Origin of the sequence: Curtobacterium sp. 9128 (assembly GCF_007673775.1) — a bacterium.
Lineage (GTDB): Bacteria > Actinomycetota > Actinomycetes > Actinomycetales > Microbacteriaceae > Curtobacterium.
The window spans coordinates 1-57,310 of record NZ_VEAF01000002.1; the positions used below are offsets into that span (position 1 = coordinate 1).

The following is a 57,310-nucleotide window of genomic DNA, read 5'->3' on the forward strand; positions in this document are numbered from 1 at the left end:
TTGCATGTGTTAAGCACGCCGCCAGCGTTCGTCCTGAGCCAGGATCAAACTCTCCGTAAAAAATTACAGATCCGACACCCGAAAGCATCAGACCGAGTTGAAACTGACTGTTGACTGTCTACTGACAATCTTCAATCCAAAAGGAATTGTCTCCGACTCGACCAGCAAGCTGACCGAGCACGGGGTCAATAAATTGGCATTGACAATGTGCACGCTGTTGAGTTCTCAAGGACCAGACGCACTCCCCGCTCGACCCCGAAAGAGGCTCCGCCAGAGAGGCATTCGTACTTGGTGCTGTCCCACCGGTGTTCGTCGACCGGCCTGAGGCCGAGTCTGTGGCTCATCCCGAGGGAGAGAACCGGTGGAGTAGTCATCCTAGGCGTCGGAGCCGTCCAGCGCAAGGCCGGATCTGATCTCCAGTGGAGGATGGTCCCGCTTGAGGGCCGACGTGCTCTGGGCTTTCGCTCCAGCCGCTCCGCCGCACCTTTGGGGTGACGAGTAAGAACTATACGCAGCGCCGGAGGGGTGCGCCAAGACGGGCCGCATCCCGGGCGTGTCGCATCGTGCAACAGGACCGCTGATCCGCATCGGGCGGGGGCGCGGAACGGGCGAGAGCCCGGCCCCACAGCGGGGACCGGGCTCTCGAGTGTGGGTCGGATCAGTCGGCGAGCGTCACGCCGGCGAGGGTCTTCTTCCCACGGCGGAGCACGACCACTCCCCCGGGCAGGGCGAGGTCGGACAGCACCGCGGTCGAGTCGTCAGCACGGGCGTTGTTCACGTAGACGCCGCCCTGGTCGATCGCGCGACGCGCCTCCCCCAGGGACTTCACGAGCCCGGTCTCGACGAGCGCGGTGGCGAGGTCGGCATCCGGCGCGAGGCCGACCGACCCTGGGAGCTCCGCGATCGCGGACCGCAGGGTCGCGCCGTCGAGTGTCCCCAGGTCACCGTTGCCGAACAACGCCGCAGACGCGTCGATCGCCGCCTGGGTCGCGTCGACCCCGTGCACGATCGCCGTCACCTCGAACGCGAGGACCCGCTGTGCCTCACGACGGAACGGCTCGTCGGCGACCGCCTGCGCCAGCCGCTCGATCTCCGCCCTCGACAGGAACGTGAACTTCTGCAGTCGGTCGACCACGTCGGCATCGGTCGTGTTGAGCCAGAACTGGTACAGCGCGTACGGCGACGTCATGTCCGCGTCGAGCCAGATCGCGTTGCCCTCGCTCTTGCCGAACTTCGTGCCGTCGGAGTTCGTGATGAGGGGCGTCCCCAACGCGTGCACGGTCGCACCTTCGGCGCGTCGGATCAGTTCCGTCCCCGAGGTCAGGTTGCCCCACTGGTCGGACCCACCCGTCTGCAGGGTGCAGCCGTACTGCCGGAAGAGCTCCCGGTAGTCCAGGCCCTGCAGGATCTGGTAGCTGAACTCGGTGTAGCTGATGCCCGCGTCCGACTCCAGCCGCGCCGCGACCGCGTCCTTCTTGAGCATGGAGTTCACCCGGAAGTACTTGCCGATGTCGCGGAGGAAGTCGATCGCGGACAGCGGCGAGGTCCAGTCGAGGTTGTTCACCAGCCGCACGCCGTTGTCACCGTCGGGACTGAGGAACCGTGACACCTGGTGCTGCAACCGGGTCACCCACTCGGACACCGTCTCGCGGGTGTTCAGCGTCCGCTCGGCGGTGGGGCGTGGGTCTCCGATGAGCCCGGTCGATCCACCCACGAGGGCGAGCGGCTTGTGCCCGGCGAGCTGCAACCGACGCATCGTCAGCAGCTGCAGCAGGTTGCCGCAGTGGAGCGAGGGCGCCGTGGGGTCGAAGCCGCAGTAGTACGTGATCGGGTCGCCGTCGAGCGCCTCTTTGAGTGCGGTCTCGTCGGTCGAGACGTGCACCAGACCGCGCCAGCGCAGTTCGTCCCACACCGAGGCGAAGGTGGGGTCGTTCTGCTGGCGCGTCAGGACATCGGGAGCGGTGGCACTGGACACCCAGCCATCGTAGCGTCGGGCACCGACTGGACAGGCCCGGCCTGGAGGCACGGCTCGACTCCCGATCCGAGCGGCCGCCGCGCAGGTGGCTCAGTCGACCGCGGCCTTGTGCCGCCGGTACGCCGAGACCGTCGGCTCGCCCGGCAACCAGAACCGCCAGGGGAACGCGGTCCCGCCGGCGATGCCGGCGACACCGGTGCGTGGGCCACGGGCGATGCCGGGGTCGGTGGCCAGCCCCGCGAGGACCGGAGCCGGTCCGTCGGCAGCGATCCGAGCCTCCAGGCCGGGGGCCAGGGTGAGCACGTACGGTCCGCGACCGTCGACGACGGAGGAGCCGTCGTCCTCACCGAGGACGGCCCCGATCGCGCCTCCGAGGTTGCCGGGTCCCCGCGCCAGCTGGACGTCGGTCACCGAGGCACCGCGTCGGGCGCGCGCCACGGCGACGCCGTCGACGACCTCGGCGCCGCGGAGGAGTGATCCCGACGACGTCCCCTCCGGTCCGCTGACCACGTTGACGCAGGTGTGGATGCCGTAGGACCGGTAGGCGTAGAGCGTCCCCGGTGGCCCGAAGAGCTGCCGGTTGCGCGGCGTCATTCCGCGGTGCCCGTGGGACCCGGGGTCGGTGGGGCCGAAGTAGGCCTCGACCTCGGTGATCCGGATCGTGACGCCCTTGCCGGTGAGCGTCGCGCCGAGCAGGGCGGGCGCGCTCACCGGGGCCGGCTCCGCCAGCAGTGCGAGCAGCCCGCCGGTCATCGGGTGAACGGCGCCCCGCTCGCCAGGTCGTGGACGCGCTGGGTGAGGCCGGTCAGCTGCTCCGCCACACGGTCGGGCGCGGTGCCGCCGACACCGGACCGCGACGACGTGCTGCCCTCGATCGTCAGGACCGCGCGGACGCCGGGGGTCAGGTGCTCGGAGACGGCGAGGTACTCGTCGTCGGTGGGGTCGTCGAGTTCGATGCCGCGCTCCTCGCAGTACCGGACCAGCGCGCCGGAGATCTCGTGCGCGTCGCGGAACGCGACCCCCTGTCGGACGAGCCACTCGGCCACGTCGGTCGCCAGCGAGAAGCCCTGCGGTGCGAGCTCGGCCATCCGGTCGGTGTCGAAGGTGAGCGTCGCGATCATGCCGGTGAACGCCGGCAGGAGGACCTCGAGCGTGGCGACGGAGTCGAAGACGGGCTCCTTGTCCTCCTGGAGGTCCCGGTTGTAGGCCAGCGGCAGGCCCTTCAGCGTCGTGAGGAGCCCGGTGAGGTTGCCGACGAGGCGACCCGACTTGCCGCGGGCGAGCTCGGCGATGTCCGGGTTCTTCTTCTGCGGCATGATGCTCGACCCCGTGGAGAACGCGTCGTGGAGCCGGACGAAGCCGAACTCCTTCGTGTTCCAGAGGATGACCTCCTCCGCCAGACGCGAGACGTCGATGCCGATCTGCGCGAGGACGAACGCGAACTCGGCCACGGTGTCGCGAGCGGCGGTGGCGTCGATCGAGTTCTCGGCCGGGCGGTCGAAACCGAGCTCACGGGCGATCGCCGCGGGGTCGAGCCCGAGGGAGCTGCCGGCGAGGGCACCGGCGCCGTAAGGGCTGACGCTCGCCCGGGCCGACCAGTCGCGGAGCCGTTCGAGGTCGCGGACGAGGGGCCAGGCGTGGGCCAGCAGGTGGTGCGCGAGGAGCACGGGCTGCGCGTGCTGCAGGTGCGTGCGGCCCGGCATGATCGCCGCCGGGTGTTCGCTCGCCTGCTGGCTGATCGCGTCGACGAGGTCGATCACGAGGCGGCCGATCCGACGCCCGTGGTCGAGCATGTGCATGCGGCCGAGCGTGGCGATCTGGTCGTTCCGGCTCCGACCCGCGCGCAGCTTGCCGCCGAGCTCCGGGCCCAGGTCGGCGATGAGCAGCCGCTCGAGCGCGCCGTGCACGTCCTCGTCGGAGTCCGCCGGCTGGAGGTCGCCCGTCGCGTGCTGCTCGTCGAGGCGATCGAGGCCGGCGAGCATCTGCGCCAGTTCGTCGGCGCTGAGGTACCCGGCGGTGTGCAGCGCGCGGGCGTGGGCACGCGACCCGGCGATGTCGTACGGCGCCAGCTGCCAGTCGAAGTGCGTCGACTTCGACAGGGCGGCCAGTTCTGCGCTCGGGCCGTCGGCGAAGCGGGCACCCCAGAGGGCGCCGGTGTTGGTGGCGTCGGTCTTGGCGTTCTGCTGGTCCGTCATGGTGTCCTGTGTCGTGGTCGGGTCGGAGTCGGTCTGGGCGATCGGTGGCGGTGCGGGGTCGGGGTTGCGGGGCGGCGCGCGGTCGGGCGGGGCGCGGCTGGTCCGCTCTCGGTCAGTTGGCGCGGTCGCGGCGTGCGGCGATCCGGCTCGGCAGTGCCCAGATGTCGACGAAGCCCCGCGCCGCCGACTGGTCGAAGTCGTTCGTGACGAGCTCGTAGTCGTAGAGGCTCTGCTCGGACCGTCGGCCCGTCACGGTCGCCCGTCCGCCGTGGAGCTGCAGCCGGACGTCCCCCGAGACGTACTGCTGGGTGTCGTCGATGAACGCGTCGAGGCTGCGCTTGAGCCCGCTGAACCAGAGCCCGTCGTGGACCAGGTCGGCCCAGTCCGCCTCGACGCCGCGCTTGTAGCGGCCGACGTCCCGCTCGAGGGTCAGGTTCTCGAGTTCCTCGTGGGCGGTGATCAGTGCCGTCGCCGCAGGGGCCTCGTAGACCTCGCGGGACTTGATGCCGACCAGGCGGTCCTCGACGACGTCGATGCGCCCGACGCCGTGCCGCCCGGCGAGGGCGTTGAGTTCCTGCACGGTGCGCAGCACGCTGAAGCGCTGGCCGTCGATCGCGACCGGGACGCCCTGCTCGAAGGTGATGGTGACCTCGTCCGGGTCGCGGGCGACGGTCGGGTCCTGCGTGTAGGCGTACAGCGCTTCGTCCGGGGCGTTCCACGGGTCGTCGAGGTACCCCGTCTCCACCGCGCGGCCCCAGACGTTCTGGTCGACCGAGTACTCGCTCTGCCGGACCGGCAGGCCGTGCTCCTGGGCGTACGCCACCGCCTGGTCCCGACTGAGCGCCAGGTCCCGCACCGGCGCCACGACCGACAGGTCCGGCGCGATCGCCGCCACCGCGGTCGCGAACCGCACCTGGTCGTTGCCGGTGCCGGTGCAGCCGTGCGCGACGGTGTCGGCGCCGAGCTGCCGGGCCGTGACCGCGAGGTGCTCGGCGATGAGCGGCCGGCTGAGCGCAGACACCAGCGGGTAGCGCTTCTGGTGGCGTGCGTTCGCCCGGAGCGCCGGGACCAGGTAGTCGTCGGCGAACTCGTCCTTCGCGTCGACGACGACCGACTCCACGGCGCCGCAGTCGAGCGCGCGCTGACGGATCACCTCGAGGTCCTCGCCGCCCTGGCCGACGTCGACGGCCAGGGCCACGACCTCCTTGCCGGTGAGGTCGCGCAGCCAGCCGATGCCGACGGACGTCTCGAGGCCGCCGGAGTAGGCCAGGACGACGCGGTCTGCCATGGTGCCCTCGTCAGCTCGCCGAGGAGTTGCTCGCCGACGAGTTGCTCGCCGAGGAGTAGCTCGCCGAGGAGTTGCTCGCCAGCAACCACGCGAGCAGCGCCTTCTGGGCGTGCAGACGGTTCTCCGCCTCGTCCCAGATGATGCTGCGCGGCCCGTCGATCACGTCGGCGGTGACCTCGTAGCCACGGTCGGCCGGCAGGCAGTGCATGAAGACGGCGTCGTCCGCCGCGTGGGCCATCATCACGTCGTCCACGCGGTAGTCCTTGAAGGTGGCGAGGCGCTGCTGCTTCTCGTCCTCCTTGCCCATCGACACCCACGTGTCGGTCACGACGACGTCGGCGCCGGCGACCGCGGCGACCGGGTCGGTGACCACGAGGACGGACCCGCCGGTCTCCGCGGCACGGTGCTCGGCGTCGGTCACGACCTGCGCTGCCGGGGCGAACTCGGCCGGTGCGGCGACCCGCACGTGCATCCCGGCCGTGGCACCGGCGAGCAGGTACGACTGCGCCATGTTGCTGGCGCCGTCCCCGACGAACGCGACCGTCTGCCCCGCGAGCTCCCCGCGGTGCTCACGGATGGTGAGCAGGTCGGCGAGCAGCTGGCACGGGTGGAAGTCGTCGGAGAGCGCATTGACGACCGGGACCGTCGTGCCGGCGGCCATCTCCTCGAGACCGGCCTGGCCGTAGGTGCGCCAGACGATCGCGGAGACCATGCGCTCGAGCACCCGGGCGGTGTCCGACGGCGTCTCCTTGCCGCCGAGCTGGCTGTTCGCGGTGGAGATGATGAGCGGGCTGCCACCGAGGTCGCTGATGCCGACGTGGAACGACACCCGGGTCCGGGTCGACGACTTGTCGAAGATCACGGCGACGCTCTGCGGGCCCGCGAGCGGCTTGGCTCCCCAGCGGTCGCGCTTCATCGAGACCGCGAGGTCGAGGACGGCGGACTGCTCGGCCTGCGAGAGGTCGTCGTCGCGGAGGAAGTGGCGGGTCATGCGGAGGTCTCCTGGTCGGCGCCCTCGACGGCCGCCATGCTCTGGGCGAGGATCGACAGGAACTCGTCGATCTCGGCGTCGGACACGATGAGCGGCGGCGCGATGCGCAGGCTCGACTCGTTCGGGGCGTTCACGATCAGGCCGCGCTCGAGTGCGGCCGCCGAGATCGCTGCGGCAACCGGACGGTGCAGCCCCACGCCGATGAGGAGTCCCTGCCCGCGGATCTCGTCCACGAGCGGGGAGGCGATCGCGGCGATCCCGGCGCGGATGCGCTCGCCCTTCACCAGGGCGGCGTCCACCAGGCCGGCGTCCTCGATCTCGCCGAGCACCGCGTTCGCGACCCGCGTGCCGAGCGGGTTGCCGCCGAACGTCGACCCGTGCTGGCCCGCCGAGAAGAGGTCGGAGGCGTGGCCGAAGGTCACGAGCGCCCCGATCGGGAACCCGCCGGCGATGCCCTTCGCGATGGTGATGGCGTCGGGCACGACCCCGAGGTGCTGGAACGCGAACCAGGTGCCGGTACGACCGACACCGGTCTGGATCTCGTCGAGGATCAGCAGCGCACCGTGCTCCTCGGTCAGGCGCCGTGCGGCGGCGAGGAAGCCCTCGGGGAGGTCGACGACGCCGGCCTCGCCCTTGATCGGCTCGAGGATCAGCGCCGCGACCGTGTCGTCGATCGCGCGCTCGAGCGCCTCGATCGAGGTGTCGATGTGGTCGACGCCGGGGATCATCGGCAGGAAGTCCTCCTGCAGCGCGGGCTTGCCGGTGAGCGCGAGCGCGCCCATCGTCCGGCCGTGGAAGCCCTGCTTGAGTGCGAGGATCCGGGTCTTCCGGCCGTCGGCACCCCTGTTCAGGCGCGCCAGCTTGAACGCGGCCTCGTTCGCCTCTGCACCGGAGTTGCCGAAGTACACGCGGCCGGCGTCGCCCGCGCCGGTGATGCGCTTCAGCCGTTCCGCGAGCTCGAGCTGCGGGGGCGTCGCGAAGTAGTTCGACACGTGCACGAGCTTGGCGGCCTGGTCGGCGATCGCCTCGACCAGGACGGGATGGGCGTGCCCGAGCGAGTTGACGGCGATTCCGGCGAGGAAGTCGAGGTACTCGTTGCCGTCGACGTCCCAGACCCGGCAGCCGGATCCGCGCTCGAGCATGACCTTCGGCGGGGTCAGGGATCGCATGAGCGACGCCCCGAACCGGTCGTTCCAGGTCTCGGTCTGCGTCTCGGTGCTCACCGTGCGGGTCCCTTCGTGTGCGTGCTGTGCGTGGTGTCGTGCGTGACCGCCGGTCCGCGACGGCCGATCTCGGCGTGGGTGTTCTGGTTCTCCGTGCGACGGCTCGGGTCCGGGATCACCTCGGTGCCGGCACCGCGCAGGGTGAAGACCTCGAGGAGGATCGAGTGCGGGATCCGACCGTCGATGATCGTCGCACCGCCGACCCCGCCGACGACGGCGTCCAGGCACGCGGTCATCTTCGGGATCATGCCCGACTCGAGCGTCGGCAGGAGTTCCCGGAGTTCCTCGACTGCGATGAGGTCGATGATCGAGTCGCGGTCCGGCCAGTTCCGGTACAGCCCGGGGACGTCGGTCAGCATCATGAGCTTCGAGGCGCCGAGCGCGATCGCGAGGGCGGCAGCAGCCGCGTCCGCGTTCACGTTGAGCGCCTGGTCGGGGTGGGCGTCGTCGATGGCGATGCTCGACACGACGGGGATCTGGTTCGCGCGGATCGCGGCGAGCACCCCGGACGGGTCGACGTGCGTGATGTCGCCGACGTGCCCGAGGTCGAAGTGTTCGCCGTCCACGACGACGCCCTTCTTCTCGCCGGTGAACAGGGAGCCGCCGTCGCCGAACACCCCGACGCCGAGGCCGTCGCCGTGCTCGTTCATCAGGTCGACGATCTCGCGGTTCACCTCGCCGGCGAGGACGTCCCGGACAACCGTGATCGCCTCGGTCGTCGTCACGCGGTAACCGCCGCGGAACTCCGACTGGATGCCCTGTTCCTTCAGCGCCGCGGAGATCTGCGGGCCGCCGCCGTGCACCACGACCGGGTGCAGGCCGGCGTACCGGAGGTAGACCATGTCCTCGGCGAACGCCCGCTTGAGGTCGTCGTTCACCATGGCGTTGCCGCCGAACTTGACGACGACGATCTTGCCCGAGAACCGCTTCAGCCACGGCAGGGACTCGATGAGGGTCGCGGCCTTGACGGTCGCGAGCTCGTGCTCTTCTTCCTTCGAGAGGATGCTGTCGTCGGCCATCAGCTGGAGTACGCGCTGTTCTCGTGGACGTAGTCGTGCGTCAGGTCGTTCGTCAGGATCGTGGCGGCGAACGGTCCCACGCCGAGGTCGATGAGGACCTCGGTGTCCCGTGGCGTGAGGTCGACCTCGTCGACGGGCCGGTCCGGAGCGCCGGCGTGGCACACCCGTACGCCGTTCATCGAGACGTCGACCGCGTACGGGTCGAACGCGGCGTCGGTGGTGCCGATCGCCGCGAGCACCCGGCCCCAGTTCGGGTCGTTGCCGAAGACGGCGGCCTTGAACAGGTTGTTGCGCGCGACGCTCCTGCCGACCGTGACGGCGTCGTCCTCGCTCGCGGCGTTCACCACGTGGATCGCGATGTCGTGACTCGCGCCCTCGGCGTCCTGCTGGAGCTGCCGCGCGAGGTCAGCGCACACCGCGGTGAGGGCCTCCTGGAAGTCCCCGACCTCCGGCGTCACGCCGGACGCGCCCGACGACATCAGGACGACGGTGTCGTTGGTCGACATGCAGCCGTCCGAGTCGACACGGTCGAAGGTCACCCGTGTCGCCGCGCGGAGCGCCTGGTCGAGCTGGTCGGCGTCGAGGAGCGCATCCGTGGTGATGACGACGAGCATCGTCGCCAGCCCCGGCGCGAGCATCCCGGCACCCTTGGCCATCCCGCCGACGGTCCAGCCGTCCTCGGCCGCGACGGCCTGCTTCGGCCTGGTGTCGGTCGTCATGATGGCGCGGGCCGCGTCCGGACCGCCGGTCGCGGTCAGTGCGTCCGTCGTCAGTGCGACACCGTGCAGGACGTGGTCGCGGAACGTCTGGTCGCCCCGGCCGATCAACCCGGTCGAGCAGACGACGACGTCGCCGGCACCGATGTCGAGCGACGCCGCGACGGCCTCGGCGGTCATGTGCGTGGTCTGGAACCCGAAGGGCCCGGTGAAGCAGTTCGCACCGCCGGAGTTGAGGAACACGGCCTTGGCGATGCCGTCGCCGACGACCTGGCGGGACCAGATGACGGGGTGGGCCTGGGCTCGGTTGCTCGTGAAGACCGCGGCGACCGCGGACTCCGGCCCGTCGTTGACGACGAGGGCGACGTCCGGTGTGCCGCTCGCCTTGAGCCCGGCGGTCGCGCCGGCAGCGCGGAAGCCGGCTGCGGCGGTCACGCCCTGCAGGTCTTCGCCGGCCTGGAGGCTCGGTGCGGTCGGGTCCTGGTTGCTTGCGTCCGTCACGGTGCGACTCCGTCCACGCTGAGGCCGAGTGTCTCCGGCAGGCCGAGGGCGATGTTCGCGGACTGCACGGCTGCGCCGGCGGTCCCCTTGGCCAGGTTGTCGAGGGCGCTGATCGCGACGACGCGGCCGGCGGCCTCGTCGACGGCGATGCCGACCAGGGCGGTGTTCGCCCCGATGGTGTCGGCGACCCGGGGGAACTCCCCCGCTGGGAGCAGGTGCACGAAGGGCTCGTCCGCGTAGGCCTGTTCCCAGGCGAACCGGACGTCCCGCGCGCTCACGCCGGGCGCGAGCTTCGCGGTCGTCGTCGCGAGGATCCCGCGGGACATCGGCACCAGGACGGGCGTGAACGAGATCGAGACGTCGCTCGCACCGGCGGCCCGGAGGTTCTGCTGGATCTCCGGGACGTGGCGGTGCGTGCCACCGACTGCGTAGGCGCTGGCGGACCCCATGATCTCGGCGGCGAGGTAGGTGGTGGCGAGCTTCTTCCCCGCTCCCGACGGCCCGACGCTGAGGACGGCGACGATGTCGTCCGCCTCGACCAGTCCGGCCTGGATCCCCGGCTGGATGCCGAGCGTCACCGCGGTGACGTTGCACCCGGGAACGGCGATCCGCTTCGTCGTCGCCAGGGCGGCACGCTGTCGGCCCTGCGGCGCGATGTCGTCGACGTCCCGCCACTCCTCGGCGGAACCGGGCTCCGGGGCCGCGTGCAGGAGCTCCGGCAGGCCGTACGTCCAGGCCCCGAAGTAGTCGCCGCCGTAGAACGCTTCCCACGCCGCCGGGTCGGTGAGCCGGTGGTCCGCGCCGCAGTCGACGACGAGCACGTCCTCGTCGAGTTCGGCGGTGATCGCGCCCGACTGCCCGTGGGGCAGTGCGAGGAACACCACGTCGTGTCCGCGGAGGTTCTCCGCCGTCGTCTCGACCAGCGTCAGGTGCGACAGCGAGCGGAGGTGCGGCTGCGTCGCGACGAGCGGCTGTCCGGCGTTCGAGAACGCCGTCACCGTCCTGACGTCGAACTCGGGATGGGCGGCGAGGATGCGCAGCAGCTCACCGCCCGCGTAGCCGCTGGCTCCCGCCACGGCGACGGATACGGACATGGGATTCCACCTTTGGTCGGACTGGTCGTCGAGCAATCGGAGGCGGCGACCCCGGGCGGTGCTGGTCCCGGAGGATCAGTCGCGCAGGGTCGCCCCGAATCGCTCGCCGGCACGTCGGACTGCGCCGTCACGGGCCTGGGAGGCCTCGGCAGCGGTCAGCGTGCGGTCCGTGGCGCGGAAGCGCAGTGCGAACGTCAGGGACTTCTGTCCCTCGTCCACGCCCGTGCCCCGGTAGTCGTCCACGAGCCGAGCATACTCCAGGAGCTCTCCGGCGCCAGTCCGGACGACGTCGAGCACGTCACCTGCCGGGACGTCGACCCCGACCACCAGGGAGAGGTCCTGCGTGGCCGCCGGGTACGTCACGATCGGCGCGACGGCGGGGGTCTCGGGCACGGCGGCGACCAGGGCGTCGAGGTCGAGCTCGACGACCGCGACCACACGGGGCAGGTCCGCCGCGGCGGTCAGCTCGGGCAGGAGCTCGCCGGCGACGCCGACGACGACGTCCCCGACGAGGAGCGACGCGGCCCGACCGGGGTGGAGCGACGGGTGCGTCGTCTGGGCGACGGTCAGCGTCGTCCCCGCCGCCCACGCAGCGGTCCGGGCGACGTCGAGTGCGTCCGCGATGCCGAACGGCTCCGGCTGCACGCCGGGCTGCTTGACGAGGCGGTTCCCGGTGAGGAGCGCCGACACGTGGAACGGCTGTGCGGGCAGTGCGGCGTCGAGCGCGCGGAGCGTCTCGGCACCCGGATGTGCAGCCCCTGCGGGAACGGTCGTGGTGCCGAGTTCGGCTCCGTCGACCGGCAGGAAGACCCGGGACGTCTCGTAGACCGCGACGTCGACGAGGCCACGGGACACGTTCCGCCGCGCGACGTCGACGAGCGCGGGGAGACCGCTCCGTCGGAGGAGGCTCTGCTCGCTGTCGAGGGCGTTCGCGAGCACGACGCTCGGACCACCGGCCGGGTCGATCCCCGGGAACGCCGCGGCCGTGGCGGCCGAGACGAACGGCGCCGTGACGACCTCGACCAGGCCGTCCGCGGCGAGGGCCGCTGCCACCCGGCGGAGTGCCCGCTGGTGGTCCGTCAGGCCGCGTCCGGGAGGGGCGACCGGCAGGACGCTCGGGATCCGGTGGTACCCGACGATGCGCGCCACCTCCTCGACGAGCGTGGTGTCGTCGGTCAGGTCCGGACGCCAGGTCGGCGGGGTGACCGCCAGCTGCGCACCGTCGACGTCGACCGTCGCCCCGACGGCACGGAGGGTGTCGACCACCTCGGCGTCCGTGTAGTCGACACCGATGAGCTCCGCGGGACGGGTCAGCCGCATCGTGACGATCGGGCGCGGGGCGTCGTCCACGAGCGTCGAGCCGAGGACGTCCGCCGTGCCGCCGGCGAGCTCGACGAGGAGTTCGACGGCCCGGTTGGCCGCGGCCTCGGCGACCATCGGGTCGACCCCGCGCTCGAAGCGGCGCGATGCCTCGCTCGGCAGCTTGTGCCGTCGAGCCGTCCGCGCGATCGAGACCTGGTCGAAGCTCGCTGCCTCGATGAGGACGTCGGTCGTCGAGGCGGTGATCTCGGTCCGGGCGCCGCCCATCACGCCGGCGAGGCCGACGGGGCCGTCGCCGTCGGTGATGACGAGGTCTTCCGGGTCGAGCGTGCGCGTGACGTCGTCGAGCGTCGTCAGCGTCTCGCCCGGTGTGGCCCGCCGGACGCCGAGCCCGCCGACCACCGTCGCGAGGTCGTAGCCGTGCAGCGGCTGCCCGAGTTCGAACATCACGTAGTTGGTGATGTCGACGGGGAGCGAGATGGAGCGCACGCCGACGAGCGCGAGACGGGACACCATCCATGCCGGTGTCGGACGGGTGGCGTCGATGCCACGGACCACCCGGGTGACGAAGGTGCTCGCACCGATGCGGCCGCGGATCGGGGCGTCGTCGGTGATCGTCACCGTGAAGCCCTCGCCCGCACGGGGTGCGACACGGTCCACCGGGTCGTGGAACGAGGCACCGGTGGCGTGCGCGTACTCGCGGGCGACACCGCGCATGCTCAGGGCGTAGCCGCGGTCCGGCGTGACGTTGATCTCGACCGCGGCGTCGTCGAGGCCGAGCAGTGCGATCGCGTCCTGACCGACGTCGGGGTCCATGCCGAGGTCGGCGAAGCGCAGGATGCCGTCGTGCTCGTCGCCGAGGCCGAGTTCGCGCGCCGAGGCGATCATGCCGTCGGACACGTGCCCGTAGGTCTTGCGCGCGGCGATCGGGAACGGCCCGGGCAGCACGGCACCGGGGAGCGTCACGACGACCTTGTCGCCGACGTCGAAGTTGTGGGCGCCGCAGACGATGCCGCGGGGTTCGGCCTCGCCGACGTCCACCTGGCACCAGTTGATCGTCTTGCCGTTCTTCTGCGGCTCCGGGACACGCTCGAGCACCCGACCGACCACGACGGGCCCGGTCAGGTCGTGGGTGTGCACGTCCTCTTCTTCGAAGCCGACGGACACGAGTGCCGCGTGGACGTGCTCGAGCGTGGCGTCGTCGGGGAGGTCGACCGACTCACCGAGCCAGCGGAGTGGGACGCGCATCAGACCACCGTTCCGAACTGCTGCGAGAAGCGGAGGTCGCCCTCGAGGAAGTCACGCATGTCGTTCAGGCCGTTGCGGAACTGCAGCGTCCGCTCGATGCCCATGCCGAACGCGAAGCCCTGGTACTCGTCCGGGTCGATCCCGGCGGAGCGCAGGACGTTCGGGTTGACCATGCCGCAGCCACCCCACTCGACCCACCGCGCGCCACCCTTGGCGTTCGGCTGCCAGACGTCCATCTCGGCGCTCGGCTCCGTGAAGGGGAAGTAGTTCGGGCGCAGACGGATCTGTGCCTCGTCGCCGAAGACCTGGCGGGCGAAGTGCTCGAGCGTGCCGCGCAGGTGCGCCATCGTCAGCCCCTTGTCGATCGCGATGCCCTCGACCTGCGTGAAGACCGGCAGGTGCGTGGCGTCGAGCTCGTCCGCGCGGTACACGCGGCCGGGGGCGATGACGTAGAGCGGGAGCTCGCGGGACAGCAGCGACCGCACCTGCACCGGGGAGGTGTGCGTGCGCATGACGAGGTGCCGGTCCACGGGCTCGACGAAGATCGTGTCGGCCATCGCACGCGCCGGGTGGTCCTCGTCGAAGTTGAGCGCGTCGAAGTTGAACCACTCGTGCTCGAGCTCGGGGCCCTCCGCGACCTCCCACCCCATGCCGACGAAGATGTCGGCGACGGCCTCGTTCAGCAGCGAGAGCGGGTGACGGGACCCGGGCGTGCGGGTCGTCGGCAGCGCGGTCACGTCGACGCGCTCGGCCTCGAGACGTGCGCGCTCCTCGGCCTCGGCCAGGACGGACTCCTGCTCGGCGATCGCGCCGTTCACGCGGCCACGGGCCTGCCCGACGAGCTTGCCGGCCTGGGCCTTCTGCTCCGGCGGCACGCTGCGCATCGAGGCGTTCATACGCGCGAGCGTGGACTGTTCGCCCGTGTGCTCGGCCCTGGCCTGCTTCAGTTCGGCGACCGTCGTCGCGGCGCGGACTGCGGCGAGGGCCGCGTCGACCGCGTCGGCGACCGCCGCTTCGCTGATCTCGAGAGGTTCTGACACAGCACCCGATCCTACCGGGACCTGGGATACCGGCGTCCCGCGTCCGGGCCGAGGCGCGCTGGCCCGCCCGCGTGCGCGGACTCCGAGCGACCGAGTCGATGTCGTACGACGACGACGCTGTCGTTCGGAGTCGGGGGCGATCGATGCACGAGCAAGGAGCGACAGGGTCGATGTCGTACGACGACGACGATGTCGTTCCGAGTCAGCGCAGGGACGGGCGCGGGTCAGTCGGCGCAGGGATGGGCGCGGGTCAGTCGGCGGGACGCGGGCCGGTCACGCGCGCGTCCGGAGCGCGAACGCCGACTCGTACAGGCACACCGACGCCGCGGTGGCGAGGTTCATCGACTCCGCGGCACCGTAGATCGGGACCTTCACGGCTCGGTCCACGAGCGCCAGGTCGTCGGGACCGAGGCCGCGCGCTTCGTTGCCGAACACCCAGGCGGTCGGTCCGTCGAGCAGCCCCTCGGCCCGGACCGCGGGGAGGTCCTCCCCGGAGACGTCAGCCGCGAGCACCGTGTAGCCGAGGGCCTTCGCCCGGGCCACGGCGTCCTGCAGCGAGACGCCGACGGAGACCGGCACGTGGAAGAGCGAACCGGTGGTCGATCGGACCACCTTCGGGTTGTACGGGTCGACACTCCGACCGGTGAGCACCACCGCGTCGGCGCCGGCCGAGTCGGCAGCGCGGATGATCGTGCCGGCGTTGCCGGGGTCCCGCACCTCTTCGAGGATCGCGACCAGTCCCGGCAGCGGACGGTTCGTGGCGGGGTCGACCCGGGCCTCCAGGCCGACCGCACCGGGGTCGGGGAAGACCTGCCGGACCGACGTCGGGAACTGCTGGCACACCGCGACGACGCCCTGCGGCGTCACGGTGTCGGCCATCGCGGCGAGCACCTGCTCGGTGACGAACCAGGTGTCCACGGGGGCGTCGTGCAGGTCGTACCGCTCGGCGGCGGTCGGCGTGACGTAGAGCTCGCGGAGGAGTTCGGGCGCGTACGCGATCGCCTCGCGGACGGCCTGCGGGCCCTCGAGCAGGAACAGGCCCGTGTCGGCGCGCACGTCCTTCTTCGTCAGGGCGGCGACGGCCTTGACGCGGCCGGCACGGGGGTTCTCGAGGAGATCAGTCACGCCACCAGTGTCGCAGTCACCGGGGGCGACATGCACGAAGCCCCCGATCCGCGGACGGATCGGGGGCTTCGTGGGGACGCGATGACTACGCGGCGGCCTTCGGGGCCGAGGTGTCGGCCGGGAGCGCCTTCTTGGCGGTCTCGACGAGCGCGGCGAACGTGTCGGCGTTGTTCACGGCGAGGTCCGCGAGGATGCGACGGTCGACCTCGACGCCGGCCAGGTTGAGACCCTGGATGAGGCGGTTGTAGGTCAGGCCGTTCGCGCGGGACGCAGCGTTGATGCGCTGGATCCAGAGGCGACGGAACTCGCCCTTCTTGGCGTGACGGTCGCGGTACGCGTAGACGAGGGAGTGGGTGACCTGCTCCTTGGCCTTGCGGTACAGGCGCGAACGCTGACCGCGGTAGCCCTCGGCGCGCTCGAGGACGACGCGACGCTTCTTGGCGGCGTTGACCGCTCTCTTCACTCTTGCCATTGCAGTGTTCCTTTACGAATCCGGGGGCTCAGTGGCCGAGGAGCTTCTTGACGTTCTTCGCGTCGGCCTTCGAGAGGACCTGGTCCTCGTTGAGGCGGGCCTTGCGCTTGGCGCTCTTGACCTCGAGGTTGTGACGCATACCGGCCTGCTGCTTCATGATCTTGCCGCTGCCGGTGACCTTGAAGCGCTTCTTCGACCCGGAGTGGGTCTTCTGCTTGGGCATGGTGGTGCCTTTCCGTGGGAGGGATGGGGAGCCGCTTCGTTGCGGGATCGGTCTGGTGGGCCGCAGGCGGCCCGGGACCTACTCGGCCGAGGACTCGGCGCTGGCCGATTCCTTCGACGCGGCCGGGGCTGCGTCGTCCGGCTTCGCCTTGGGGGCGTGCTCGGCTGCCCGGCGCTCGGCCTTCTCGGCCGCGCGCTTGGCGTTCTGCTCGCCCTTGACGTCGGACTTGTTCTTGAGCGGAGCGATGATCATCGTCATGTTCCGGCCGTCCTGCGTGGGTCGCGACTCGACGACGCCGAACTCGGCGATCTCCTCGGCGAACTTCTGCAGGAGTCGGACGCCCTGTTCCGGGCGCGACTGCTCGCGACCACGGAAGAGGATCATCGCCTTCACCTTGTCGCCACCGAGGAGGAAGCCCTCGGCGCGCTTGCGCTTGGTCTCGTAGTCGTGCACGTCGATCTTCAGGCGGAACCGGACCTCTTTCAGGTCGGTGTTCACCTGGTTGCGACGCGCTTCCTTGGCCTTCTGAGCGGCCTCGTACTTGAACTTGCCGTAGTCCATGATCTTGGCCACGGGCGGCTTCGAGTTCGGCGCGACCTCGACCAGATCCAGCTCGGCTTCCTGCGCGAGGCGCAGTGCGACGGCGATGGGGACAACGCCGACCTGCTCGCCCTGGGGTCCGACAAGACGGACCTCGGGGACGCGGATTCGGTCGTTGGTACGGGGATCGGGAATGCGAAAGCTCCTTCAATCAGTGGTGGCCGTCCGGGGCGTTCGCCTGGACGACGGCACGAGAGGAGATCTGTCGCACGGATCGGGACCCGTTCGGCAGCCGCCCGACTCCTGTCCGGCTGGAGGCTTCCAGCTGAGCAGGACTGCCGAACGCTGGCGCTCGGCGGAGCGGTGGTGACCCGGTAGCCTGGTGGTTCGTGGCCGCGGGTGGGAGTGACTCCTCTTCGTGATGCCGACGTGGTCCGGACCGGTTCTCGCGAATCGTCCCAGGGCACACCGACGGCATCTGCCACGGCCAGTCTAGCAGAGGAGCACCGTGACCGACACCCCGCCCATCGACCCGAACTCCGACCCCGTGGACGAGGCCGCCCGGGACATCTCCGAGGTCCCGGCCGTCGAGCTGATCAACACCGTTGCGGTGCACCTGTTGAGCGCCGCGGCCGTGAAGGTCGGTCTCGCCGACGACCCGCAGGAGCAGACCGACCTCGACGAGGCACGCAAGCTGATCACCGCACTCGCGGGCCTGGTCACCGCGGCCGCGACCGAGATCGGCGACCACCACGCGCGGCCGCTGCGCGACGGGCTCCGGTCGGTGCAGCTCGCCTTCCGGGAGGCGTCCGCCATCCCCGACGCTCCGGGCGCCGGCCCCGGTGAGAAGTACACCGGACCCGTCAACTGACGAAACGACGGTCCGGTCCGGACCGGACGGGAGGCTCGTGGCGGCGCCGCCACGAGCCTCCCGTCCGGTGGGTCCCGGTTCGGTCCGCCCGGTTCAGCGCGCGACGAGCCGCGTGACCGCGGCGACGGGGATGCCGACCCAGGTGGGGCGGTTGCGCGCCTCGTAGACGACCTCGTACACGGCCTTGTCGAGCTCGAAGGCGTCCAGGACCGCGCGGTGGTCGCGCAGGTCGACGCCGATGCCGCGTTCGTAGCCATCGAGGAAGGCCGACCGGGCCTCCGCGGCCCACGCTGCCGCGTCCACCGGGTCGTCGTCGTGGGCGAGCGCCCCGGCGACGTAGTCGAAGGACCGCAGCATGCCGGCGACGTCCCGCAGTGGGACGTCCGGGAGCGACCGCTCGTGCAGTGGTCGGAGCGGCTCGCCCTCGAAGTCGAGGAAGACCCACCCGCGTGGCTCCGGTGCGGACAGGACCTGCCCGAGGTGCAGGTCTCCGTGGATGCGCTGGAGTGCGGGCCAGTCAGCCTCGGCGGCACGCGCGTACACGGCCCGGACGTCGTCGGCGTGCTCGGCGATCGCGGGAACCTCGGCCGCTGCGGTGTCGAGCCGAGCGGACATCGTGTCGAGGGCGCTGCGGACGCGGTCGCTCGTGGCGGGCTCGGTGGGCATCACGTCGGCGAGGGTGGCGTGCACCTCGGCGAGCGCAGCACCGAGCCGTTCGGCCCCTGCGGCGAAGGAGTCGCCGTTCCTGGCGTCGGTGAGGGCGACGCGCCAGGCGTCGTCGAGCCCCGGGAGGAACTCCTGGGCGAAGGCGAGGTGGCCGCTGGCGACACCGTCCGGGCGTCCCGTGTCGGGCCATGTTCCGCGGAGGGCACCGAAGACGCGCGGGACGCGGGACGATCCGGCGGCGGAGAGGGCCTGCTGCGTGGTCACGTCCGGGTTGTCGCCGTGGTGCAGCACACGGAAGACCTTCACGATCACGGTGCCGCTGTGCTCGGTCTCGCAGATGATGGACGTGTTCGACTGTTCCCCGCGCAGCACCCGGGCGCTCCGCACCGGTCCGATCGGGGTGAGCGACTCGGCTCCCGCGTCGATACGACCGAGGAGCCAGCAGGCGTACGCGAGGTCGTGGGGCCCGTCGTACGTGGCGGAGCCCGGTGCCGGGGCGTCGGGGGCGGTCGCGTCGTCGGTCGCGTCGGGGCCGGTCGCGTCATCGGTCGCGTCGGGACCGGTCGCGTCGGGGCCGGTCGCGCCGTCGTCGGGGGTGTCGATCCTGGCGTGTTCCAGCTCGGGCACCGGGTGCCGGTGTTCGGTGGTCGGCACCTGGTAGAGCACCGCCCCCGTCGCGGCGTCGTCGATCACGAAGGCCGTGACCACACGGACCTCGTCGGTGACGTCGTCCGACCGGGCGATCGTGCGGAGACTCGGGGTCCCGCCCTTCGCGGCGTACCAACGTTGTCGGGCCATCCACGGTGCGACGTCGCTCATGCGTCTGGAGGCTACGCGCGCGGCGCCGTGGCGGTCCCAGGTCCTCCACAGTGGGTGCGGGGACGCCCGGTGTCCACAGCATCGCGCAGACCGGGCGAACGGAGGGCTGCTCCGGACGAGACTGACCGCCATGGAGACCACCGACACCACCACCATCGCCGGTCCGCACCGGACCTGGCGCGTCCCCGACGACCGCCGGCTCCCCGCGCTCGAGCCCTACGCCGACCGGGTCGACCGGGCGTCCCCGGTCACCGTCCGTGAGACCGTGTGGGACACCGACGACCGAGCGCTCGCGTTCGCGGGCATCGAGCTCCTCCGCGTCGAGGGCACGGGCAGCCCGCCCTCGTGGTACGTCGACCGGGGCGCGGGGCCTGTGTCGCTCTCGGACGACCTCGACCGTCCGCCGACGGCCGACGTGACGGCCACCGACGCGGTACCGACGGTCGGGGCGCCCGTGCCGCGGGACGCGGTCGAGGTCGTCCTGCGGGGACGGGCCGTGCGTCCGGTCCGGGTGCGGGACACGACGACGACGCTCGTGCTGTTGCGCGGCAGGGACGGACGGGTCCGCGCCGAGGTCGCCGACGTGCAGATCGACGAGGGCGACACCGACTCCGCGATGCTGACGAGCGGGCGGTGGTGGGCGCTGAGCGCGGGCGTGCACGCGGGGGCGGTGGTCCGTTCCGCCGAGCGTGCGCTGTCCGTCGCCGCGGAGGACGCTGGCCAGACCGCCGGAGACCCGGTGCCACGGCTCGCGCCCGTCCGACGGCCCGCCGCACCACGATCCCGTCCGCCGCGGTCGGGAACGGCGGCGGCGTTCGTGCACGGCGCACTCGTCGACCTCCGGCAGGACCTCATGACGATCGACCCACTCGTCCGCGCGGACGAGCACGGCTCCGTCCACGCCTTCCGCACGGTGATCCGCCGGATGCGGAGCGTGCTGGTCGTGTTCCGCGGTGCCCTCGACCGCGATGCGACGGAGGCGCTCCGTGCCCGGCTCGCCGAGGTCGGCCGTGTCGCGGGGACGGCCCGCGACGCCGAGGTCCTCGGCGAACGGCTGCTCCGCTCGGCGGCCCGCTCCCCCGAGGGGTACGTCGGTCCGCAGACGCTCGAGCGGCTCGTCACCGAGCTCGAGGGCGCTCGCGGGGTCGCGGCTGCTGCGCTCCGCCGGACGCTCCGCACCGACACGTGGTTCGGGGCACTCGACACCCTCGACCACCTGATCGAGGCCGCTCCCCCGGGACGGCACACCCGCGAGGACGCGGCGGAGTTCGTGACCAGACGGATCGTCCGCGAGCGGGCTCGGCTGTCCGGGACGCTCGGACGAGCCTCCGACGACCTCACGCACCTCCACGAGACCAGGAAGGCCGCACGCCGACTGCGGCACGCCCTGCAGGCGAGCGGCGACCTGGCCGACGTCGGGAAGCGCCGGCTCGGACGACTCCGGCGGATCCAGGACACGCTCGGCGATGCCCTCGACGCCGCCCACGCGGCCGAGGCCCTCCGCCGGTCGGCTGCCGACGCCGGGGCAGGCGGACAGGACACGTTCGGGTACGGCGTGCTCGCGACCACCGAGCGGCACACCGCGGACGAACGGACGGCACAGGGTCTCCGGCTGCTCCGAGGGCTCTGACGTGGGCTCCCGACACGAGCTGCCCGTGGCGGTTCTGCGAGGATGGGCGGGTGCCGCACTACCTCGAGGACCTCGCCGCCGGACAGACCTTCACCACACCGGGTCGGACGATCACCGAGACGGACGTGATGTCGTTCGCCTCGTGGACGAACGACAACAACCAGGTGCACACCGACGTCGAGTTCGCCGCGCAGACCCGCTACGGCCAGCGCGTCGTGCACGGGATGCTCGGGGCCTCGCTCTGCCTCGGGCTGATCGCCAGGACCGGCGTGTTCGAGGGCTCGGCCGTGGCGCTGCTCGGCATCGACCAGTGGCGGTTCACTGCGCCGGTCTTCATCGGCGACACCGTCACCTGCGAGGTCGAGATCCTCTCCACGCGCCGCACGAGCTCCGGCACGACGGGGATCGTCGAGCGCACCGTGACGCTCCGGAACCAGCACGGCGACGTCGTGCAGCAGGGGCGGATGGACGTCATGGTCCTCGCCCGCGCCGCCGCGATCGGCTGACTGCGCCGCAGGACCGGTGCCGTGGTGACAATCGTTGCAGCGCTGTTTACAACGATGTACCGCTGGTCCAGCATGGAGGCATGAGCACGCTCGACGGCACCGTCGCCGCAACCACCAGCACGCCCGCCCTCCCGCTCGCCAGTCGTCAGGACGGCACGTACCCCCGTCCGCAGATGCTCCGCGCGCACTGGGCGGACCTCGACGGCACGTGGTCGTTCCGGAACGCCGGCGACGACGTCGCATGGCGCTCGGGCTTCCCCGACGCGCGGGACATCGTCGTCCCGTTCCCGCCCGAGTCCGTCGCGTCCGGCATCGACGAGCCCGGCTTCCACCCCGTGGTCTGGTACTCCCGGACGATCACCCGCGCGGACCTCGACGCGGCCGGGTTCGACGTCGCGTCCCCGCGCATCGTGCTGCACTTCGGCGCGGTCGACCACCGGGCCTCGGTGTGGATCGACGGCACGTTCGTCGGCTCGCACGAGGGCGGCCACACGCCGTTCCGCTTCGACGTGACCGAGGTGCTCACCGGCGACCCCGACGCACCGCACACCCTGGTCGTCCGCGCCGAGGACGACCCGCACGACCTCACCCAGCCCCGCGGCAAGCAGGACTGGCACGAGGACCCGCACGCCATCTGGTACCGCCGCACCACGGGCATCTGGCAGACCGTCTGGCTCGAGGCCGTGCCGACCGTCTCCCTCGCGTACCTGCGGTGGACCAACGTCGACCACGAGACCGTCCGCCTGACGGTCCGGCTCGCCGGTGTGCGCGTCGGCGGCGAGCGCCTGCGCGTCGAGGCCCGGTGGGAGGACCACGACGAGGACCTCGCCACCATCGAGGCGACCCTCGGCGCCACCGCAGACGAGTTCGACGTCGTCGTCCCGATCGCACGACAGTCGAACGGGCAGGCCGAGGACGAGCTGCACTGGACCCCGGAGACCCCGCGACTGGTCGATGCGACCGTGACGCTGCTCGACGCCGAGGGTGCCCCGCTCGACGCCGTGGCGAGCTACTTCGGCCTCCGCACCGTGGAGGTCGACGGCGGGGTGTTCCGGCTGAACGGGCACCGGTACGACGTCCGGAGCGTCCTGAACCAGGGCTACTGGCCGGAGTCGCACCTCGCCGCTCCGTCGCGCGCCGCCCTCCGCCGCGAGGTCGAGCTCATCAAGGAGCTCGGCTTCACCGCCGCCCGGAACCACCAGAAGATCGAGGACCCGCGGTTCCTGTACTGGGCGGACCGCCTCGGGCTGCTCGTCTGGGGCGAAGCGCCCGGTGCCTACGCGTTCACCCCGCGCGCCGTGCAGCGACTGATGCGGGAGTGGATGGACGCCGTCGAACGCGACGCCTCACACCCGTCGATCGTCACCTGGGTCCCGGCGAACGAGAGCTGGGGCGTGCAGCACATCAGGACGGACCCGGCACAGCAGGCGTACGCCCGCTCGCTCGCCGACGTCACCCGTGCGCTCGACCCGACGAGGCCGGTCGTCTCGAACGACGGTTGGGAACACACGAACTCCGACATCATCACCATCCACGACTACGAGGGCGTCGGCGAGCGCCTGGCCCGCACGTACGCCGACGACGCGGCACGCACGAAGCTGGTGCAGGGCCTCGGCCCCGCGGACCGCTGGGTGCTCGTCGGTGGGGCCGTCGACCACGGGCAGCCGGTGATGCTCACGGAGTTCGGCGGGGTGAACTACCAGCCGGGAGCGCAGCGCGAGGACGGCTGGGGCTACACCTCGGCCGCCGACGGCGACGACTGGATCGCCCGCATCACCGCGCTGTACGACGCGATCCGAGCGAGCTCGTTCCTGGCCGGGTCCTGCTACACGCAGCTGACCGACACGATGCAGGAGACGAACGGTCTGCTGAACGCCGACCGCAGCCCGAAGGTGCCGATCGAGCAGATCCGGCAGGCGGTCACCGGGCACTGACCGGGAGGCTCGGCTCGACCGGGCAGGGGACGTCGCCTCCGGCGACGAGCGACGTGCGACGAGCGACGAGCGACGAGCGACGAGCGACGACGTCCCCGTCCCGCGTCCGGTGGAGCGGCGCACGGTCAGCACCGCCGCCGTGGTCTGGGAGGATCGGTCGGTGACGAGCGTGGCGGGAGCGAGCCGAGCCTCCAGGCAGGGGCTGCGGACGCTGATGACCGGACCGCGGAGCGCGTGGACGGCGCCGCTGGTGATCTGGGCCGGCTCGCGGATCGTGAGCACCGTGCTCCTGGCGACGATGTACGTCGTCGCGACGGCGAGCGGGTGGCACTTCGCCTCGTACCGGCGCGACCCGACGTTCTTCACCTTCTCGGGGTCGTGGGACGCGTCGTTCTACCGGACGATCGCGGAGCACGGGTACCCCGGCACCCTGCCGACCGACGGCGGCGGGCACGTACTGCCGAACCCGTGGGCGTTCCTGCCGGTGTTCCCCGCGCTCGTGCGGGCCCTGTCGACGCTGACCGGTGGGTCGTTCTGGGTCGTGGGCGTCGTCGTCGCGACGCTCGCCGGGGCCGGCGCGTGTGTGGTGCTGTACCGGCTGGTCCTCGCGGTCGGGTGCTCGCACCGTGCGCGGTGGGCGACGGCGCTCTTCGCGTTCGCGCCGACCGGGTTCCTGCTGCAGGTCGCGTACGCGGAGAGCACGTTCCTCCTGCTGCTGTTCGGCGCGCTGCTCGCACTCGTGCGCCGGCGGTACTGGCTCGTGGCGCTGCTCGGGACGGTGGCGGCCTTCACGAAACCCGGCGTGCTCGCGCTCGCGGTGGCGGTGGCCGTGCACCTCGTGGTCCGGTGGGTCCGATCGGCGCGGGACCGTGAACCGTTCCCGTGGCGGGACCGGATCGCCGTCATCGTCGCGGGGCTCGTGGTCGCCGCGGCCGGGCTCGCGTGGCCGGTCGTCGCGTCGACGGTCACCGGGCGACCGGACGCGTACCTCGACACCGAACTGTCGTGGTGGGTCGGCTTCGTCGGCCGGCAGCACTTCGCCCCGCTGACACCGTGGTTCGTGATGGCGGGGCGGTGGCTCGGGCCGGTCGGCATCGTCCTCGTCGTCGCCGTGCTCGCCGGGGCGGTGTGGTTCTTCCGGCGGCGGGACGTCCGGGCGCTCGGGCCGGAGGTGCTCGGGTTCGCGGCGTCGTACGTGCTCTACCTCGTCGCGGTGTTCCTGCCGCAGCAGAGCCTGCCGCGACTGCTCATGCCGACGGCGCCGCTGCTCGGGTCGGACGTCTTCGTGCGGACGCGGCGGCGGGCGACGGCGTGGTTGGTCCTCGGCGTGTGCCTGCAGCCGGTGGCGATCGTGCTGCTCTGGTTCCTCGGGTACCCCTGACGCGGGCGGGCTTCCCGCGCGGCCAGCGCGGCCGCGCCCCGCTACGCGTCGAACGTGTGGAACCAGGCCGTGCCGCCCGGGTGCTGCACGGTGATCATCTCGTCGAGGTCGCGGTACGGGCCGTCCTGGTTGTGGCTGGCCGACTTGATGCGCACGGTGCCGTCGGGCTCGGTGAAGACCTCGGACACGATCGTGGTGTGGTCCGGGGAGCCGTTGGCGTTCCAGTCGTAGAAGACGACGTCGCCGACCTTGACCTTGCTGCGTTCGTCGAGCGACCGCCGCGTCAGGCCGAGCGTCGTCGCGTTCGTCGTCATCCACGGGTCCATGGCCGGGCAGTACGTCCACGTGGCGGAGTGCGCGGCGCCGGCGGACCGGCTGTACCAGTCGTCGCGCTGCTTCCACCCGCGGGCGATGAGCGTCTGGCTGACGTAGTTCGCGCAGTCGCCGCCGATCGGGTTCATCGTGCCGTACTCGGTGAGGTTGTAGTCCTTCCAGTACCGCATGGCGTACTCGAGCTGCCGATCGACGTCGGTGAGCGCGGCGTACGCGAGCGAGGTGGTCGCCAGCGCGGTCGAGGCGTCGGGGACGGGCGAGGCAGTCGGTGTCGGTGTCGCCGCGGCGGAGGAGTCCTGCGTGGCGCCGGTCTGCCCGTCGTTCGCGGCACTGCCGTTGCCGTCCGAGCTCTGGTTCGCGGATGCGACGGGCGTCAGCTCGGTGGCGAACAGCGCGACGTCGGCGGACCCCGCGGTGTACATCGCCTGGTGCGGCGCCGTGAAGGTGACCTGTCCGGCGGTCGCACGGACGTCGCGCGCGACCACCCCGCCGACGGTGACGCCGCGGACCGCCGCGAGCCCGCTCCCCGTCACGGTGACCGTCACGGCGCCCGCGAGCGGCACCTGCGCCGGCTCGAGCTTCGCTGCGACGGGCCTGGTCGTCGCCGATGCCGCCCCGGTCCCCGCCGACGACGGACCGCCGGTGGGCCCCGTGGAGTCGGACGCCTTCGAGCACGCGGCGACGGCGAGGCCGACCCCGGCGACACCGGCGAGGGACAGGAGCGAGCGGCGCGTGAACGAGGCAGTCATGACACCACCAGGGTACGTGACGCCTCCGTCACCACCGGGGACCGACGGTGTCAGTTCCCCGAGATGTCCACGAGCCAGCTGACCCCGAACCGGTCGGTGAGCATGCCGAACTCGTCGCCCCACGGAGCCTTCGTGAGGGGCTCGACGACCGTGCCGCCCTCCGCCAGCCCGGCGAAGAACCGACGGAGGTCCTCGGCGTCGTCACCGGACAGCGACAGTGAGATCGCGGTACCCGGCCGGTAGGGCATCGCGTTCGGGGTGTCCGATGCCATGATCATGTACCCGCTCGGCGTCTCGAGCTGCCCGTGCATGATGCGGTCCGCGTCGGCCGGGTCCTCGGAGCCGTGCATCTCGCCGAACGTGCCCAGGCGCAGGTCGCCGCCGAAGACCGCGTGGTAGAACTCCAGCGCCTCGCGAGCGGTGTCGCGGAAGCCGAGGTAGGGGTTGAGCCTCGACGCCATGGTGGCCTCCTCCGTCCGACCGCGGACGGTGCCGCGGCGCGCAGGCCCGCGGCGGACGCCACGGCGCGCACCGTCATCGTGGCACCGGGTCCGTCCGTGCGCAACGCCGCCGACCGTCCGGCGGAGGTCGGCCGACCCGCCTGGGTCGAGCCGAGCCTCCCGTCGGTCACGACGGCATCTCGAGCCGGTCTCGATTCCGCAACCGAGCGCGGTCAGCCCGCACCGATCCGCCAGGATCGACGCATGGGGAACCTCCGATCCGTCCGCCCGTCCGCCCTGGCCGCCACCCTCCTGGCGGTGGTCGCGTTCACCGTTGCCGGGTGCTCCTCGTCCGGTGCGACCGGACCGACCGCTGCTCCGGCGCCGACGGCGACGTGGACGCCGACGCCGGCTGCCGACCCGGTCCCGGCCTCGATGGACGCGGACACGAGCGCAGCGGCGACCTGCGGGCGGATCAGCACGCTCACGACGATGACGCTCAACGCACGCGAGGGCGGGACGCGCGGGGAGCTCTCGGACGACCAGGTCCGCGCGCTGCTGGCCGCGGCCCGGTTCGGCTACGAGCACCTCTCCACCACGGACGAGGGGCTGCAGAACGCGGTCGGGTACACGCAGCGCTACCTGGAACAGCATCCGGCTCCGGCGTCGGGGCCGGCGCTCGACGACTCGGCGGACTGGGACATCGCGATGCGCGCGCTCGGCGCCGCCTGTCAGGACGCCGGGTCCTCAGTGGTGGCCGACGCGCAGTACGGGGGCTGAGCGGGCCGGAACGCAGCGGGCCCCCACCACAACAGGCCCGCAACACAACAGGCTCGGACCGATCGGTCCGAGCCTGTTGTGTGTACCTGTGGTGGAGCTAAGGGGATTCGAACCCCTGACCTTCTCATTGCGAACGAGACGCGCTACCAACTGCGCCATAGCCCCAAGTGCTCGACCACACTAGCACCCGACCACCGCCCCGGAGAAATCGCGAGCCACGGTCCGGGCGTGCCGCGTGGTCAGACCGCGCGGCGGCGACGCATGATCGCGTCGAGGTCGGCCTGCTCGTAGGCGTCGTCCCCGATCACGCCCATGCCGGCCCACCGACTGGGCGCCGCCGGCTGCTCGGCCACGGGGGTGGCCGGAGCGCTCTCGGCGGTCGACGCCGCCCGCAGGCCGAGCCGTTCCGCGAGCCGACCCTGGTCGTGCGCCGACAGCGAGGCGACGGCCTCCTCGACGTCCGGACGCATCCGGGACACGGTGGCGAGCGACGGGTCCGACTCCCCCGCGCGGATCGCCGCGGCCTCGGCGTCCGCCTCGGCCTTCGCCGCCGCCACGCGCTCGCGGAGTCGGGCGGCGAGCTCGGCGGAGGACTCCGGCGACGCGGCGGGGGCCGCAGGACGCTCGACGTACAGGGGCTTGGGGACCCGACCGGGGGTCCAGGTGCGCTCCGGCTGCGCCTCGGCCGGCTGCTCCTCGCTGAGCGGCGGAGCGGGGTCGGTCCAGGCGGTCTGCGGACGGGAGGCCCGGGTCGGCCTGGTGGTGACGGCTGCGGCACGCGCCTTCCGCGCCTGGGCGACCTGGTGGAGCTGCGCGAGGACGGCGGCGGATCCGCCCGCGACGACGAGGCCGGCGACGGCGACGAGCCACGCGCCGGGAGCGGCGACGAGGACGACCACCGCGACGACGAGTCCGAGGGCGCCGAGCAGGGTCGCACCGAGGCGCGAGCGGCGCATCCGCATGATGGTCAGTGCGGGGACGGACGACGCGCGCTCGAGGGCCGGCGCCTGCTCGGCGAGCCGCCGGGTGATCTCACGCTGACGGGCTGCTTCGTGCGCACGGACGATGGCAGCGCGCTTGGCTTCCTCGGACTTCGCGACCTTCTGGGCCTCGGCGAGGGACTTCGCGTTCATCTCGATGCGGACCTCGTCCGGCAGTTCGGCGGTCTGCGCGAGGATGCGGAGCGTCTGCTGCAGCCGGATCGCGTTCCGCTCGGTGGCGAGGTACTGGCGACGGGCAGCCCACGAGGGCATCAGGTAGACGAGCCACAGCACCGCCGCGACGAGCAGGACGACTCCGCCGCCCCATGACCCGATTCCCATGGGGAGAGGCTAGGGGCGGGTGTTCCTCGCACTCGTGATTGCCCGGCGTGTGTTGCGCGTGTCGCCCGCAGATCGGGTGGCGGGTGCGGGTCGGGGGCTGCGTGCGGGTCGGGCGGGTGCGGCGCGTGGGTCGGGCGGGTGCGGCGCGTGGGTCGCGCGGGTGCGGCGCGTGGGTCGCGCGGGCTGCTCAGGCGCGGGGGCCGCTGATGATCGGCATCGACGCCTCGTCGCGTGCGGCGAGCGGGACGCTCCCCACGCCCGGCGGGACCTGCCCGTGGACCCAGCGGTCGAGGACGCCCTCGCGGACCTCCTCGGCGACGAGCGCGAAGCAGAAGTGGTCGCGCCAGTCCCCGTTGATGTGGATGTACCGCCGACGGAGTCCCTCGTACCGGAAGCCGAGCTTCTCGACGACGCGGAGGGAGGGAGCGTTCTCCGGACGGATGCAGATCTCCATGCGGTGCAGCCCCACGGAACGGAAGCAGTGGTCGGTGGCGAGGGCGACCGCGATCGGCGTGACGTTGTGCCCGGCCGCGTCCTCGACCACCCAGTAGCCGATGGACGCGCTGGCGAGCGAGCCGTACGTCACACCGGAGACGTTGAGCTGGCCGACGAACCGGCCGTCGAGCTCCATCGCGAACGGCAGACCGAGCCCGGCGCGGGCGTTGGCCTGGAGGGCGCGGATCGACCCGCGGACGTCGGTGGACACGTGCCCGGAGGGGTTCGTCGCCTCCCAGGTGCGGAGCCAGGAGCGGTTCGTCGCGAGGGCCGTGTCGAGGTCGCGGCTGTCACGGAGCCGGAGGGGGCGGATGGTGACCCGCCCGTGGGACAGGGTCGGGATCGTCGTCATCGCTCAGGTTCCTCCGGTGCCCCGGGTCTCCCGGAGCGGGTGTCCCGCACGGGTCCGGTGCTGCGGACCCGTGCGGGATGGTCGACTCATTCGCCCGCGTTGAACTCCTTGAGCCACGACTTGAGGTCGGGGCCGAGGTCCTCGCGGTCCGAGGCGAGCTGCACGATCGCCTTGATGTAGTCGAGTTTGTCACCGGTGTCGTACCGGCGTCCACGGAACACGACGCCGTACACGCCGCCGGTCCACTCCTCCGCGCTCGCCATCTTCATGAGCGCGTCGGTGAGCTGGATCTCGCCGCCCTTGCCCGGCTCCTGCTTCTCGAGGACGTCGAAGACCTCGGGGCGGATCACGTAGCGGCCGATGATGGCCAGGTTCGACGGGGCCTCGCCCTGCGCCGGCTTCTCGACCAGCCCGGTGATCTTCACGACGTCGTCGGTGTCGGTCTCCTCGACCGTCGCGATGCCGTAGAGGTGGGTCTGCGACTCGGGGACCTCGAGCAGTGCCACGACGGTAGCGTTCTTCTCGCCCTGGACCTCGATCATGCGCTTCAGCAGCGGGTCGCGGGCGTCGATGATGTCGTCACCGAGGAGCACGGCGAACGGCTCGCGGCCGACGTGCATCTTGGCGCGGAGCACGGCGTGGCCGAGGCCGAGCGGGTCGCCCTGTCGGACGTAGTGCATGTCGGCGAGGTCCGTGGACTGGTTCACCTTCTGCAGCTTCTCGTGGTCGCCCTTCTTGCGGAGGGTCTCCTCGAGCTCCGACACGTGGTCGAAGTGGTTCTCGAGCGCGTTCTTGTTGCGCCCGGTGATCATCAGCACGTCGGTCAGTCCCGCGCCGACCGCCTCTTCCACCACGTACTGGATGGCCGGCTTGTCGACGACGGGGAGCATCTCCTTCGGCATCGCCTTGGTCGCGGGGAGGAAGCGGGTGCCCAGCCCTGCCGCTGGGATCACCGCCTTGGAAATCTGGAAGCCCATGCCCAGACGGTATCCGATGCGCCTGATCCCGGTCATGTCGTCGCAACAGAGGACACCGGCATCCCGCGCGTGTCTGGCGGCTTACCGCAGGGGCTGCCGACCCGCTCGTTAGACTCCTGCGCATGATCCCCGATCTCGGCAACGAGAAGCGCGCGCTGCGGGCCGAACTCCGGCAGCGCCGACGCACCAGGACCACGACCGAACGCGACGACGACACCGCGGCGCTGACCCGCACCCTGCAGCGCTTCGCCGAGGAGCGCCAGATCGAGTCGCTCGCGCTCTACCTGTCGGCGGCGGACGAGCCGAACGTGCGACCGTTCCTGAACTGGGCGCACGAGCGCGGGATGCGCGTGCTGCTGCCGGTCACCCGCGAGGACGGCCTGCTCGACTGGGCGGTCGGCGACGGAGACTCGGAGCAGGAGGGACTGTTCGGCATGCCCGAGGTCGTCGGCGAGGTGCTCTCCCCGCTCGCGATCAACGACGTCGACGCCATCCTCGCCCCGGCCGCCGCGGTGGGCCACGACGGCGTGCGGATGGGCTGGGGCCGCGGCTACTACGACAAGACGCTCGGGTCCATGGCGAACCGCCCGCCCGTCTATGCTGTGATCTTCGATGCGGAGTACCTCGACGAGGTCCCGCGCGAACCCCACGACGAACCCGTCGACGGCATCATCACGCCGTCGCGCATCATCACGTTCCGGAGCTGACGTGCCCACCTACTCGTACCGTTGCACCGAGTGCGACACCGCGTTCGACATCAAGCAGTCCTTCTCCGATGCCACGCTCACCGAGTGCCCGACGTGCGGCGGCGTGCTGCGCAAGGTGTTCTCCCCCGTCGGCGTGACGTTCAACGGCGGCGGGTTCTACCGCACCGACTCCCGGGCCAAGCCCGCATCCGAGGGTTCCTCGTCGAGCGGGTCGTCCTCGAGTGGCTCCTCCTCGAGCGGCTCGTCGTCGAGCGGTTCCTCGTCGGCGAAGTCGGACGCGAAGCCCGCGGCCTCGGCGTCGAAGCCGAGCACGCCCGCCGCCTCCTGACCGGTCCGGCGAGCCGCCGGTAGGTTGAATCGTCGCCGACCGGCGGCGTCCTCGACCAGAAGGAGGCCCGCGTGAAGGGTTTCAAGGAGTTCCTGCTCCGCGGCAACGTGATCGACCTGGCCGTCGCCGTGGTCATCGGTGCGGCGTTCACCGCGATCGTCACCGCCATCGTCAACTCGCTGATCAACCCGCTCATCGGCGCCGTGTTCAACGCGTCGAGCCTCGACAAGGCCCTGATCGTGGAGATCCCGACGGTCTCCGGCGGCAACGCGAAGATCCTGTTCGGCGCGATCATCGGCGCCGTGATCAACTTCCTCATCGTGGCGGCGGTGGTGTACTTCGCCCTCGTGGTCCCGGTGAACCACCTCAAGAAGCTGGCGTTCGAACGCGTCAAGAACGACCAGGAGCAGACGCCGCAGGACGTTCCGCCGACGGACGTCGAGGTGCTCCTCGAGATCCGCGACCTGCTGCGCACGCAGAACGGGGTGCCGACGAGCACCGGTGGCGGCGCGCACGTCGCTCCGTCGGACGCGCCGGAAGGGCCGGGCATCGCCGGGTCGACCAAGCTCTGACGCGGGCGGCGCGCATCGCGCCCACCGCACACGCAACCGGAAGCCATCCGCACCACGCGACGCCGTGGTGCGGATGGCTTCCGGTTGTGCGGGAGCGCAGCATGCTCGGGAGCCGAGCGCGCGCCGATGCGGCACGCGCAGACGCACGGGCGCTACGCCGCGGTCGTCGCCCTGCGCTTCCGGATCAGCGCGGCGAGGTACTGGGCTCCCGCGATGACGTGGCCGACGGTCCCGAGCCACACGAGCACGAGCGCGGTCACCCGGATCCACGGGTGCTCCGATGCCCACCCCGTCTCGGAGAACAGCAGCACGGGCAGCCCGACGAACAGCAGCGCCGAGCGGATCTTCCCGGTCCAGGACACCTTCAGGTCGGGGTCACCGCGGAACCAGACGCTCGACAGCAGCGCGAGCACGGCGTCCACGAGGACGATGACGACGACGACGATCCACGGCAGCAGCCCGACGAGCACCAGGGACAGCACGACCGCGATGATCGCCAGGCGGTCGGCGACGGGATCGAGCGCGGTCCCGAGCTTGGAGCCCTGGTCGAACTTCCGCGCGATGAACCCGTCAGCCCAGTCCGAGACGCCGAGGACCACGAGGGAGAACAGCGCCCAGCCCGGGTGCCCCTGGACGACCAGGACCACGAACACCGGGATCAGCAGGAACCGCACCAGCGTGATCAGGTTCGGCCAGGTCTGCCAGTCGGGGCGCTGCCGCGCTCGGAGGTCCGTCATGTGCTGCTCTCGTCGTGTTCCGGGCCTCCAGCGTACCTACCCCCAGTGGGGAGGCCGCTCGCCGAGCAGGCGGGCGTCGTTCTCCCCGGCACCGTGCCGAGCCGGCTCCGGAGCCGGGGTGGGGTCGGATCCCGGCACCGGCTGGGTGGTGACGCGCCTGCTGCGCCGCGCCGAGCCTCCGTCCCGAGTCGCGGTCTCGGCCGGACCGCCTGGAGGCACGGGTGCGGCCGCGTCGTCGGCTCGCGTCCACGTGCCCACCAGCTGGTCCGTGTCCGGCGTCACCGGTCCGGCCGGCCGGGAGGCCCGCCGGCTGCGTCCGGTCACCGGCGCGCGGGCACCGGCGGGATGGCGATCTCCTGCGTGGCGCCACGGTCGACGCCGAGCACGGCCGCGACGGTGTTCGCGACGCGGTCCGGGTCGGAGAACAGCTGGAAGGCGTGCACGCGCACGTAGTGCCACCCGAGTCGGCGGAGCACCTCCGGCCGCAGCCGGAGCGACTCGCGGAGCGAACCACGCACCAGCGTGGCGTCCGTCTCGATCGTGACGCAGACGCCGCCGTGCGCGGCCACCAGGCCGAGCTTGCCGCGGTGGCCGAGCGCGACCGGGATGCCGCGCATCTCGAGCCGCCGCGCCAGGTCGACCAGCAGCGGGTCGGAGTCGTCGGGGACGTACTCGGCGGTCGTGCGGGCCCGGACCTCGGCGAGGATCTCGGCCAGTGCGACGGTTCCGTGGCCCATGCGCTCGGCCTCGATGTCCGAGGGCTGGAAGCACGTGACGATCACCATCGAACGGCGCGCCCTGGTCATCGCGACGGCGAGGAGGCGCTCACCGCCCGGCTTGCCGAGCGGACCGAAGTCACGCAGCACGCGGCCGTGCGGCGTCCGCCCGTAACCGATGGAGAACACGACACGGTCACGGCTCTGCGCGACCGATTGCTCGAGGGTCGCGACGATGAACGGCTCGGCCCGGTCGCCGATGACGAACTCGGTGAGGTCCTTGTGCCCCTGGGCCGCGGTGAGGACGGCCTGCTCGACGCGGACGGCGTGCTTGGCCGACGCGGTGATCACCATGAGCGACTCGGTCGGGCGGGTCCTGGCGTGCTCGATGACGAGCCGCACGACGCGGTCCACCTCGGCGTCGACGCTCTCGACGGCACCGGACTCGGGGTCGGGGACCGCCTTGCCGTCGCTGACGTAGTCGAGCGCGATGGAACCGTGACCGAGGAACGACCCGGCCCACGGGAGCGACTCGATACGTCCACCGTAGAACCGGCGGTTCACGAGCTCGGCGAGGTCCTCGCCGCCGGCGCGGTACGACCGCGTCAGGGACAGGGTCGGCAGGAGCGTCGACAGCTTCGCGAGCGCGGAGTCCGCGTGCAGGGCGTCGAGCGTCTCCTCGTCCACCTGCAGCGCACGGTGCGTCGGGTCGACGGCGATCCGGAACGGCGAGGGCGTCTGCGTGACCGGGTCACCGAAGACGACGGTCTGGCGGGCGCGACGGACGGCGTCCACGGTCTCGGCGATGGTCACCGCACCGGCGTCGACGAGGATGACCGTGTCGAACGGCATCGTGTCGGCGATCTGCGGCACCTCGTACGGGCTCGCGAGCCACACGGGTGCGATGGACCGGGACAGGTGCGGAGCCGAGTCCTGCAGGAGCCGCGAGGTGATCGCGCCCTCCTTGAGCTGCGACTTCAGCGCCGCGGCCTCGTCCGGCCAGTCGACGAGACCGACCTTCCAGTTCTCGGCGAGCTGCCACGCCAGGCCCTGGGAGACCCCGGCGGCGTGTGCGTCGTCGACGAGCCGGAAGTCCGCCTCGACCCGGTCGAGCATGTCGGTGTTCGCTCCGAGGAGCGCACGGTCCGACTCGAGCATCGTCTCGAGCGCGGACTGCCACCAGGCGAGCTCCAGCTCGGCCGGCACCTGGGTGTCCGGGACGTGCCGGTTCGCGAGGTCGGTGATGAGCGGCTGGAGCTGCAGGTCGCGGAGCGTCTGCATGAGCTCGGTGCGCTCCTGCAGGTTGTGCAGGACGTCGGAGTCGGCGGCGAGCGTCGCGACGTACGGCACGAGTTCCTCGAGCGGCATGTTCGCGAGCTGGGCGTCGCGGCTGGTCCGGCCGAGCGGTTCGTCGAGCCGTGCGAGGTCCTCGACGACGTTCGAGAACAGCACCTGGACGTCCGCGATGCCCGTGGGGACCTCGGGGTTCACACCGGCGGCGACGTACCGCTGCCAGAGGACGCGCTGCTGCTGCACGCGCGTGAGGGCCTCGTGCAGGTCGGACACGTGCACGCCGGGGCGCACGTACTCCCGCGCGAGCTTCTTCAGCCGGCGACGGTTCGTCGAGGACATCGGGGCGCCCTCGCCGCGCGGGGCGGTGGCGGCGACGAGCTCCGACACCGACCGGTCGAAGACGACCGGCAGGAAGCGGTCGAGGGTGTCGCGGATCTCGGTCAGCAGGCGCAGGTAGATGCCGAGCTCGTTGACGGTGGTGAACTGCCGCATCCGGGTGGAGGCGATGAGGTCGTGCGCACGCTGGAGCAGGGTCGGCAGGGCCCCGTCGTCGAGGTCCTTCGCGATCTTGTGGGCGCGCTGCGCTCCGTCGCTCGAGGCGAACTTCGCGCCGTACCAGGGCGAGTCGTCGGGGCCGTAGCGGAACTCCCCGAGGTTCGCCGCGCTGACCATCGTCTCGGCCACGCGCGAGCGGCCGGTGACCATCGCCGTCACGGACTGCTTCGACAGGCGTGCGGTGGTCGACGGCGGGACCGGCAGGAGGGACAGCCGCGAGAGCTCGACCAGGCAGTCGAGCACGCTGACGCGGAAGTCCGGGTCCGTGCGGGTCAGGGCACCGCGGTAGTCGCGGAGGACCTTGCGGAGCCGGACCAGGGCGTCGTCGACCTCGCGGAGGTTCGGCCGGGTGGCCTTCTCGTTGCGGGCGATGGCCCGGACGACGTCCCGCCGGAGCGTCGACGGCGTCACCGCGACGCCGGGCAGCTGGACCTCGCCGAAGCGCGCGGCGATCCCGCGGAGCGTCGCGCGACGGGGGCTCACGACGAGCACGCGCTTGTTCGCGGCGACGAGGCCGCCGAGGGCGTTCACGATCGTCTGCGTCCCGCCGGTGCCGGGCAGGGTCTTCACGACGATGGAGTTGCCGGCCGTGATCTGCGCGATCACGTTCTCCTGCTCGTCGTCGGCGTCGAGGAGGAGCGTGTCCGTGTCCGGGCTGCGGTCGTCCGACGGCGTCTGCTCGACCGGGTGGTAGGACTGCTCGACCTGCCACTTCGCGCTCGGGTTGCCGGCGAGGGCGTCGAGCACCGGGTGCGAGAGGTCCTCGGTGTCCTCGACCAGACCGCTGGCGACTTCGGCGAAGGTGGACACCACGAGGCGGGCGTGCACGGAGAACCCGGGGATGTGCGCCGTCAGGCCGCGCAGCCGGTCGATGACCGGGTTCGGCGTGAAGGAGCCGTCCTGCCGGGCGAGTGCCACGAAGGACTGTGCGTCGAGCGTGACGCCGAACTGCTCGCGGAGGGCGTCGGCGAGCGCCGGGTTCAGCACCGGCTCGCCGAGCAGGCGCACCTCGAAGTCGCGGCCGTGGCGACGGATCGCGAGCGGGCGGAGGAGCACCGGGCCGCGGAACTGCTCGTCGCCGTGCTTCCAGTCGGCCATGCCGATGCCGAGGTTCACCGCGTCGATGCCGCGCACCGTGGCGAGCTCGGTGCCCTTCGCCTCGACGTGTCCGGCGGCGACGCGCGCGGCGCGGAGCGCGACCTCGTCGCGGATCAGGCTGGAGAGCAGGGTCGTCTTGCCCGTGATGAACTGCGCGAGGCCGCCGGGGTGCGTCGTGGAGAGCTCGATCCGGGCACGCGGGTGGTCGGCGAAGTGCACGAGGGGGCTGGTCCCGCCGACACCGGCGAGCTGGGCACGCCAGGCCTCCCAGACGGGTTCGGCCGCGTTGGTCGCCGTCAGCCGGGGGTCTCCGAGGCTGATCGCGTGCGGGCTCGTTACCTGGAGCTCCGGCCGGAGCGAACGGTCCAGGTCGTCGTCGTTCGGGCCTGTCATGGCGTCCGGGGTGCTCGTCGTCTCGTCCTGCCCGTGCTGCTGCGGATCGGTACCGCTGTGGTCGTCGTCGGAGGGGGTGCCCTCGGTGTGGTCACGCTCGGTCGGGCGGTCCGCCCCGTCCTCGGGCCCACGCCCCCGGGCGTGCGGGTGCTCGGCGGAGACGACGTCGTTCTCGTCGCCCGCGCCGCCGGTCACTCTGTCCGCGCGCCACACAACGCCCACTGTAGGCGGAAGCGTCCCACCTCTCTGGCAATGAACCGAGGTTTCGGACACATCGGGGGTACCACGGACGGTGGGTCGGGGTGGTCTGTGGTACCAACGTGGCATGGCCATCGACGACCGCACCGCCCCGTCCACTCCCGCGCCGTCGCGGCGTCGCACGGTCCCGGCTGAGATCTCGCGCTCCTGGCTCCTCGTGTCCGGGACCGCCTCCGAGCGCTTCGAGCCCTCCTCGCGCTCCCGCGCCGACCAGGTGATCCTCGACATCGAGGACGCGGTCGACCCCGCTGCGAAGCCCGCCGCCCGCTCCACCGTGGCGGAGTGGTTGACCGGCGGCGGGGACGCCTGGGTCCGCATCAACGACGTGACGACCGACTTCTGGGCCGACGACGTGGAGGAGCTCCGGGGTCTGCCCGGCCTGCAGGGTGTGATGCTCGCGAAGACCGAGAGCCCCGCGCAGGTCACCGACACGTGGCACCGTCTCGGCGGCCACACGCCGGTCATCGCCCTCGTCGAGTCCGCCCTCGGCATCGAGGAGGCGACCGCGATCGCCCGCGCGCAGGGGGCGTTCCGCTTGGCCTTCGGCAGCGGCGACTACCGCCGTGACACGGGCACGTCCGCGGACACCCTCGCGATGGCCTACCCGCGCTCCCGGCTCGTCGTCGCCTCGCGGGTGGGCGACCTGCCCGGTCCGATCGACGGTCCGACCGTCGGGTCCTCGCACCCGATCCTCCGCGAACAGTCGCAGGTCGCGGTGTCGCTCGGCCTGACCGGGAAGCTCTGCCTGGACACCGAGCAGCTGCCGGTCATCAACGAGGTCATCTCGCCGACACCGACCGACGTGGCGTGGGCGCAGGACTTCCTCGACGACTTCGAGGCTCGCGGTCGCGTGATCCGCGACGGGTCGGACCTGCCGCGACTCGGCCGGGCGCAGAAGATCCAGCGACTCGCCGAGGCCTTCGGCGTCGAGGCCAGGTAGGACCCGCGATGACCTGGTCGGCACCCGATCCCACGCCCGGACGTCCCACCGCTGCCGAGTGGCAGCGGGAAGCGACGACGCTCTTCCCGCCGGGACGCATCGCGGACCGCATCTCGACCGTCCTGCTCCTCGTGGCCGGCGCGCTCCTCACCGTCGTGACCGCGGTCGTCGCGGTCGTCGCGGTGGTCTCCGCGACGGCGAACTGCGACGCCGCCGCCGCCTGTGTGCCCGGCGGGTACATCGGCGGCGCGGCGCTGGCGGTCGGGGGCGCGTTCGTGGTCGGTGTCGCGACGGTGGTGCTGGCGGTCGGCGCCTGGGTGCGCCGCCGCACCTCGTGGTGGATCGCCGCGGTCGGCTTCGTGCTCGCGGTGGCCGTCGTGACGTGGGGCGGCGTCGTCTTCGCCGGTGCCGCCGACGGTGCGCCGACGTCCGGCGCCAGCAGCAGCACGGCCTGACGAGCATCGCCGGGATGGGGGACGACCACAGGACACGGCACCCGTGGGGTGCCCGGGCGCGCCGACGGACGGGGGCGCTGACGCTGGCGGGCGGCGTCGTCGCGGTCACCGGTGCCGCCGTCGTCCTGCTGCTCGTGCTCGGTCCGGCCGCCGCGGTCGACCGGAGCGGCGCGGTGACCGACCGGACGACGGCACGGGCCGCGGTCGCCGTCGCCGGTGCCCTGGACGGCGTCGCGGTCGCCGTCCTCGGCGTGCTCACCCTCGTCACGCTCGCCGTCCTCGCCGCCCGCCTCCACCGGCTCCGGTCGGACGAGGACGCCCTCTTCACCGCGCGCGGCGCGACGCGCTGGCAGCTGCTGCGCTGGGACGCTGTCGAGGGGGCGCTGGTGGCCGGCGGAGGAGCGGCGCTCGGCGTCGGCGTGGTCTGGCTGGTCCTCGCGGCCGCGACGCGGACGTCGGCTCACGGGCTCGCGACGGTGGCGGTCGCGGTCCTCGTCGCGGCGGTCGTGTCCGGTGCCGTCGTGTCCGCGGTCGGGTCGTCCGCGTCCGGCCCGCGCACGGCCGGCTCGGCATCGGGCGTCACGGTCGGACCGGTCGTCGCCCCCGCGGTCCTCGTCGCCGCGGCGGCGTTCTCGACGTGGCGGCTGTTCACCGCAGGGGTCCCGGTCCGTGCCGACCGCACCAGTGCGACGGTGGACGTCGTCGCCGCGGCGGCGCCCGTCGTGTGGGTGCTCGCCGGGTCGGCGGTGGTCGTCCTGCTCGGCGGGGTCGCCGCACGGGTGGTCGCACGACGCGCCGAGCGCTGGGCGGGGCTCCTGCCCGCCGTCACCGCCCGGCGCACCGCCCGTCGGTGGGCGTCGGCGGCGCCCACCGTGCTCGTCGTGGGGGTCGTCGTCGCCCTCGGCGTCTTCGTCGCGGGGTTCGCCGCCACCGTCGGCAGGGTCGACGACCGGACCGCGGAGGCCGTGGTCGGCACCGACGTGCGGGTGCGCTTCGACGGGGACCCGGCGGTCGGGGTCGGTACCGGACTCCCCCGGGTGCGCGTCGAGTCGCCGGGCGCCGGGAGGTCCGCGGCCGTCTGGACCGACACCGCTGGGATCGGCGCCGTGCAGGCACCCGTCATCGGTGTCGACGGTCGCGATGCGCCCGCCGTGTTCCCGGGGGCGGCGGGCAACGCGCTCCGGGCGACCGCCGGCGCGACCAGGGCGGGCGTCCCGCTCCGTGCGTCGGACCGGCGCGTCACGGTCGACGTGCGGGCCGCGACGGCCACGGTCGACGAGGTCCCCCGGCCGGACGCGTCGGGGACGGTGCGCTTCGCGGCGTGGGTCGTCGCCGCCGACGGTGTCCCCGCGCTCCTGCCCCTGACGGCCTCGGGCGACCCCACCGCGACGACCCGTGGGTCCGGTGTGCCGACCGGCGGATCGGCCCGGCTGGCGGCCGACCTGCCGACGACGGACAGCGGATGGCGGCTCCTCGCGGTCGAGCCGACGCTGTCCTTCTCGTCCCGACCGGAGGACGTCGACACGGCAGGGACCGGCCCACCGCTCCGGGTCGGCGTCACGGTCACCGTGCACGGAGCGGACGGCGCCGTCACCGGTCACGCCGACGCGGTCGACCTCGCTCCACCGCCCCGTGTCGTCCTCGGGCACACACCAGGGTCCGGACGGCTGCCGGTGGTCCTGACCCGCACGCTCGCCGACCGTCTCGACGTCGACACCGGAGCACACCTCGACCTGACCCCGGCGTCGACCAGCACCCCGGTCGCGGCCGTCGTCAGCGCCGTCGTGCCTGAGGTCCCCGGATCGGCGAGTCGGAGCGCGGTCGCCACCGACCTCACCGCGCTCGTCGCGACGACGATCGACGGCGGTACTGCCGGGGCGGGGTCCGCCGTCCCCCGGGTGGACGAACGGTGGATCACCACGACGGAGCCGTCCGCGGTCGCCGACGCGCTCCGGACGGGCCTGCCGGCGGGCACGACGGTCACCACCGGCGCCGACGTCCGCTCCGCACCGGTGATCGCGACCGCGGTGTCCGGCCTGGCCGTCGTGGCGGCGCTCGGCGCGCTCTTCGTGACGCTCGTGCTCGCCGCCGCCGGCGCCGGCGCCGACTCGGCACGCCGGGTGCTCCGTGCCGCCGGCGTCCCGGCGCGCGCCTCGGCCGCAGCACGCGGTGCCGGACTCGCACTCCCGGTGGTCGCCGGGGTCGTCGGCGGCGCGGTCACCGGACTGTTCGCGACCGCGACGACCGTGGCCCCGTTCGCCGTCGCGGCGGTCCCGGCCGCCCGGGGGCTCGTCGACGCCACACCGGTGCTCACGAGCGGTTGGGCGGCGCTGGCACCGGTGGTCGTGCTGGCCTGCACCGCCGGCGTCGTCGGGAGCGTCGTCGCCCGCGGTCGTCGGCCGGAGGGAACACCGTGAGCCGCCGCACACGAACGGCGGCGGACACCCGCGTCGCCCGATCCGGCTCCGGCGCCCCGGCCGCAGCCGGTCGGATCGCCCGGGCGCACCGGGGGCCGCTCGTCGCGGTCGCGGTCGTGACCTTCCTCGTGACGGTGCTCGGCGCGCTCGTCCTCCCGGTGCTCGGCGCCGTGGCGACGGCGGGCACCCGGCACGACCTGCACCAGGCGACCGTCACCGGCCGCGACCTGCAGGGCACGTTCACGATCGCCTCGCCGGGGGCGTCCGGCACGGACGCCCAGAGCGCGTTCGACGGGGTGCACCGGGCACTCGAGCGCGCCCGGTCGTCGATGCCCGATGCCCTGCGCGCCGCGGTCGGTCCGGGTGAGTACGCCGCGGTGACCGATCCCTTGACGCTCGAGCCGGAACCGTCGAAGGTGCCCGCCCTCGTGCAACTGGCGACGGACCCGGGGTTCGCCGCGCGCTCCCGCATCGTGCAGGGACGAGCACCCCGCGCCTCCACCGACCCGACGCGGATCGAGGTCGTGCTGTCGAAGCCGGTCGCCGACGCCATCGGCTGGCCCGTGGGCACGGCCCGGCTCGGCGGGACGGCCACGGCGACGGACCCGGTGTCGATGCGCCTGGTCGGGCTGTACGCCGCCGACGACGCGACCGACGACGCCTGGACGCAGACACCGCAGACGCTCCGACCCGGCGTCGTGGGGCTGGGGTCCGGCGGCGTCGCCCAGCTCGGGGTGGCGTACACGGCGACGGAGTCCTTCGGCGCGGTCGCGGGTTCGTACCGCGCCACCCACGGCCGCGCGTGGTTCCCGCTGCGCACGGACACCGTCACCGCGGACACGCGGAGCGACCTCGCCGCGGCCACACGCCGTGCGCTCGGGCGTCTCGTGCCGCTGCCGTCGACCGTCGACGGGTCCACGCGCCTCCGGACCGACCTGCCGGACCTGCTCGACGCCTCCGCCGCGCGCGACGCAACGGTGGGGACGCTCACCGCATCGCTCGGGTCGGGACCGCTCGTGGCGGTGATCGGCCTCCAGGCGCTCATCGCACGCTTCACCGTGGAGCGGGACCGACGTCGGTGGGAGCTCCTCGCGGCCCGCGGCGGGAGCCGAGCGCTCCGCGGCGGCCTCGCGGCGCTGCTGGTCGCAGCCGGGTCCGTCCCGGCCGCCGTGCTCGGCGCGGTCGCCGCGGTCGGGGTGCTCGTCGTCAGCGGAACGACGGGACCAGCGCTCCGGACGACGGTCGACGTGGTCGCGGTCACCGCGGTGTGTGCCGCGCTCCCCTGTGTCGCCGCTGCCGTCCTGGTCCGGGGGACCGGTCGGCGGCTCCCCGGTCGGCGTGTCCGCCCCGTCGTCGACGGTGCGCTGGCGGTCCTCACCGTCGTCGCCGTGGTCGTCTCCGTCCGGTCCGGCATCGGCACGACGGCTCCCGGCGGCCGCGTCGACCCGCTCGCGGCGCTCGTACCGGTGCTGCTCGCGGCGAGCGGCACGGTCGCCGCGGTCCGTCTGCTCCCCGCGGTCCTGCGGGCCGTCGTGCGCCGCACCAGGGCCGACGCCGGGCTCCCCCGCTTCCTCGGCTCGGTCGCGACCGCTCGGACCCCGGGCGGCCGGGACGTCGCACTCGCCGTGGCGGTCGCCGGCATCGCCGTGGCGCTCCTCGGCAGCGTGGTGGGCAGCACGCTCGGACACGGCCTCGACTCGGCTGCCCGCCGCTCCGTCGCCGCGGACGTCGCCGTCGTGTCCGACGCCCTCGACGTCGACGACGTGGCGGCGCTCCGCCGCGTCCAGGGCGTCCAGGCGGCGGCGGGGGTCGCCACGACCGACAGCGCCGAGCTCACGACGGCGCGCGGCAGCGTCACCGCTCGACTGATCGTCGCCGACACCACCGTGCTCGGACGCGTGCAGCAGGGCGTCCCGGGTGCGTTGCCGACCGCGCCCGCGCTCCGCGGCGGTGACCGGGGCGGTGTCCCCGTGCTCGTCTCGACGTCGCTCGCGCGGGACATCGCGCGTGGTGCGACCGTCCTCGACACGCGGCTGCGGGTCGTCGGGACGGCGCCGGACCCCGTCCCGTTCACCGACGCGACGAAGTGGCTGCTCGTCGACGCCCGGCACGCGCAGGAGATCACGTCGACCGGCAGCGTCGACCACGTGCTGATCAGGACCCGCACGGGTGCCGACGTCGACCGGGTCGCGGCACGCCTGCGGGCGGCCGTCAGCGGTGTCTCCGTCCGGACGGCGACCGAGGCCGCCCGTGCGCTCGCATCCGACCCGCGGGTCCCGGCCGTCCGCGGGATCGCCCTCGTCGCCGGGGCGCTCGGTGTGCTCGTCGGGACGGGGGCCCTCGCTGCGTCCGGGCTGCTCGCCGGCGCCGCGCGACGGGAGCGGGGGCGGCTCCTGGCGACGCTCGGACTGCACCGGTCCGGCCTCCGTCGGGTGGTGCGGGCGGAGTCGACGCCGGTGTCGGTCGCGGTGGCCGCCACCGCCGTCGTGGTGGCGACCGTGGCCGTGGCCGTGCTGTTGCCGGCGGCGGACCTGCGCTCGTTCACGGGCAGCCCGGTCCGCCCGCCGGTCGCCGTCGACCCCTGGCTGCTCGGCGCGACGGTGCTCGTCGTCGCAGCAGCACTCGTCGCGGTGCTCGTGGTCGAGACCGCCGCAGGGACCCCTGGGCACCGCCGTGCCCGACGACGCCGAGGGCGGAACGCTGCCCCGGTGGACACCCGACCAGAGAACAGGAGCCGTCCATGAGCGACACCGACGACATCGTCTGCCGCGACCTCGTCCGGATCTACCGCTCACGGGACGTGGAGGTCCAGGCGCTGCAGGGGCTCACGCTCACCGTCCGCCGTGGCGAGATGGTGGCCGTGGTCGGCGAGTCCGGCAGCGGCAAGTCGACCCTGCTCGGCATCCTGTCGGCGCTCGACGAGCCGTCCGCCGGCTCGGCCGTCGTCGCCGGCACGGACCTCTCCGGCCTCTCGGCCCGCCGACGGACGGCGTTCCACCGGCACGCCGTCGGGTTCGTCTGGCAGCAGACGGCGAGGAACCTCATCCCGTACCTGACGGTCGCGCAGAACGTGTCGGCCGTCCTCGCGGTCGCCGGCGTCCGTGGGCCGGCGCGGGCCGAGCGCACCGCGACCGTGCTGGACCTGGTCGGGATGCGCGAGCACGCGGACGCGCTGCCCGAGGACCTGTCCGGTGGCATGCAGCAGCTCGCGGCGATCGGTGTCGCCCTCGCGAACGAGCCGCGGGTGCTCCTCGCCGACGAGCCGACGGGCGCGCTCGACCGGGCGAGCGCCCGGGCGGTCCTCGCGACGATGCGCGCCGTCAACGAGGCGAGCGGCGTCACGATGCTCGTCGTCACGCACGACGAGCGCGTCGCCGCCCAGGTCCGGCGCACCGTGCGGATCCGGGACGGCCGCACGTCGACCGAGACCATCCGCGACGACCTGGGCACGGGCCCCGGCGAGGAGTACGCGGTCATCGACGGCGCCGGACGGCTGCAGCTCCCGGAGGCGTTCCAACGGGCCCTCGGGCTGCACGACCGGGTCCGCCTCAGCCTGCAGGACGACCACGTCGCGATCCGTCCGGGAGCGGACCGATGAGCGCCGCCCCGGTCCTCGTCGCCCGCGGCATCGGACACGACCACGACACCCCCGCCGGTGTCGTGCGTGCCCTGGACGGCGTCGACCTGGTCGCCGACCGGGGCGAACTGGTCGTCGTGCACGGCTCGTCCGGCTCCGGGAAGTCGACGCTGCTCCGCGTCCTCGGTGGTCTCACCCGACCCACCCGCGGCGAGGTCGAGATCGACGGCATCGGCCTCGGATCCCGCTCCGAGGACGAGCTGCTCGCGCTGCGTCGCGAACGGGTCGCGTTCGTCTTCCAGGACTTCCGGCTGCTCCCCGAGCTCACCGCGGCCGAGAACGTCGAGGTCCCGCTCCGCATCGCGCGCACCGACCCCGTGGAACGGGACGCCCGGGTCCGTGCGGTGCTCGCCGAGGTCGGTCTCGCTCCACATGCCGCCCAACGGCCGGACGAGCTGTCCGGTGGGCAGCAGCAGCGTGTCGGCGTCGCGCGCGCGGTGGTGGGTCGGCCGGGGCTGGTGCTCGCGGACGAGCCGACCGCCCAGCTCGACAGCGCCACGTCGGCCGGGATCGTGGACCTGCTCGCCGGTCTCGTCGAACGCACCGGCCTGTCCCTGGTGGTCGCCACGACCGACGACGCCTTCGCCGACCGCGCCACCCGCGTCGTCGAGCTACCGGACCGCTGACCCCGCGCCCGGCGCCCGGCGTCGGCGGCGGCGCCCTCGTCGCCCTCGTCGAGGTTCCAGAATTCTGGCACCTCGACGACCACACGGGGTGCGTCGCGGAACCTCGTCGGAAGTGAGCGACGAGTCGCGGAACCTCGGGGCTGCCGGGCTCCGGGCTCCGGGCTCCGGACTGCCGGGCTGCGGGCTGCCGGACCGCGGGACGGGAGGCTCGTGACGGCCCCGACCCGAGCCTCCAGTCCGGCAAGTTGTCGCGACGGGCGAGTGGTCGCGACACCCCGCCGGTTCCCCGCGGACGGGTCGGGTTCCGTCGGGCGGCCGCCCGCCCGCCGACGGAACCCGACCACGCGGCGGACCTGAGCGGGGAGTCGTGACCGGCGGAGGGGCGGAGCGTACCGTCGCGCGCATGGTCACGGTGAACCGGACGACGGTGGCGGTGGTGGGAGGCGGACCCGCCGGGGTCGTCCTCGGCCTGCTGCTGGCGCGGGCCGGCATCGACGTGCACGTCGTGGAGAAGCACGACGACTTCAACCGGGACTTCCGCGGCGACACCGTGCACGCGTCGACGATCCGGCTGCTCGACGAACTCGGCCTCGGCGACCGGTTCCGCGCGATCCCGCAGTCTCGGCTCGACGACTTCTCCCTGCCGATGCCGGACGGGTCACAGCTGCTGCTGGGGGACTTCTCGCGGCTGCGGCCCCCGTACGACCACGTCGCGATGGTGCCGCAGTGGGACCTCCTCGACATGCTCGTGACCGCCGCCCGCGAAGAACCCTCGTTCACGATCACCATGGGCCGGGCCGCGACGGGACTCGTCGTCGAGAACGGCGTCATCACCGGGGTCCACCTGCGCCCGTACCGGAGCCCCGACGACGGGGCGCACGACGACGAGGAGCTCCGCGCCGACGTCGTGATCGCGTGCGACGGGCGGGACTCGGTGCTCCGTGCCGCCGCCGGCCTCCGCCACCGGAGCTTCCCGGTCCCGTTCGACACCTGGTGGTTCCGCCTGCCGCAGGAGCCGGGCGACGCCGAGACCGCGCTCGTCCCCGCCTTCTCGGACACCGACGTCCTGCTGAGCTTCCCGCGTCCGGGGTACCACCAGGTCGCGTACTTCGCACCGAAGGGGTCGGACGCCGCCCTGCGGCGACGCGGCATCGCGGACTTCCGACGCCGCATCGCCCGGCTCCGACCGGCGTTCGCGGGCCGGGTGTCCACCATCGCCTCGATGGACGAGGTGCACGTCCTCGACGTCCGCATGGACCGCCTGACCCGCTGGTGGCGGCCTGGTCTGCTCTGCATCGGCGACGCCGCGCACGCGATGTCCCCGGCCGGCGGCGTCGGCATCAACCTCGCCGTGCAGGACGCCGTCGCGACCGCCGCGGTCATGGCGCCCGCGATCGTCGGCGGTGCCCGTGGTCGGGCGCTCGACCGGACGCTCGCCGCGGTCGAGCGACGCCGGACCCCGCCGGCCGTGGTGGTGCAGGCCGCCCAACGGGTCCTGCACCGCGTGGTGTTCGCCCGCGCGTTCGCGGGGCGGCTGCAGGACGGGCCCCCGAAGCTGCCGGTGCTGCTCGCGCGGTACGTGCCGCCGTCGCGTGGGCTCTACGCCAGGGGCATCGCGTTCGGGCCGCTTCCCGAACACGCGCCGACGTGGGCACGGCGCGACCACGCGGCCACCTGAGCACACGCCGGCGCGACCACGCGGCCACCTGAGCACGCGCCGGCGCGACCCCGCCTCCCGAGCACGACCCGACGGGCGGACGTGCGGGCGGCGCGGGACGCCGGATGCGCCCCTGGGTCCCCACCCGGGCACCGGGCGCATGCTGGGCCCATGAAGCAGCGAACCATCGGTGACACCAACGTCAGTGCGATCGGACTCGGCGGCATGCCGATGTCCATCGAGGGACGACCGGACGAGCGACGGTCGATCGCGACGATCCACGCGGCGCTCGAAGCGGGCGTGACCCTGATCGACACCGCAGACGCCTACCACCTGGCCGCGCACGACGAGGTCGGGCACAACGAGGAGCTCATCGGCCGGGCCGTGCGGGAGTACCACGGCGACACCGCGGAGGTGCTCATCGCCACCAAGGGCGGGCACCTGCGACCGGAACCCGGTGCGTGGGCGCAGAACGGGCACCCGGAGTACCTCAAGGAGGCTGCGAAGGCGTCCGCGAAGCGCCTCGGCGTCGAGGCGATCGGCCTCTACCAGTTCCACCGCCCGGACCCGGCGGTCCCCTACGCCGACTCGATCGGCGCGCTCGCAGAGCTCCTCGACGAGGGCGTCATCCGGATGGCCGGCATCTCGAACGCCGACGTCGACCAGATCCGCACCGCCGACGAGGTGCTCGGTGGGCGCCTGGTGTCCGTGCAGAACCAGTTCTCCCCGGCGTTCCGCTCCAGCCAGGCCGAGCTCGACCTCTGCGACGAGATGAGCATCGCGTTCCTGCCGTGGAGCCCCCTCGGCGGCATCTCGTCGGCCGCCGACCTCGGGTCGACCTACGCGGACTTCGCGACCGTGGCCCGTGACCGCGGCGTCACACCGCAGGTCATCGCGCTGGCGTGGGAGCTCGCGAAGAGCGACGTCGTCATCCCGATCCCGGGAGCCTCACGGCCGCAGTCCATCCTCGACTCCGTCACGGCGGCCACCATCCGGCTGCGTCCAGAGGACGTCGCGCGGCTGGACGCCGCGCAGGCCGCCGCCTCCGCATGAACGAACGCGCCCCGCGCCTCCCGGTCGGGAGGCACGGGGCGCGTCACGCACGTCGGCTGCGGTCAGTCGCAGACCTTGCTCATCTCCTGGGTCGACTTCTGCACGTCGGTGATCGAGTCCTGCAGCTTGGTGGCGTCCACCGACTGCGGGTCCTTCGAGTACGCGTCGAGCTGCGTGACGAGGTTCGAGAAGGACTGCTCGAACCCGGAGGCGGTGTCGTGCACGTCCTGGTTCGTGACCTTCGCGGTGGCGTCCTTGAGCTTGCCGTCGAACTCCTTCAGCTTCGCGACCGCCGTGGTCGGGTCGCTCTGGATCTGGCTCATCTGCGACTGGAGCTCGCTCGAGACCGACTTCATGTCGCTCTCGAGGGTCTTGCAGGCCTCGGCCTTGGTCTGCGCCTTCGGCGTGGGCGTCGTCGACGCCTCGCCGGTGCCGGTCCCACCGGACGCGCATCCGGCGAGCAGGACGACGGTGACGGCTGCCGTGGTGAGCGCGGCGAACTTCTTCATGGTGGTGATCCCCCAGGGTGTCGACGAGTCGTGGTCCCGGGTCGGGGAGCACGGTTGCGTCCCCGAGCGTACATGGGAACCGCACAGCGTCGACGGCCGTCGTTGTGCGCTCCGCGACACCGCTCGGCGCGTGCACGGCGCGTACGGTCGGGGACATGCAGGCGATCACGTTCGACGAGCACGCACTCTCCCTGACCGACCTCCCCGACCCGACGCCGTCCGACGGCGAAGTCCTGGTCGAGGTGGCGGCCGCCGGGGTCAACAACGCCGACCTCCAGCAGCGGCAGGGCAACTACCCGCCGCCTCCCGGGGCGTCCGACGTCCTGGGGCTCGAGGTGTCCGGCACCGTCCGTGCCCTCGGCGACGGCGTGACCGGGTGGGCCGTCGGCGACCGGGTGTGCGCCCTGCTCTCCGGCGGCGGGTACGCGACCCTGGTGGCGGTCCCGGCGACGCAGCTGCTCCCCGTACCGGACGGCGTCGACCTCGTCGAGGCCGCAGCGCTGCCCGAGGCCGCGTGCACCGTGTACTCGAACCTCGGCATGATCGCCGGACTCCGCCCGGGGCAGACCCTGCTGGTGCACGGCGGCACCGGGGGCATGGGTTCGCACGCGGTCCTCTGGGCGAAGGCCCTGGGCGCGACCGTGATCGCGACGTCGGGCGGCGAGCGGAAGGTGCAGGCCTCGCGGGACCTCGGCGCGGACCTGGTGATCGACCACCGAACCGAGGACTTCGTCGAGCGGGCGCTCGCGTTCACCGACGGCCGCGGCGTCGACGTGGTCCTCGACGTGGTCGGGCCGGACTACCTGGCGCGGAACCTCGAGGTCCTGGCACCGAACGGGCACGTCGCGGTGATCGCCTCCGGCAGCGGGACCGAGGCGACGCTGCCGTTCGGGCTCCTCATGCGCAAGCGGGCGACGATCAGCGGGACGACCCTGCGCGCCCGACCGCTCGCCGAGAAGGCCGCGATCGTCGAGGCCGTCCGGTACAACGTCTGGCCGTTCGTCGCCGACGGTCGGGTGCGCCCGGTGGTCGACGCGGTGCTCCCCCTCGCCGACGCCGGGGAGGCGCACCGGCGGATGGCGGCCGGCGAGGTCATCGGGAAGGTGCTCCTGCAGCCCTGACCGCGGGCGCTGCCGCTCGCGCCGACGCGATCACCTGCCTGCGCCGCGCCCCGTTGCGCAGCTCGCGCCCGGTCACGAGGGGGCGCGACGTCCGCGCGGGGGCGCGATCGGACGCGCGTTCGGCGGGTGGTGCCGCTACGACCCCACGCGGGCGAGGAACTCGACGAGCGCGGGGTGCTGCGGGGCGTCGAGGACCTCGGCCGGGGTCCCCTGCTCGACGACCTCGCCGCGGTGCAGGAACACGATGCGGTCGGCGACGTTCCGCGCGAAGTGCATCTCGTGCGTGGTCATCAGGATCGTCGAGCCCTGCCGCTTCAGCTCGGTCACCAGGTCGAGCACCTCGCCGACGAGCATCGGGTCGAGGGCACTCGTGACCTCGTCGAGGAGGAGCAGCTCCGGCTCGGACGCGATCGCGCGGACGATCGCGACCCGCTGCTGCTGTCCGCCGGACAGTCGGTCCGGGTAGGCGTCCGCGAAGTCGGCGAGGCCGATCCGGTCGAGCAGACGCCGGGCGGTGGCCTCGGCCGTCGCGCGGGGCACGCCGTGCACCCTGCGGGACGCCAGGGTCACGTTGTCGAGCACGGTGACGTGCGGGAACAGGTTGAACTGCTGGAACACCACGCCGATGCGCGCACGGGTGGCGTCGACGTCCACGCGCGGGTCGGAGATGTCGGCACCCTGCAGGAACACCTGCCCGTCGTCGATGCCCTCGAGGAGGTTCACCGTCTTCAGCAGCGTCGACTTGCCGGACCCGGAGGCCCCGATCACGCAGATGACCTCGTGCCGGTCGACGGTGAGGTCGATCCCGCGGAGGACCTCCTGGTCGCCGAAGGACTTCCGGAGTCCGCGGAGCTCGAGCACGGCGCTCACACCGTCCCTCCGATCTGCTCGCGGCGCTGCTGTCGGCGGGCGACGGCGTCCGTGACGCGGATGAGCGGCAGGCTGATCACGACGAACAGGAGCCCGGCCAGGACGTACGGCGTGAAGTTCGACTCGTTCGCGACGTCGATCTGGGCCGACCGCACGGCGTCGACCGCACCGAGGATGGACACCAGCCCGACGTCCTTCTGCATCGACACGAAGTCGTTCATGAGCGCCGGCGTGACCTTCCGGATCGCCTGCGGCATCACGACGAGCCGGAGCGTCTGCGCGTGCGACAGGCCGAGCGACCTGGCCGCCAGGCGCTGCGACGGGTGCACCGCCTCCATGCCGGCCCGGAGCACCTCGGCGACGTAGGACGAGTACGTCAGCACGATGGCGATCGTGCCCCAGAACTCCGGCGCCAGACGGGGGAAGACGCCGAGTCCCGGCAGGCCGAAGCCGACCAGGTACAGCACGATGATGAGCGGCAGCCCGCGGAACAGGTCCGTGTAGCCGGTCGCGAGCACCCGGAGCGGGAAGGCCACCGGACTCCGGAGGCCGCGCACCACGGCGAGCAGCGTCCCGAACACGGCGACGCCGATCGACGCGAAGAACAGGATCCGGACGTTCAACCAGAGTCCGAGCAGGACGTCCGGGAACGTCGTCACCGCGACGCCGGGGTCGAAGAAGGACTGCTGGACGGCAGCCCAGCCCGGGGTGTTGACGACGCCGAAGTAGACGACGACGAGCACCACGAGCGTCGAGGCGATCGACGCCAGGACGGCGCGACGTCCACGTTGCCGACGGAAGACCCGCCGCCCGAGCTCGACCTCGCTGGGCGCGACCGCCGCTCCGGCCGTCGTCACCGGGGCCCCGGCACCTGCTGGCACGCTCACCGTGCTACTTCAGGACGGGCGTGTTCGTCTCGGACGACAGCCACTTCGTCTGCAGCTCGCGCAGCGTGCCGTCGTCGTCGAGCTTCTTGAGCGCCGTGTCGACCTTGCTCGTGAGCGCCGACCCCTTCGGGAGCACGAAGCCGAACTGGTCGCCCTTGCCGTCCGAGGGGAACTGCGCGGACACCGTGCCGTCGTCGAGCTGCGAGGCGGCCATGAAGAAGGCCGTCGGCAGGTCGGTGACGATCGCGTCGATCTGGCCCGACTTCAGCGCGAGGACCGCGTCGTCGTTCGAGTTGAACACCTGCGGGGTGACCCCGAGGGTGTTCTTCACGCTGGCGATGCTCGTCGAGCCGGCCGCGACGCCGATCGCGTCCTTCTTCAGCGCTGCAACCGTGACGTCGGCGGCGGCCTTCGAGCTCGTGCTCGTCACGACGGCCTGCGTGGTCGTGTAGTACGGCGTGGACATGTCGACGGCCTTCTTGCGCTTGGCGTCGATCGAGAACTGCTGGAGGTTGAGGTCCCAGTCCTTCGGACCCGGCGCGATGGCGCTGTCGAAGGTGCTGCGCTTCCACACCACGTCCCCCTTGTCGTACCCCATCTCATTCGCGACGGCGTAGGCCACCGCGGACTCGAAGCCCTTGCCGGACTGCGGCTTGTCGTCCTCGACCCACGGCGAGTACGCGGGCTGCCCGGTCGCGACGGTGAGCTTGCCGTCGGTCACCGTGCCGTCGGCACCGGACGAGCCACCGGCGGCGCAGGCGGAGAGCGCGAGTGCGGCCACCGCGGCGGTGGCGACGGCGGCGATGGAGCGGCGGAGGGAACGAGTCACGGTCGGGCCTTCGTGCAGGGGGTGGGGGCAGGGGAATCGTACGGGGAACTGGTACACCACCGCGACTCGCCTGCGCGGGCACGACGTCAGTCGGCCAGGGTGAAGTCCTCGAACGAGAACCCGGGCGACACCAGGCAGCTCAGCAGGACCTCCCCGTCACCGGGGAGCGTCCGCTGCCAGACCCCGCCACGCACGAACGCCTGCGCGTCGTTGACCCGGTCACGCCCGGCGTCGGCACCGAGGGTGATCTGCGCGCCGGGCTCCGGCTGGTCCCCGTCGCCGCCGAGCTCGAGCACGACGCTGTCCGGCCCGTGCCACATCCAGATCTCGTCGCTGGTGACCCGGTGCCACGCGGAGGCCTCCCCCGGCGGCAGCAGGAAGTGGATCAGCGTCGCCGCCGGTCGGTCCCCCGCCGGGGTGGACACGGTCGCCGGCGAGGTCCAGGTCCGGACGTACCAGCCGCCCTCCGGGTGGGGCTCCATCCCGAGCGCGGCTGCCCGCGGCGGGACGTCCAGCCACGCGACGACCTCGCCGTCGACCGTCTTCCGTGCCATCTGGTTCGTCATGCCACCATCTTCCCGTCCTGCGCCCGCACCACGCCACGGATCACCGTGCCGACCGCCCGACCGGCGCCGTCCTCGACGAGTTCGGCGAGCGCGTCGGGCACCGTGCGGGCGTCAACGTCGAACACCGCCAGGTCCGCCCGCGCCCCCACGGCGAGGTGGCCGACCCGGTCCGGGCCGACGGCGAGGCCCATCGCGTGCGCCCCACCGAGTGTGGCGGCTGCGAGGAGCCGCTCGTGCAGGTCGTGGTGGCCGTAGCCCTGCGCGCGGGCGATCCGGTGCAGCGCGGTGACGTCCGCCATCAGGTCGAGGGACGGCGAGGACGACAGCGAGTCGGTGCCGATCGCGATCGGGCTTCCCTCGCGGAGGTAGTCGGCGACGGGCGGCGGGTCGAGCCCGATGACGGCGTTCGACCGTGGGCAGAGCGCCACGGCGGTCCCCCGGGCACGGAGCAGGGCGCGGTCGGCGGCGGTCATGTAGACCCCGTGTGCGATGTGGCAGTCCGGCCCGAGCACGCCGAGCCGGTCGACGAACGACGTGGCGCTCGCACCGAAGCCGAGCGCCCGCATCGCCCGGAACGAGGGCACGTTCGCCATGTGCCAGTCCGTCCCGTGCTCGGGGGAGGTCGCGCTCCGCTCCCCCTCGAACGCCGCCTCGCCGAGGTGCAGGTGCAGCCGGAGTCCGCGCTGACGGACGATGTCGGGCAGTTCCAGCAGCGGTGCGACGTCGAGCGAGTACGGCGCGTGGGGCGACAGGCCGGCTCCCGGGGTGGTCGGGATCCGGGCGAGCTCGTCGAGCACCTGGTCGCGACCGTGCTCCTGCCAGGCCGCGTTCTCCCAGTCCATCACCTCCCAGTAGGCGATGCCGCCCAGGCCGGACGTCTCGAGCGCCGTCGCTGCCTCGATGTCGGTGACGATGTCCGCGATGCTCGTGACACCGGCCGCGATCGACTGTGCGGCGCCCGCTGCCGCCTCGGCACGCCAGTCGTGGTCGTCCGCGTAGACGGCGTTGAACGCGGCGGCCCAGTCCTCGAAGCCGCCGTACTGGCCCCGCCCGACACTGGCCATGCCGGTGTACTGCAGGTGCGCGTGGGCGTTGACGAGGCCGGGCAACAGGGCGCCCCGCCAGCGACGCTCGGTGTAGGACGTCCCGTCGAGCTGATCGACGACCCAGGCGCGGTCGCCGACGTGCAGGATCCGGCCGTCCCGCACCGCGACGGCCCCGTCGGCGATCGGGGGCGCGGTCATCGGCACCACGACCCGGGCCGAGTGCACGGTGGTCGGCTGTCCGCTCACGACGGGTCCCCGAAACGGTGCGTCCGGACGTCCGGCTCGCGGTCCGGCAGCGCGGCCGCCGGGCGGACGGGAGGCTCGGCGCTCGTCCCGAAGGCCGCGAGCGCCGCACGGGCGGTCACCTCGTCCACCTCGGGGTCGATGGGCACGACGGCTCGCGGGAGTTCGTCTCCGTGCTCGAGCAGCATCCGCACGGCGCCGAGCTGCACGGCGAAGGACAGGTCCATGACCTCGACGGGGTTGCCCTCGGCAGCGGTGATGTTGACGCACCCGCCGTCGTCGAGCACCAGGACGCCGTGGCCGTCCGGGAAGGTGAACCGGTCGACCTTCCGACCGACGCCCGCGCGGACGGCCCCGGCGGCCACCGCGTCGTCGAGCGCGACCTCCTGGTCCACCCCGCCCGCGACCGCGACCACGGCGTCGGGAGCGCAGGCGCGGAGCACCGCGAGGCTGATCGTGTCGCGGACGCCGGTCGCACTCATCACGAGGTCGGCGTCACGGACGGCCTCGACGAGCGGCGCGACGGCGTGTCCGGCGAAGCGCGCCTGCAGGGCGCGGACGGGGTCGGTCTCCGCGACCGTGACGGCGAAGCCGAGTGCGCGGAGCACCAGCGCGACCCCCTCGCCGACGTGCCCGAACCCGGCGACGACCGCCGAGCCTCCCGGCCGCACCCGGTGCCCCGAGGCGGACGGGAGCCCGTCGACCAGGTCGAGTGCCGCGAACACCGTCGACTGCCCCGTGCCGTGCCGGTTGTCGAAGAGCGTCTTGGAGCGCGCGTCGTTCACGGCGACGACGGGGATGCCGAGCGCTCCCCTGGCGGCCATCACGCGCAGTGGGCGGAGGCCGCTCGTCGTCTCCTCGGCGGCGCCGAGCATCGTCGGGAGCAGGTCCGGGCGCTCCTGGTGCGCCAGGCGGACGAGGTGCGACCCGTCGTCGAGCAGGACGTGCGGCCGCGTGTCGAGCATCGCGAGGGCGAGCTCCCGCGCTCGGGCGAGCGTCGCGGTGGATTCGGCGTGCACCGTCAGCCCCGCACGCCGGAGGACGTCCGCGACGGCGTCGTCGGTCTCGTCGGCGTGCGCGTAGACGACCACCTCGGCACCGGCGTCCCGGAGCAGCAGGCTGAGCACGGCGGTCTTCGGTTCGAGGACCATCGCGACGCCGATGCGCGTGCCCCGGAGGAGCCCGCTGTCCCGGAGCTCGGCGGCCACCGCCCGCGCGACGGGCATCCAGCGTCGCGCCCACCGCACCCGAGCCACGGCGGCGGGGTCGTCCTCGGGCTCGCGGCCGGTCGAGACGAGGAACAGGTCGTCGGAGGTCATCGGCACGCCGAGGACACCGGGGCGGACGGGTGCGACCGGGCCGAAGGCGTCCTCGTCGACCGCGGGCTGGTGCCGACCGGCGTCGACGACGACCATGGCGTGCCCGGGGACGAGTGCGTCCTCCACGGCCGCCGTGCTCGCCTCCGGGCTCCCGAGGCACCAGAGCTGGTCGACGGGCTCGGCCGCCGACGCCGGTCGTGCGCCGAGTCCTCCGAGCAGGGCGTCGAGGGCGTCCCGGTCGCGGGGGTCGCCGCCGACGATGCGGTGGCGACGACCGGCGACGAGGAGGTTCGTCGTGCGGGCGACGTGCCGGACTGCGGCGGAGGCCCAGGCGAGCGTCTCGAGGTCGGGGCGCGACGGCATGCTCCCAGCGTAGGGCTGTCGTCGGCCGCGCCGGAGCCGCTCAGCCGAGTGCGTGCGGCGGGGGTGCGTCGTGCCAGCCCGGCACGTGCGGCCGCGGTGCCGGGTCCTGCCGTCGGGCCCGACGCCGGTAGTGCACCTGCACGCCGATGAGCACCGCGACGCCGATGGCCGAGACGACCGCGAGCCCGACCAGGTAGAGCGTCGTGGCGATCCCGGCGATGGACGCCGGCACGGTGCCGTTCTGCGCGGCGGACAGCGGCGTCCCGGTGACGACGAACGCCAGGAGCGTCGAGATCGTGGAGTTCGAGTCGTACAGGCCGTGCAGCACCGACACCACCACGTAGGTGACCGGGATCGCCCAGCTCCAGCGGAACCGCGGCCGACCGTGTGCGACGCCGAAGAGCACCGCGCCGAGGATCGCCGTCCACAGCACGTGTCCGACGGGCGAGAGGATCGCGCGGATCACCTCGGTCTGGAGCAGCGACACGAGGTCGATGCCCCTGGTGGTGATCGCCGCGTTGAACGCGTACCCGGCCGACTCGAACGCGGCGAACCCGGCGCCGACGGTGGCCCCGAGGAGCGCCCCCTGCCGCGCGGTCTTCGGCCGGACGCGCCAGCCGACGACGAGGAGCAGGACGCCCTTGACGAACTCCTCCGCCAGGCCGACCCCGAGGTACACCAGCGCTCCCTGGCGCAGGTTCGACTCGAGGAGCGACGCCCCGAGGACGCCGAGGATCCCGCCGACGAAGAACGCCGTGACGAGCTGCATGGTGCTCACCGTGCCGGTGACCCGCTCGATGACGAACAGCACGACGGTGAAGGGGACCAGGAAGCTGCCGAGCAGGATGATCGTCGGCACGAGGTTGGTGTTGCTCGTGGCGACGGTCACGACGATCGTCACGGCCCACAGCACGAAGCCGACGAGCAGTGTCTTCCACCACCAGCCGTGTCGGTGGTGCGGGTGGTCCACGGGGAGGTCGGCGGTCGCGCTCATGGACCCACAATGCCCGTCCGATGCGGCGCCGGACCGCGCCGATCGGGGAATGTCCTGACGCTTCCCGACGTACCCTCTCAGCATGAGCGATGCGACCCCTGACCAGGTGACGATGTTCGGCGCGGACTGGTGCCGCGACTGCCGGCGATCGAAGGCGCTGCTCGACGGCCTCGGACTCGACTACGTGTACGTCGACGTGGAGCAGGACCCCTCCGCCGCAGAGCGTGCCGAGGCGATCAGCGGACGCAAGAACATCCCGGTCGTGGTGCTGCCGAACGGCCGACACTTCGTGGAGCCCTCTGATGCCGAACTGCGTGCCGAGCTGGAGGCGTCCGGCCTGGTCTGATGACCGACCCTCGCCGTCGGGGTACAGATTGCGGGGTACATGGTCAGCGATGACGGTGTTCACTCAGGGACTGAGCGCGGCACCGACGAACCCGTCGGCGCCGTACCACCCCGCAACACCAGGAGGACACCGTGCTCGGTCTCATCATCAGCTTGATCATCGTCGGACTGATCGCTGGCGCCCTCGCGCGCCTGATCATCCCCGGCAAGCAGCACATGTCGATCATCGCGACCATCGTGCTCGGCATCATCGGGTCGTTCGTCGGGGGCTTCCTCGGCTTCCTGATCTTCCAGCACGACCCGATGGACGGCTTCTTCCAGCCGGCCGGCATCATCGGGTCGATCATCGGCGCGATCATCGTGCTGTTCATCTACACGCGCTTCGCGGGCCGTCGCACCGCCCGCAACTGACACCAGCGCACGACGCGCAAGCAGCCCGCACCACGGATCCTCGTGGTGCGGGCTGCTTCGTGTCGCGCGCGGTCCGCGCCCACCCCCGCCCCGCCCCGTCGAGGCCCCCGTCGAGGCCCGCGTCGAGGTTCCGAAATTCT

At 72.6% G+C, this 57,310-nt stretch carries 51 protein-coding genes, 1 tRNA gene and 1 rRNA gene; 20 read left to right on the forward strand and 33 right to left on the reverse strand.

Translation table 11 applies throughout. The annotated features are described in order from the left end of the window. The 16 genes from FS641_RS03255 to infC form a co-directional block, all read right to left on the reverse strand. Positions 1-60 (reverse strand): 16S ribosomal RNA (locus tag FS641_RS03255); the annotation flags it as partial. Positions 61-658: 598 nt separating this feature from the next. After that, on the reverse strand, positions 659-1,975 hold the full coding sequence (tyrS, locus tag FS641_RS03260; RefSeq protein WP_144759923.1) for a tyrosine--tRNA ligase: 1,317 nt from the start codon (positions 1,973-1,975) through the stop codon (positions 659-661). A 90-nt stretch (positions 1,976-2,065) separates the two neighbouring features. Further along, positions 2,066-2,728, reverse strand: coding sequence for a DNA-3-methyladenine glycosylase (locus FS641_RS03265; RefSeq protein ID WP_144759926.1), 663 nt, complete (start codon positions 2,726-2,728; stop codon positions 2,066-2,068). Further along, complete coding sequence (gene argH / locus FS641_RS03270) at positions 2,725-4,170, reverse strand: argininosuccinate lyase (protein ID WP_144759929.1); 1,446 nt, start codon at positions 4,168-4,170, stop codon at positions 2,725-2,727. Before argH ends, FS641_RS03265 begins: the two co-directional genes overlap by 4 nt. Positions 4,171-4,282: 112 nt before the next feature. Next, entirely contained in the window at positions 4,283-5,458 is a 1,176-nt protein-coding gene (locus FS641_RS03275) for an argininosuccinate synthase (RefSeq protein ID WP_144759932.1), read from the reverse strand. A gap of 10 nt (positions 5,459-5,468) precedes the next feature. Further along, positions 5,469-6,449 carry an ornithine carbamoyltransferase gene (gene argF / locus FS641_RS03280; protein ID WP_144759935.1) on the reverse strand — a complete coding sequence of 327 codons (981 nt, stop codon included), beginning with the start codon at positions 6,447-6,449 and terminating at the stop codon, positions 5,469-5,471. Then, positions 6,446-7,672, reverse strand: a complete 1,227-nt coding sequence (locus FS641_RS03285) for an acetylornithine transaminase (RefSeq protein WP_144759938.1) — start codon at positions 7,670-7,672, stop codon at positions 6,446-6,448. The genes argF and FS641_RS03285 overlap by 4 nt, the downstream gene beginning before the upstream one ends. Further along, a complete protein-coding gene (gene argB, locus FS641_RS03290; protein ID WP_144759941.1) occupies positions 7,669-8,691 on the reverse strand; it encodes an acetylglutamate kinase in 1,023 nt (340 codons plus the stop codon). The genes FS641_RS03285 and argB overlap by 4 nt, the downstream gene beginning before the upstream one ends. Then, a complete protein-coding gene (gene argJ / locus FS641_RS03295; RefSeq protein ID WP_186317601.1) occupies positions 8,691-9,851 on the reverse strand; it encodes a bifunctional glutamate N-acetyltransferase/amino-acid acetyltransferase ArgJ in 1,161 nt (386 codons plus the stop codon). Before argJ ends, argB begins: the two co-directional genes overlap by 1 nt. 53 nt (positions 9,852-9,904) lie before the next feature. Continuing rightward, a complete protein-coding gene (locus tag FS641_RS03300; protein WP_144759944.1) occupies positions 9,905-11,002 on the reverse strand; it encodes an N-acetyl-gamma-glutamyl-phosphate reductase in 1,098 nt (365 codons plus the stop codon). Between the two features lie 75 nt (positions 11,003-11,077). Continuing rightward, positions 11,078-13,570, reverse strand: a complete 2,493-nt coding sequence (gene pheT / locus FS641_RS03305; protein ID WP_144759947.1) for a phenylalanine--tRNA ligase subunit beta — start codon at positions 13,568-13,570, stop codon at positions 11,078-11,080. After that, a complete protein-coding gene (pheS, locus tag FS641_RS03310) occupies positions 13,570-14,610 on the reverse strand; it encodes a phenylalanine--tRNA ligase subunit alpha (RefSeq protein ID WP_144759950.1) in 1,041 nt (346 codons plus the stop codon). Before pheS ends, pheT begins: the two co-directional genes overlap by 1 nt. A 273-nt stretch (positions 14,611-14,883) precedes the next feature. Then, the gene (locus tag FS641_RS03315) at positions 14,884-15,735 is read right to left on the reverse strand and encodes an RNA methyltransferase (RefSeq protein WP_144759953.1); all 852 of its coding nucleotides are present in this window, start codon (positions 15,733-15,735) and stop codon (positions 14,884-14,886) included. 85 nt (positions 15,736-15,820) lie between these two features. Next, positions 15,821-16,207, reverse strand: coding sequence for a 50S ribosomal protein L20 (rplT, locus tag FS641_RS03320; protein ID WP_144759956.1), 387 nt, complete (start codon positions 16,205-16,207; stop codon positions 15,821-15,823). A 28-nt stretch (positions 16,208-16,235) separates the two neighbouring features. Then, positions 16,236-16,430 carry a 50S ribosomal protein L35 gene (gene rpmI, locus FS641_RS03325; protein WP_065961871.1) on the reverse strand — a complete coding sequence of 65 codons (195 nt, stop codon included), beginning with the start codon at positions 16,428-16,430 and terminating at the stop codon, positions 16,236-16,238. A gap of 78 nt (positions 16,431-16,508) precedes the next feature. After that, positions 16,509-17,165 (reverse strand): translation initiation factor IF-3, encoded by a 657-nt coding sequence (gene infC / locus FS641_RS03330; protein ID WP_144759959.1) that lies wholly within the window; start codon positions 17,163-17,165, stop codon positions 16,509-16,511. Positions 17,166-17,478: 313 nt separating this feature from the next. Between infC and FS641_RS03335 the strand changes: the two genes are divergently transcribed. After that, on the forward strand, positions 17,479-17,841 hold the full coding sequence (locus FS641_RS03335) for a DUF1844 domain-containing protein (RefSeq protein WP_260855671.1): 363 nt from the start codon (positions 17,479-17,481) through the stop codon (positions 17,839-17,841). A gap of 93 nt (positions 17,842-17,934) precedes the next feature. Here the strand turns inward: FS641_RS03335 and FS641_RS03340 are convergent, their stop codons facing one another. After that, positions 17,935-19,326: a maltokinase N-terminal cap-like domain-containing protein gene (locus FS641_RS03340; RefSeq protein ID WP_144759962.1), complete on the reverse strand. Its 1,392-nt coding sequence runs from the start codon at positions 19,324-19,326 to the stop codon at positions 17,935-17,937. 130 nt (positions 19,327-19,456) lie between these two features. Here FS641_RS03340 and FS641_RS03345 point away from each other — a divergent pair, with 130 nt between their 5' ends. The 4 genes from FS641_RS03345 to FS641_RS03360 all read left to right on the forward strand — a co-directional run bounded on the left by FS641_RS03345 (position 19,457) and on the right by FS641_RS03360 (position 24,777). Then, positions 19,457-20,956 (forward strand): CHAD domain-containing protein, encoded by a 1,500-nt coding sequence (locus FS641_RS03345; RefSeq protein WP_186317561.1) that lies wholly within the window; start codon positions 19,457-19,459, stop codon positions 20,954-20,956. 50 nt (positions 20,957-21,006) lie between these two features. Then, positions 21,007-21,462: a MaoC/PaaZ C-terminal domain-containing protein gene (locus FS641_RS03350; protein WP_144759968.1), complete on the forward strand. Its 456-nt coding sequence runs from the start codon at positions 21,007-21,009 to the stop codon at positions 21,460-21,462. 80 nt (positions 21,463-21,542) lie between these two features. After that, positions 21,543-23,396, forward strand: coding sequence for a glycoside hydrolase family 2 TIM barrel-domain containing protein (locus FS641_RS03355; protein ID WP_144759971.1), 1,854 nt, complete (start codon positions 21,543-21,545; stop codon positions 23,394-23,396). A 160-nt stretch (positions 23,397-23,556) separates the two neighbouring features. After that, positions 23,557-24,777: a hypothetical protein gene (locus FS641_RS03360; RefSeq protein WP_186317562.1), complete on the forward strand. Its 1,221-nt coding sequence runs from the start codon at positions 23,557-23,559 to the stop codon at positions 24,775-24,777. Between the two features lie 41 nt (positions 24,778-24,818). Here FS641_RS03360 and FS641_RS03365 read toward each other — a convergent pair whose 3' ends face one another. Both FS641_RS03365 and FS641_RS03370 read right to left on the reverse strand, forming a co-directional pair. After that, complete coding sequence (locus FS641_RS03365) at positions 24,819-25,859, reverse strand: amidase domain-containing protein (RefSeq protein WP_144759974.1); 1,041 nt, start codon at positions 25,857-25,859, stop codon at positions 24,819-24,821. A 50-nt stretch (positions 25,860-25,909) separates the two neighbouring features. Next, positions 25,910-26,320 carry a VOC family protein gene (locus FS641_RS03370; RefSeq protein ID WP_144759977.1) on the reverse strand — a complete coding sequence of 137 codons (411 nt, stop codon included), beginning with the start codon at positions 26,318-26,320 and terminating at the stop codon, positions 25,910-25,912. A 243-nt stretch (positions 26,321-26,563) separates the two neighbouring features. Between FS641_RS03370 and FS641_RS03375 the strand changes: the two genes are divergently transcribed. Further along, positions 26,564-27,079 carry a hypothetical protein gene (locus FS641_RS03375; protein WP_144759981.1) on the forward strand — a complete coding sequence of 172 codons (516 nt, stop codon included), beginning with the start codon at positions 26,564-26,566 and terminating at the stop codon, positions 27,077-27,079. Positions 27,080-27,168: 89 nt separating this feature from the next. Here FS641_RS03375 and FS641_RS03380 read toward each other — a convergent pair. The 4 genes from FS641_RS03380 to galU form a co-directional block, all read right to left on the reverse strand. Then, positions 27,169-27,244, reverse strand: a tRNA-Ala gene (locus FS641_RS03380). A 74-nt stretch (positions 27,245-27,318) separates the two neighbouring features. Next, positions 27,319-28,401 (reverse strand): hypothetical protein, encoded by a 1,083-nt coding sequence (locus tag FS641_RS03385; RefSeq protein ID WP_144759984.1) that lies wholly within the window; start codon positions 28,399-28,401, stop codon positions 27,319-27,321. A gap of 187 nt (positions 28,402-28,588) precedes the next feature. After that, on the reverse strand, positions 28,589-29,248 hold the full coding sequence (locus FS641_RS03390; RefSeq protein WP_144759987.1) for a GNAT family N-acetyltransferase: 660 nt from the start codon (positions 29,246-29,248) through the stop codon (positions 28,589-28,591). 86 nt (positions 29,249-29,334) lie between these two features. Then, complete coding sequence (galU, locus tag FS641_RS03395) at positions 29,335-30,225, reverse strand: UTP--glucose-1-phosphate uridylyltransferase GalU (RefSeq protein ID WP_144759990.1); 891 nt, start codon at positions 30,223-30,225, stop codon at positions 29,335-29,337. A gap of 122 nt (positions 30,226-30,347) precedes the next feature. Here galU and FS641_RS03400 point away from each other — a divergent pair, with 122 nt between their 5' ends. From FS641_RS03400 to mscL, 3 genes are all read left to right on the forward strand, one after another. Further along, on the forward strand, positions 30,348-30,932 hold the full coding sequence (locus FS641_RS03400; protein WP_144759993.1) for a 5-formyltetrahydrofolate cyclo-ligase: 585 nt from the start codon (positions 30,348-30,350) through the stop codon (positions 30,930-30,932). Position 30,933: 1 nt separating this feature from the next. After that, on the forward strand, positions 30,934-31,260 hold the full coding sequence (locus FS641_RS03405; protein ID WP_186317563.1) for an FmdB family zinc ribbon protein: 327 nt from the start codon (positions 30,934-30,936) through the stop codon (positions 31,258-31,260). 71 nt (positions 31,261-31,331) lie between these two features. Continuing rightward, the gene (gene mscL, locus FS641_RS03410) at positions 31,332-31,832 is read left to right on the forward strand and encodes a large conductance mechanosensitive channel protein MscL (RefSeq protein ID WP_144759999.1); all 501 of its coding nucleotides are present in this window, start codon (positions 31,332-31,334) and stop codon (positions 31,830-31,832) included. Positions 31,833-31,984: 152 nt separating this feature from the next. Here the strand turns inward: mscL and FS641_RS03415 are convergent, their stop codons facing one another. Both FS641_RS03415 and FS641_RS03420 read right to left on the reverse strand, forming a co-directional pair. Continuing rightward, positions 31,985-32,569 (reverse strand): CDP-alcohol phosphatidyltransferase family protein, encoded by a 585-nt coding sequence (locus FS641_RS03415; RefSeq protein WP_144760002.1) that lies wholly within the window; start codon positions 32,567-32,569, stop codon positions 31,985-31,987. A 320-nt stretch (positions 32,570-32,889) separates the two neighbouring features. Beyond that, positions 32,890-36,624, reverse strand: coding sequence for an AAA family ATPase (locus FS641_RS03420; RefSeq protein ID WP_260855701.1), 3,735 nt, complete (start codon positions 36,622-36,624; stop codon positions 32,890-32,892). A gap of 325 nt (positions 36,625-36,949) precedes the next feature. Here FS641_RS03420 and FS641_RS03425 point away from each other — a divergent pair, with 325 nt between their 5' ends. From FS641_RS03425 to FS641_RS03460, 8 genes are all read left to right on the forward strand, one after another. Continuing rightward, positions 36,950-37,822: a CoA ester lyase gene (locus FS641_RS03425; RefSeq protein WP_144760005.1), complete on the forward strand. Its 873-nt coding sequence runs from the start codon at positions 36,950-36,952 to the stop codon at positions 37,820-37,822. An 8-nt stretch (positions 37,823-37,830) separates the two neighbouring features. Further along, the gene (locus tag FS641_RS03430; RefSeq protein ID WP_144760008.1) at positions 37,831-38,277 is read left to right on the forward strand and encodes a DUF6264 family protein; all 447 of its coding nucleotides are present in this window, start codon (positions 37,831-37,833) and stop codon (positions 38,275-38,277) included. A 14-nt stretch (positions 38,278-38,291) separates the two neighbouring features. After that, entirely contained in the window at positions 38,292-40,694 is a 2,403-nt protein-coding gene (locus FS641_RS03435; RefSeq protein WP_144760011.1) for a hypothetical protein, read from the forward strand. Further along, the gene (locus FS641_RS03440; RefSeq protein WP_144760015.1) at positions 40,691-43,438 is read left to right on the forward strand and encodes an ABC transporter permease; all 2,748 of its coding nucleotides are present in this window, start codon (positions 40,691-40,693) and stop codon (positions 43,436-43,438) included. Before FS641_RS03435 ends, FS641_RS03440 begins: the two co-directional genes overlap by 4 nt. Next, positions 43,435-44,292, forward strand: coding sequence for an ABC transporter ATP-binding protein (locus tag FS641_RS03445; RefSeq protein WP_144760018.1), 858 nt, complete (start codon positions 43,435-43,437; stop codon positions 44,290-44,292). Before FS641_RS03440 ends, FS641_RS03445 begins: the two co-directional genes overlap by 4 nt. Beyond that, positions 44,289-44,957, forward strand: a complete 669-nt coding sequence (locus FS641_RS03450; RefSeq protein ID WP_144760021.1) for an ABC transporter ATP-binding protein — start codon at positions 44,289-44,291, stop codon at positions 44,955-44,957. Before FS641_RS03445 ends, FS641_RS03450 begins: the two co-directional genes overlap by 4 nt. A gap of 403 nt (positions 44,958-45,360) precedes the next feature. Continuing rightward, positions 45,361-46,635, forward strand: a complete 1,275-nt coding sequence (locus tag FS641_RS03455) for an FAD-dependent oxidoreductase (RefSeq protein WP_144760024.1) — start codon at positions 45,361-45,363, stop codon at positions 46,633-46,635. Between the two features lie 150 nt (positions 46,636-46,785). Then, entirely contained in the window at positions 46,786-47,667 is an 882-nt protein-coding gene (locus FS641_RS03460) for an aldo/keto reductase (protein WP_144760027.1), read from the forward strand. Between the two features lie 62 nt (positions 47,668-47,729). Here FS641_RS03460 and FS641_RS03465 read toward each other — a convergent pair whose 3' ends face one another. Continuing rightward, positions 47,730-48,176, reverse strand: a complete 447-nt coding sequence (locus FS641_RS03465) for a hypothetical protein (protein ID WP_144760030.1) — start codon at positions 48,174-48,176, stop codon at positions 47,730-47,732. A 155-nt stretch (positions 48,177-48,331) separates the two neighbouring features. Here FS641_RS03465 and FS641_RS03470 point away from each other — a divergent pair, with 155 nt between their 5' ends. Further along, complete coding sequence (locus FS641_RS03470; RefSeq protein ID WP_144760033.1) at positions 48,332-49,297, forward strand: NAD(P)H-quinone oxidoreductase; 966 nt, start codon at positions 48,332-48,334, stop codon at positions 49,295-49,297. Positions 49,298-49,432: 135 nt separating this feature from the next. Here the strand turns inward: FS641_RS03470 and FS641_RS03475 are convergent, their stop codons facing one another. From FS641_RS03475 to FS641_RS03505, 7 genes are all read right to left on the reverse strand, one after another. Continuing rightward, complete coding sequence (locus FS641_RS03475) at positions 49,433-50,167, reverse strand: amino acid ABC transporter ATP-binding protein (RefSeq protein ID WP_144760036.1); 735 nt, start codon at positions 50,165-50,167, stop codon at positions 49,433-49,435. Beyond that, the gene (locus tag FS641_RS03480) at positions 50,164-51,054 is read right to left on the reverse strand and encodes an amino acid ABC transporter permease (protein WP_144760039.1); all 891 of its coding nucleotides are present in this window, start codon (positions 51,052-51,054) and stop codon (positions 50,164-50,166) included. The genes FS641_RS03475 and FS641_RS03480 overlap by 4 nt, the downstream gene beginning before the upstream one ends. Before the next feature lie 4 nt (positions 51,055-51,058). Continuing rightward, a complete protein-coding gene (locus tag FS641_RS03485) occupies positions 51,059-51,883 on the reverse strand; it encodes an ABC transporter substrate-binding protein (RefSeq protein ID WP_144760042.1) in 825 nt (274 codons plus the stop codon). 86 nt (positions 51,884-51,969) lie between these two features. Beyond that, positions 51,970-52,449: a cupin domain-containing protein gene (locus FS641_RS03490; RefSeq protein ID WP_260855672.1), complete on the reverse strand. Its 480-nt coding sequence runs from the start codon at positions 52,447-52,449 to the stop codon at positions 51,970-51,972. Next, entirely contained in the window at positions 52,446-53,741 is a 1,296-nt protein-coding gene (locus FS641_RS03495) for an amidohydrolase family protein (protein WP_260855673.1), read from the reverse strand. Before FS641_RS03495 ends, FS641_RS03490 begins: the two co-directional genes overlap by 4 nt. Continuing rightward, on the reverse strand, positions 53,738-55,420 hold the full coding sequence (locus tag FS641_RS03500) for an adenosylhomocysteinase (protein ID WP_144760044.1): 1,683 nt from the start codon (positions 55,418-55,420) through the stop codon (positions 53,738-53,740). Before FS641_RS03500 ends, FS641_RS03495 begins: the two co-directional genes overlap by 4 nt. A gap of 40 nt (positions 55,421-55,460) precedes the next feature. Next, positions 55,461-56,414 (reverse strand): PrsW family intramembrane metalloprotease, encoded by a 954-nt coding sequence (locus FS641_RS03505; RefSeq protein ID WP_144760047.1) that lies wholly within the window; start codon positions 56,412-56,414, stop codon positions 55,461-55,463. An 82-nt stretch (positions 56,415-56,496) separates the two neighbouring features. On the opposite strand from FS641_RS03505, the gene FS641_RS03510 reads away from it, so the two are divergent. Further along, complete coding sequence (locus tag FS641_RS03510; RefSeq protein ID WP_144760050.1) at positions 56,497-56,760, forward strand: glutaredoxin family protein; 264 nt, start codon at positions 56,497-56,499, stop codon at positions 56,758-56,760. 131 nt (positions 56,761-56,891) lie between these two features. Beyond that, positions 56,892-57,170 carry a GlsB/YeaQ/YmgE family stress response membrane protein gene (locus FS641_RS03515; RefSeq protein WP_144760053.1) on the forward strand — a complete coding sequence of 93 codons (279 nt, stop codon included), beginning with the start codon at positions 56,892-56,894 and terminating at the stop codon, positions 57,168-57,170. The last annotated feature ends 140 nt before the right edge of the window (positions 57,171-57,310 follow it).

Coding starts and splice junctions, on each gene's coding strand:
- FS641_RS03265 (WP_144759926.1), bottom strand. CDS start 2,728: ATGACCGGCGGGCTGCTCGCACTGCTGGCGGAGCCGGCCCCGGTGAGC.
- argH (WP_144759929.1), bottom strand. CDS start 4,170: ATGACGGACCAGCAGAACGCCAAGACCGACGCCACCAACACCGGCGCC.
- FS641_RS03275 (WP_144759932.1), bottom strand. CDS start 5,458: ATGGCAGACCGCGTCGTCCTGGCCTACTCCGGCGGCCTCGAGACGTCC.
- argF (WP_144759935.1), bottom strand. CDS start 6,449: ATGACCCGCCACTTCCTCCGCGACGACGACCTCTCGCAGGCCGAGCAG.
- argB (WP_144759941.1), bottom strand. CDS start 8,691: ATGGCCGACGACAGCATCCTCTCGAAGGAAGAAGAGCACGAGCTCGCG.
- FS641_RS03300 (WP_144759944.1), bottom strand. CDS start 11,002: ATGTCCGTATCCGTCGCCGTGGCGGGAGCCAGCGGCTACGCGGGCGGT.
- pheT (WP_144759947.1), bottom strand. CDS start 13,570: ATGCGCGTCCCACTCCGCTGGCTCGGTGAGTCGGTCGACCTCCCCGAC.
- rplT (WP_144759956.1), bottom strand. CDS start 16,207: ATGGCAAGAGTGAAGAGAGCGGTCAACGCCGCCAAGAAGCGTCGCGTC.
- rpmI (WP_065961871.1), bottom strand. CDS start 16,430: ATGCCCAAGCAGAAGACCCACTCCGGGTCGAAGAAGCGCTTCAAGGTC.
- FS641_RS03340 (WP_144759962.1), bottom strand. CDS start 19,326: ATGAGCGACGTCGCACCGTGGATGGCCCGACAACGTTGGTACGCCGCG.
- FS641_RS03345 (WP_186317561.1), top strand. CDS start 19,457: ATGGAGACCACCGACACCACCACCATCGCCGGTCCGCACCGGACCTGG.
- FS641_RS03355 (WP_144759971.1), top strand. CDS start 21,543: ATGAGCACGCTCGACGGCACCGTCGCCGCAACCACCAGCACGCCCGCC.
- FS641_RS03365 (WP_144759974.1), bottom strand. CDS start 25,859: ATGACTGCCTCGTTCACGCGCCGCTCGCTCCTGTCCCTCGCCGGTGTC.
- FS641_RS03370 (WP_144759977.1), bottom strand. CDS start 26,320: ATGGCGTCGAGGCTCAACCCCTACCTCGGCTTCCGCGACACCGCTCGC.
- FS641_RS03375 (WP_144759981.1), top strand. CDS start 26,564: ATGGGGAACCTCCGATCCGTCCGCCCGTCCGCCCTGGCCGCCACCCTC.
- FS641_RS03385 (WP_144759984.1), bottom strand. CDS start 28,401: ATGGGAATCGGGTCATGGGGCGGCGGAGTCGTCCTGCTCGTCGCGGCG.
- FS641_RS03390 (WP_144759987.1), bottom strand. CDS start 29,248: ATGACGACGATCCCGACCCTGTCCCACGGGCGGGTCACCATCCGCCCC.
- galU (WP_144759990.1), bottom strand. CDS start 30,225: ATGGGCTTCCAGATTTCCAAGGCGGTGATCCCAGCGGCAGGGCTGGGC.
- FS641_RS03400 (WP_144759993.1), top strand. CDS start 30,348: ATGATCCCCGATCTCGGCAACGAGAAGCGCGCGCTGCGGGCCGAACTC.
- FS641_RS03415 (WP_144760002.1), bottom strand. CDS start 32,569: ATGACGGACCTCCGAGCGCGGCAGCGCCCCGACTGGCAGACCTGGCCG.
- FS641_RS03420 (WP_260855701.1), bottom strand. CDS start 36,624: ATGACAGGCCCGAACGACGACGACCTGGACCGTTCGCTCCGGCCGGAG.
- FS641_RS03425 (WP_144760005.1), top strand. CDS start 36,950: ATGGCCATCGACGACCGCACCGCCCCGTCCACTCCCGCGCCGTCGCGG.
- FS641_RS03430 (WP_144760008.1), top strand. CDS start 37,831: ATGACCTGGTCGGCACCCGATCCCACGCCCGGACGTCCCACCGCTGCC.
- FS641_RS03435 (WP_144760011.1), top strand. CDS start 38,292: ATGGGGGACGACCACAGGACACGGCACCCGTGGGGTGCCCGGGCGCGC.
- FS641_RS03445 (WP_144760018.1), top strand. CDS start 43,435: ATGAGCGACACCGACGACATCGTCTGCCGCGACCTCGTCCGGATCTAC.
- FS641_RS03450 (WP_144760021.1), top strand. CDS start 44,289: ATGAGCGCCGCCCCGGTCCTCGTCGCCCGCGGCATCGGACACGACCAC.
- FS641_RS03455 (WP_144760024.1), top strand. CDS start 45,361: ATGGTCACGGTGAACCGGACGACGGTGGCGGTGGTGGGAGGCGGACCC.
- FS641_RS03460 (WP_144760027.1), top strand. CDS start 46,786: ATGAAGCAGCGAACCATCGGTGACACCAACGTCAGTGCGATCGGACTC.
- FS641_RS03465 (WP_144760030.1), bottom strand. CDS start 48,176: ATGAAGAAGTTCGCCGCGCTCACCACGGCAGCCGTCACCGTCGTCCTG.
- FS641_RS03470 (WP_144760033.1), top strand. CDS start 48,332: ATGCAGGCGATCACGTTCGACGAGCACGCACTCTCCCTGACCGACCTC.
- FS641_RS03490 (WP_260855672.1), bottom strand. CDS start 52,449: ATGACGAACCAGATGGCACGGAAGACGGTCGACGGCGAGGTCGTCGCG.
- FS641_RS03500 (WP_144760044.1), bottom strand. CDS start 55,420: ATGCCGTCGCGCCCCGACCTCGAGACGCTCGCCTGGGCCTCCGCCGCA.
- FS641_RS03505 (WP_144760047.1), bottom strand. CDS start 56,414: ATGAGCGCGACCGCCGACCTCCCCGTGGACCACCCGCACCACCGACAC.
- FS641_RS03510 (WP_144760050.1), top strand. CDS start 56,497: ATGAGCGATGCGACCCCTGACCAGGTGACGATGTTCGGCGCGGACTGG.